Annotated in this window: 53 protein-coding genes (1 of these 53 only partly in view); 31 read left to right on the forward strand and 22 right to left on the reverse strand. The window is 68.2% G+C overall.

What is annotated here, in order from left to right; genetic code table 11:
- Positions 1–69: 69 nt before the first annotated feature.
- The 3 genes from AC3WQZ_RS25255 to AC3WQZ_RS25265 form a co-directional block, all read right to left on the reverse strand.
- Entirely contained in the window at positions 70–624 is a 555-nt protein-coding gene (locus AC3WQZ_RS25255) for a DUF1439 domain-containing protein (protein ID WP_010811190.1), read from the reverse strand.
- A 120-nt stretch (positions 625–744) separates the two neighbouring features.
- Positions 745–948 carry a SlyX family protein gene (locus AC3WQZ_RS25260; protein ID WP_010811191.1) on the reverse strand — a complete coding sequence of 68 codons (204 nt, stop codon included), beginning with the start codon at positions 946–948 and terminating at the stop codon, positions 745–747.
- 86 nt (positions 949–1,034) lie between these two features.
- A complete protein-coding gene (locus AC3WQZ_RS25265) occupies positions 1,035–1,460 on the reverse strand; it encodes a VOC family protein (protein ID WP_011617942.1) in 426 nt (141 codons plus the stop codon).
- Positions 1,461–1,725: 265 nt separating this feature from the next.
- On the opposite strand from AC3WQZ_RS25265, the gene AC3WQZ_RS25270 reads away from it, so the two are divergent.
- A complete protein-coding gene (locus AC3WQZ_RS25270) occupies positions 1,726–2,673 on the forward strand; it encodes a LysR family transcriptional regulator (protein ID WP_011617941.1) in 948 nt (315 codons plus the stop codon).
- Positions 2,674–2,689: 16 nt separating this feature from the next.
- Here the strand turns inward: AC3WQZ_RS25270 and AC3WQZ_RS25275 are convergent, their stop codons facing one another.
- From AC3WQZ_RS25275 to AC3WQZ_RS25285, 3 genes are read right to left on the reverse strand one after another with little or no spacing between them, the layout of a single operon-like run.
- Positions 2,690–3,466 carry an enoyl-CoA hydratase gene (locus tag AC3WQZ_RS25275; protein WP_492301453.1) on the reverse strand — a complete coding sequence of 259 codons (777 nt, stop codon included), beginning with the start codon at positions 3,464–3,466 and terminating at the stop codon, positions 2,690–2,692.
- Positions 3,467–3,481: 15 nt separating this feature from the next.
- Positions 3,482–4,450, reverse strand: a complete 969-nt coding sequence (locus tag AC3WQZ_RS25280; protein ID WP_010811195.1) for a tripartite tricarboxylate transporter substrate binding protein — start codon at positions 4,448–4,450, stop codon at positions 3,482–3,484.
- Between the two features lie 49 nt (positions 4,451–4,499).
- Positions 4,500–5,663: a CaiB/BaiF CoA transferase family protein gene (locus tag AC3WQZ_RS25285; RefSeq protein WP_011617940.1), complete on the reverse strand. Its 1,164-nt coding sequence runs from the start codon at positions 5,661–5,663 to the stop codon at positions 4,500–4,502.
- A 302-nt stretch (positions 5,664–5,965) separates the two neighbouring features.
- Here AC3WQZ_RS25285 and argG point away from each other — a divergent pair, with 302 nt between their 5' ends.
- The 4 genes from argG (at position 5,966) to AC3WQZ_RS25305 (ending at position 10,703) form a co-directional block, all read left to right on the forward strand.
- The gene (argG, locus tag AC3WQZ_RS25290; RefSeq protein ID WP_010811197.1) at positions 5,966–7,291 is read left to right on the forward strand and encodes an argininosuccinate synthase; all 1,326 of its coding nucleotides are present in this window, start codon (positions 5,966–5,968) and stop codon (positions 7,289–7,291) included.
- Positions 7,292–7,523: 232 nt separating this feature from the next.
- A complete protein-coding gene (locus AC3WQZ_RS25295; protein ID WP_010811198.1) occupies positions 7,524–8,864 on the forward strand; it encodes an MFS transporter in 1,341 nt (446 codons plus the stop codon).
- 17 nt (positions 8,865–8,881) lie between these two features.
- A complete protein-coding gene (locus AC3WQZ_RS25300) occupies positions 8,882–9,472 on the forward strand; it encodes an RBBP9/YdeN family alpha/beta hydrolase (RefSeq protein ID WP_011617938.1) in 591 nt (196 codons plus the stop codon).
- A 67-nt stretch (positions 9,473–9,539) separates the two neighbouring features.
- Positions 9,540–10,703 carry a porin gene (locus AC3WQZ_RS25305; RefSeq protein WP_010811200.1) on the forward strand — a complete coding sequence of 388 codons (1,164 nt, stop codon included), beginning with the start codon at positions 9,540–9,542 and terminating at the stop codon, positions 10,701–10,703.
- A gap of 568 nt (positions 10,704–11,271) precedes the next feature.
- Here AC3WQZ_RS25305 and AC3WQZ_RS25310 read toward each other — a convergent pair.
- Positions 11,272–12,273 carry an AraC family transcriptional regulator gene (locus AC3WQZ_RS25310; RefSeq protein WP_010810820.1) on the reverse strand — a complete coding sequence of 334 codons (1,002 nt, stop codon included), beginning with the start codon at positions 12,271–12,273 and terminating at the stop codon, positions 11,272–11,274.
- Between the two features lie 116 nt (positions 12,274–12,389).
- Between AC3WQZ_RS25310 and AC3WQZ_RS25315 the strand changes: the two genes are divergently transcribed.
- Genes AC3WQZ_RS25315 through AC3WQZ_RS25330 form a run of 4 tightly spaced genes read left to right on the forward strand, consistent with a single transcriptional unit; the run spans position 12,390 to position 15,448 of the window.
- Complete coding sequence (locus AC3WQZ_RS25315) at positions 12,390–13,448, forward strand: beta-keto acid cleavage family enzyme (RefSeq protein WP_010810819.1); 1,059 nt, start codon at positions 12,390–12,392, stop codon at positions 13,446–13,448.
- 58 nt (positions 13,449–13,506) lie between these two features.
- Complete coding sequence (locus AC3WQZ_RS25320) at positions 13,507–13,707, forward strand: DUF1289 domain-containing protein (protein ID WP_010810818.1); 201 nt, start codon at positions 13,507–13,509, stop codon at positions 13,705–13,707.
- Positions 13,704–14,420, forward strand: a complete 717-nt coding sequence (locus AC3WQZ_RS25325; protein WP_492301454.1) for a DsbA family oxidoreductase — start codon at positions 13,704–13,706, stop codon at positions 14,418–14,420. The genes AC3WQZ_RS25320 and AC3WQZ_RS25325 overlap by 4 nt, the downstream gene beginning before the upstream one ends.
- Before the next feature lie 53 nt (positions 14,421–14,473).
- Complete coding sequence (locus tag AC3WQZ_RS25330) at positions 14,474–15,448, forward strand: Bug family tripartite tricarboxylate transporter substrate binding protein (protein WP_010810816.1); 975 nt, start codon at positions 14,474–14,476, stop codon at positions 15,446–15,448.
- Positions 15,449–15,515: 67 nt separating this feature from the next.
- On the opposite strand, the gene AC3WQZ_RS25335 is transcribed toward AC3WQZ_RS25330, so the two are convergent.
- The 3 genes from AC3WQZ_RS25335 to AC3WQZ_RS25345 are packed head-to-tail and all read right to left on the reverse strand — an operon-like array spanning position 15,516 to position 19,028.
- Positions 15,516–17,162, reverse strand: coding sequence for a fatty acid--CoA ligase (locus tag AC3WQZ_RS25335; RefSeq protein ID WP_492301456.1), 1,647 nt, complete (start codon positions 17,160–17,162; stop codon positions 15,516–15,518).
- Positions 17,163–17,173: 11 nt separating this feature from the next.
- A complete protein-coding gene (locus AC3WQZ_RS25340; protein ID WP_011617934.1) occupies positions 17,174–18,022 on the reverse strand; it encodes a TauD/TfdA dioxygenase family protein in 849 nt (282 codons plus the stop codon).
- A gap of 25 nt (positions 18,023–18,047) precedes the next feature.
- The gene (locus AC3WQZ_RS25345) at positions 18,048–19,028 is read right to left on the reverse strand and encodes a quinone oxidoreductase family protein (protein ID WP_010810813.1); all 981 of its coding nucleotides are present in this window, start codon (positions 19,026–19,028) and stop codon (positions 18,048–18,050) included.
- Between the two features lie 190 nt (positions 19,029–19,218).
- Between AC3WQZ_RS25345 and AC3WQZ_RS25350 the strand changes: the two genes are divergently transcribed.
- The gene (locus AC3WQZ_RS25350; protein ID WP_058698804.1) at positions 19,219–20,217 is read left to right on the forward strand and encodes an AraC family transcriptional regulator; all 999 of its coding nucleotides are present in this window, start codon (positions 19,219–19,221) and stop codon (positions 20,215–20,217) included.
- Between the two features lie 14 nt (positions 20,218–20,231).
- On the opposite strand, the gene AC3WQZ_RS25355 is transcribed toward AC3WQZ_RS25350, so the two are convergent.
- The gene (locus tag AC3WQZ_RS25355) at positions 20,232–21,365 is read right to left on the reverse strand and encodes an NADH:flavin oxidoreductase (RefSeq protein ID WP_492301457.1); all 1,134 of its coding nucleotides are present in this window, start codon (positions 21,363–21,365) and stop codon (positions 20,232–20,234) included.
- Entirely contained in the window at positions 21,362–21,760 is a 399-nt protein-coding gene (locus AC3WQZ_RS25360) for a RidA family protein (RefSeq protein ID WP_010810810.1), read from the reverse strand. Before AC3WQZ_RS25360 ends, AC3WQZ_RS25355 begins: the two co-directional genes overlap by 4 nt.
- 146 nt (positions 21,761–21,906) lie before the next feature.
- Here AC3WQZ_RS25360 and AC3WQZ_RS25365 point away from each other — a divergent pair, with 146 nt between their 5' ends.
- The 3 genes from AC3WQZ_RS25365 (at position 21,907) to AC3WQZ_RS25375 (ending at position 24,516) form a co-directional block, all read left to right on the forward strand.
- Positions 21,907–22,794 (forward strand): LysR substrate-binding domain-containing protein, encoded by an 888-nt coding sequence (locus AC3WQZ_RS25365; protein WP_058698799.1) that lies wholly within the window; start codon positions 21,907–21,909, stop codon positions 22,792–22,794.
- A gap of 69 nt (positions 22,795–22,863) precedes the next feature.
- On the forward strand, positions 22,864–23,820 hold the full coding sequence (pip, locus tag AC3WQZ_RS25370) for a prolyl aminopeptidase (RefSeq protein ID WP_492301458.1): 957 nt from the start codon (positions 22,864–22,866) through the stop codon (positions 23,818–23,820).
- Positions 23,821–23,862: 42 nt separating this feature from the next.
- Positions 23,863–24,516 carry a glutathione S-transferase family protein gene (locus AC3WQZ_RS25375; RefSeq protein WP_058698797.1) on the forward strand — a complete coding sequence of 218 codons (654 nt, stop codon included), beginning with the start codon at positions 23,863–23,865 and terminating at the stop codon, positions 24,514–24,516.
- Here the strand turns inward: AC3WQZ_RS25375 and AC3WQZ_RS25380 are convergent.
- A complete protein-coding gene (locus AC3WQZ_RS25380) occupies positions 24,474–25,781 on the reverse strand; it encodes an SGNH/GDSL hydrolase family protein (protein WP_010810806.1) in 1,308 nt (435 codons plus the stop codon). The two genes, AC3WQZ_RS25375 and AC3WQZ_RS25380, sit on opposite strands and share 43 nt — an antisense overlap.
- 135 nt (positions 25,782–25,916) lie before the next feature.
- Here AC3WQZ_RS25380 and AC3WQZ_RS25385 point away from each other — a divergent pair, with 135 nt between their 5' ends.
- Entirely contained in the window at positions 25,917–26,822 is a 906-nt protein-coding gene (locus AC3WQZ_RS25385; protein WP_011617929.1) for a LysR family transcriptional regulator, read from the forward strand.
- Between the two features lie 15 nt (positions 26,823–26,837).
- Here the strand turns inward: AC3WQZ_RS25385 and AC3WQZ_RS25390 are convergent, their stop codons facing one another.
- The 3 genes from AC3WQZ_RS25390 to AC3WQZ_RS25400 form a co-directional block, all read right to left on the reverse strand.
- Positions 26,838–28,055, reverse strand: coding sequence for a cation:proton antiporter (locus AC3WQZ_RS25390; RefSeq protein WP_492301460.1), 1,218 nt, complete (start codon positions 28,053–28,055; stop codon positions 26,838–26,840).
- Positions 28,056–28,080: 25 nt separating this feature from the next.
- Entirely contained in the window at positions 28,081–28,812 is a 732-nt protein-coding gene (fabG, locus tag AC3WQZ_RS25395) for a 3-oxoacyl-ACP reductase FabG (RefSeq protein ID WP_011617927.1), read from the reverse strand.
- A 70-nt stretch (positions 28,813–28,882) separates the two neighbouring features.
- Positions 28,883–30,112, reverse strand: coding sequence for an NAD(P)/FAD-dependent oxidoreductase (locus AC3WQZ_RS25400; RefSeq protein ID WP_011617926.1), 1,230 nt, complete (start codon positions 30,110–30,112; stop codon positions 28,883–28,885).
- A gap of 296 nt (positions 30,113–30,408) precedes the next feature.
- On the opposite strand from AC3WQZ_RS25400, the gene AC3WQZ_RS25405 reads away from it, so the two are divergent.
- Both AC3WQZ_RS25405 and AC3WQZ_RS25410 read left to right on the forward strand, forming a co-directional pair.
- The gene (locus AC3WQZ_RS25405; RefSeq protein ID WP_439669481.1) at positions 30,409–31,443 is read left to right on the forward strand and encodes an aldo/keto reductase; all 1,035 of its coding nucleotides are present in this window, start codon (positions 30,409–30,411) and stop codon (positions 31,441–31,443) included.
- 223 nt (positions 31,444–31,666) lie between these two features.
- Entirely contained in the window at positions 31,667–34,933 is a 3,267-nt protein-coding gene (locus AC3WQZ_RS25410; protein ID WP_454750703.1) for a transglycosylase domain-containing protein, read from the forward strand.
- On the opposite strand, the gene AC3WQZ_RS25415 is transcribed toward AC3WQZ_RS25410, so the two are convergent.
- On the reverse strand, positions 34,906–35,157 hold the full coding sequence (locus AC3WQZ_RS25415) for a GlsB/YeaQ/YmgE family stress response membrane protein (RefSeq protein ID WP_011617924.1): 252 nt from the start codon (positions 35,155–35,157) through the stop codon (positions 34,906–34,908). The two genes, AC3WQZ_RS25410 and AC3WQZ_RS25415, sit on opposite strands and share 28 nt — an antisense overlap.
- Positions 35,158–35,279: 122 nt before the next feature.
- Positions 35,280–36,836 (reverse strand): methyl-accepting chemotaxis protein, encoded by a 1,557-nt coding sequence (locus AC3WQZ_RS25420; protein WP_011617923.1) that lies wholly within the window; start codon positions 36,834–36,836, stop codon positions 35,280–35,282.
- A 460-nt stretch (positions 36,837–37,296) separates the two neighbouring features.
- On the opposite strand from AC3WQZ_RS25420, the gene AC3WQZ_RS25425 reads away from it, so the two are divergent.
- From AC3WQZ_RS25425 to AC3WQZ_RS25450, 6 genes are all read left to right on the forward strand, one after another.
- Positions 37,297–37,953, forward strand: coding sequence for a PepSY-associated TM helix domain-containing protein (locus AC3WQZ_RS25425; protein WP_010810780.1), 657 nt, complete (start codon positions 37,297–37,299; stop codon positions 37,951–37,953).
- Positions 37,954–38,008: 55 nt separating this feature from the next.
- Positions 38,009–38,533 (forward strand): DUF2271 domain-containing protein, encoded by a 525-nt coding sequence (locus tag AC3WQZ_RS25430; RefSeq protein WP_492301461.1) that lies wholly within the window; start codon positions 38,009–38,011, stop codon positions 38,531–38,533.
- An 18-nt stretch (positions 38,534–38,551) separates the two neighbouring features.
- Positions 38,552–39,391 (forward strand): DUF4198 domain-containing protein, encoded by an 840-nt coding sequence (locus tag AC3WQZ_RS25435; protein WP_058698784.1) that lies wholly within the window; start codon positions 38,552–38,554, stop codon positions 39,389–39,391.
- 14 nt (positions 39,392–39,405) lie between these two features.
- Positions 39,406–40,413, forward strand: a complete 1,008-nt coding sequence (locus tag AC3WQZ_RS25440; RefSeq protein WP_174549445.1) for an FAD:protein FMN transferase — start codon at positions 39,406–39,408, stop codon at positions 40,411–40,413.
- Positions 40,414–40,424: 11 nt separating this feature from the next.
- Positions 40,425–42,008, forward strand: coding sequence for a sulfite reductase subunit alpha (locus AC3WQZ_RS25445; RefSeq protein ID WP_439670031.1), 1,584 nt, complete (start codon positions 40,425–40,427; stop codon positions 42,006–42,008).
- A gap of 125 nt (positions 42,009–42,133) precedes the next feature.
- Positions 42,134–44,566 (forward strand): penicillin acylase family protein, encoded by a 2,433-nt coding sequence (locus tag AC3WQZ_RS25450; RefSeq protein ID WP_492301462.1) that lies wholly within the window; start codon positions 42,134–42,136, stop codon positions 44,564–44,566.
- A 108-nt stretch (positions 44,567–44,674) separates the two neighbouring features.
- Here the strand turns inward: AC3WQZ_RS25450 and AC3WQZ_RS25455 are convergent, their stop codons facing one another.
- The gene (locus tag AC3WQZ_RS25455) at positions 44,675–45,352 is read right to left on the reverse strand and encodes a type 1 glutamine amidotransferase domain-containing protein (protein WP_439669474.1); all 678 of its coding nucleotides are present in this window, start codon (positions 45,350–45,352) and stop codon (positions 44,675–44,677) included.
- Positions 45,353–45,471: 119 nt separating this feature from the next.
- Here AC3WQZ_RS25455 and AC3WQZ_RS25460 point away from each other — a divergent pair, with 119 nt between their 5' ends.
- Positions 45,472–46,428, forward strand: a complete 957-nt coding sequence (locus AC3WQZ_RS25460; protein ID WP_010810773.1) for a LysR family transcriptional regulator — start codon at positions 45,472–45,474, stop codon at positions 46,426–46,428.
- On the opposite strand, the gene AC3WQZ_RS25465 is transcribed toward AC3WQZ_RS25460, so the two are convergent.
- Together AC3WQZ_RS25465 and AC3WQZ_RS25470 are read right to left on the reverse strand one after the other, a co-directional pair.
- Positions 46,415–47,107 (reverse strand): SDR family NAD(P)-dependent oxidoreductase, encoded by a 693-nt coding sequence (locus tag AC3WQZ_RS25465; RefSeq protein WP_010810772.1) that lies wholly within the window; start codon positions 47,105–47,107, stop codon positions 46,415–46,417. The genes AC3WQZ_RS25460 and AC3WQZ_RS25465 overlap by 14 nt on opposite strands.
- A gap of 184 nt (positions 47,108–47,291) precedes the next feature.
- Entirely contained in the window at positions 47,292–48,254 is a 963-nt protein-coding gene (locus AC3WQZ_RS25470) for a LysR family transcriptional regulator (protein ID WP_492301464.1), read from the reverse strand.
- Positions 48,255–48,471: 217 nt separating this feature from the next.
- Here AC3WQZ_RS25470 and AC3WQZ_RS25475 point away from each other — a divergent pair, with 217 nt between their 5' ends.
- From AC3WQZ_RS25475 to AC3WQZ_RS25510, 8 genes are all read left to right on the forward strand, one after another.
- Positions 48,472–49,419: a hydroxymethylglutaryl-CoA lyase gene (locus AC3WQZ_RS25475; RefSeq protein WP_492301466.1), complete on the forward strand. Its 948-nt coding sequence runs from the start codon at positions 48,472–48,474 to the stop codon at positions 49,417–49,419.
- 8 nt (positions 49,420–49,427) lie between these two features.
- Positions 49,428–50,585 carry a CaiB/BaiF CoA transferase family protein gene (locus AC3WQZ_RS25480; RefSeq protein ID WP_492301467.1) on the forward strand — a complete coding sequence of 386 codons (1,158 nt, stop codon included), beginning with the start codon at positions 49,428–49,430 and terminating at the stop codon, positions 50,583–50,585.
- A 76-nt stretch (positions 50,586–50,661) separates the two neighbouring features.
- Positions 50,662–51,654, forward strand: a complete 993-nt coding sequence (locus AC3WQZ_RS25485) for a tripartite tricarboxylate transporter substrate binding protein (RefSeq protein ID WP_492301469.1) — start codon at positions 50,662–50,664, stop codon at positions 51,652–51,654.
- Positions 51,655–51,755: 101 nt separating this feature from the next.
- Positions 51,756–52,136: a DUF427 domain-containing protein gene (locus AC3WQZ_RS25490; RefSeq protein ID WP_010810767.1), complete on the forward strand. Its 381-nt coding sequence runs from the start codon at positions 51,756–51,758 to the stop codon at positions 52,134–52,136.
- 107 nt (positions 52,137–52,243) lie between these two features.
- The gene (locus tag AC3WQZ_RS25495) at positions 52,244–53,068 is read left to right on the forward strand and encodes an ABC transporter substrate-binding protein (RefSeq protein ID WP_010810766.1); all 825 of its coding nucleotides are present in this window, start codon (positions 52,244–52,246) and stop codon (positions 53,066–53,068) included.
- Between the two features lie 29 nt (positions 53,069–53,097).
- Positions 53,098–53,838 carry an ABC transporter permease subunit gene (locus AC3WQZ_RS25500; RefSeq protein WP_010810765.1) on the forward strand — a complete coding sequence of 247 codons (741 nt, stop codon included), beginning with the start codon at positions 53,098–53,100 and terminating at the stop codon, positions 53,836–53,838.
- Positions 53,831–54,616, forward strand: a complete 786-nt coding sequence (locus AC3WQZ_RS25505; RefSeq protein WP_492301471.1) for an amino acid ABC transporter permease — start codon at positions 53,831–53,833, stop codon at positions 54,614–54,616. The genes AC3WQZ_RS25500 and AC3WQZ_RS25505 overlap by 8 nt, the downstream gene beginning before the upstream one ends.
- 171 nt (positions 54,617–54,787) lie before the next feature.
- Positions 54,788–55,303, forward strand: a complete 516-nt coding sequence (locus tag AC3WQZ_RS25510; RefSeq protein WP_010810763.1) for a DUF2306 domain-containing protein — start codon at positions 54,788–54,790, stop codon at positions 55,301–55,303.
- Between the two features lie 12 nt (positions 55,304–55,315).
- Here the strand turns inward: AC3WQZ_RS25510 and AC3WQZ_RS25515 are convergent, their stop codons facing one another.
- A protein-coding gene (locus AC3WQZ_RS25515) for a hypothetical protein (RefSeq protein WP_037024831.1) crosses the window boundary here: on the reverse strand, positions 55,316–55,416 show its end. It continues 250 nt past the right edge of the window; only the last 101 of its 351 coding nucleotides appear in the window; its start codon lies beyond the right edge, outside the window; it ends in the stop codon at positions 55,316–55,318.

Raw genomic sequence — 55,416 nt, forward strand, 5'->3', positions numbered from 1 at the left:
GGGTGGTGTTCAGAGGTGGCCGGGGTTGAGGTAGAGGAAGAAGGAGCGAGCCTGGCCCGCAGGCTATGCCTACCGCTGCTTCACCTCCACCCGCACCTCATCCTTGCCCACGGTAATCGCCCCCGGCTCCACGTCCTTGCCGCCGACGCGCAGTTCTTCGGGTTTGAACGTATAGACCGGATAGTCCTTCAGCAATTGCTGCGCAACCACAGCGCCGATGGCGTTGAGCTGTTCGCGGTATTGCCCCATGCCGGCGACTTCCACCTGCTGTACGGTCGGGTTGTCGAGCAGCACCGCGCGTTTGGCCGGGTCGTAGCGCACGCCGCTGTTCAGCGCGAGCTTGCCGTCTACCGGCGGGGAGGGCAGCAAGGCGTTGGTCAGGCGTGCGTCGACATGGGTGGTGACGCGGTTGTTGGCCTCGTCCAGCACCAGCCGGGGATGGCTGAGCTGCACGCTGACGACTTCGGCGTAGCGCAGCGTGGCGGGGAAGCGCTGGTCCAGCGCGGTCTGCAGTTCCTGCCGGGAGAGGGAGTACTCGCCGGTCCAGATGTTGTAGCCGGCCAGCGCCGAGGAGGCACCAGCGACGCAGGCGGCGGCAATCAGCAGGGAGAGTTTCAGACGCATGTGGCGGATGGGGCGCGCCTGTCGAGGGCGGCGGTGAATGGAGCCAGCCTGTCAGACCGCGCGGGCGGGGTGGCGTTCCGTCACATCGGCGATCGGCCTGCATGGCGCGGGCCGCGTCGATCAGTAGTGCGGCGGGATTTCCTGCTGGGGATCGGCTTCGGCCGCGGTGGTGGCGGCGCTGCGCACCTGCTGGTACAGCGCGCGGAACTGCTCCTGCAGCAGGTCGATCTGCTGCTGCTGGCGCGCCACGGTGCTGTTCAGGGTATCAAGCAGGTCTTCCTGGAAGGCGAGCTTGATTTCGAGTTCGTTGATGCGATCGTCCATGGCGTGGTTTCTCCGGCAGGCGGCGCATTGTAAGCCCTTATGCTCAAGGGGCGCGTCGCTGCCGGGAAACCTGCGCGATGCGCGGCTTACTTCGGTGCCGACAGCAGCATCCACATGATGCCGAAGCGGTCGGTGACCATGCCGAACTGGTCGGCAAAGAAAGTCTTGTCCAGCGGCATCACTACCTGGCCGCCTTCCTTCAGGCCGTTGAAGGCCTTTTCGACCGCAGCCTTGTCAGGATAGTTGATCGACAGGGCGAAGCCATGGAAGTCGGGCTGGTTCGAGCAGCGGCCGTCGGAGGCCATGATCACGCTGTCGCCGATCTGGAACTCCATGTGCATGACCTTGTCTTCGGTGCCGGCGCCGGGCTGGCAACCCTCGCCGCCCTTGCCGGCCTCCGGGTTGTCCTTGAACGTCATCCGCATGTTGACCTTGGCGCCGAGAATCTTCTTATAGAACTCAACGGCTTCATCGCAACGGCCTTCGAAGAACAGATAGGGCTGGACTTGCATGACAACTCCTGTAGGCAGGCCGCCGCTCGGGCGGCCGTGGATATCGGCATGGCGCGCGAATCAGGCGGCGCGCTGGCAACTGGCGCACGTTCTTGTGTACGCCGTCCACAATACCTTAGCAGAGAAAATGGACGGCGTCCACATCAAATGGGCGGCGGGTGTGCGGAGCGGGTGGCGGGCGGGATGTCCACGGTGCTGCACTAGAATGGCCGCGACACCACCAAGCGCCAATCCTTTCGACCGTCCTGCCCCAAACGGAGTTGCCTTGCGTTACGAACTGACCGACCTGCGCCTGTTCCAGGCCATTGCCGATGCGCAAAGCCTGTCAGGTGGCGCTTCGGCCACGCATATCACCGCGTCGGCGGCGAGCTACCGGCTGAAGAACCTGGAGCACGCGATGGGCACGCCGCTGTTCGTGCGTACCGCGCGCGGCATGGAGCTGACGCCGGCCGGCGAAACCCTGCTGGTCCATGTGCGCGAACTGTTGCTTGGCGTCGAGCGCATGCACGGCGAGGTGGGACGCTTTTCTGCCGGACTGAAGGGCAATATCCGGCTGCTGGCCAACAGCAGTTCGCTCAACGGTTTCATCATCCCGAGCGTGAGCCGCTTCCTGCTGGCCAACCCGGATGTGAACATCGACCTGGAGGAGCGCGCCAGCCAGTCGATCCTGGCGGCGGTGGCGGCCCATGAAGCCGATGTCGGCATCCTGGCGGGCGATTTCCAGACGGGCGGCGAAGCCACCGGGGTGCGCTCGGTGCGCTACGCGCGCGACGAGCTGATCCTTGCGGTGGCCGCGGATCACCCGCTGGCGCGCGAGCCCGAAGTGCGCTTCGGCGCGGCGCTGGCCTTCGACTTTGTCTGCATGAGCCGCACCAGCAGCAACTTCCTGTTCCTGCGCGACATGGCGCAGCGCGCGGGCAAGGGGCCCAACGTGCGGCTGCATGCGCACAGCTTCGATGCGGTGTTGTCGCTGGCCGAGGCCGGAGTGGGGGTGGCGCTGGTACCGCGCAGCGTGGCGGCGCAGGCCCTGCGCGAGGCGCGCGTGGTGGGGGTGCGGCTGGCAGAGCCGTGGGCGCTGCGCGAACTGAACCTGATCGTGCGCGCCGACGGCAAGCTGCCGGCGTTTGCCGAGGCCTTTGCGCAGTTCCTGCTGAACGATCCGCGCGTGGTGGCCACGCGCGAAGGCGGCGCCGTGGCAGCCACGGCGCCGTAAACACTTTCCCCGCGCTTCAGCGCTTGCGGTTCAGGAAGGTGGCCATGTGCTGCTGTGGCTCGCCGGTGTCGAAGGCGCTGCCGAACTCGGTCACGCTGTTGTTGATCGAGACTTCCAGCGGCGCATCTTCCCACTCGCGCAGCAGGCGCTTCTGCTGGCGCACCGCGACCGGGCCGAAGCCGGCCAGCAGCGCGGCCACGCGTTCGATTTCCAGGTCCAGCTCCGCCAGCGGCACCACGCGGCTCACCAGCCCCCATTGCAGCGCCTCGGCGGCATCGGTGATCTCGCCCGTCAACAGCATCCACGCCGTGCGCGCATTGCCGATCAGGCGCGGCATCAGCGCGGCGTGGATCACCGACGGGATGCCGATCTTCACTTCCGGCATGCCCAGCTGCGCGTTGTCGGCGGCGATGCGGATATCGCACGCCAGCGCCAGTTCCAGCCCGCCGCCCAGGCACCAGCCCGGCATGCGCGCGATCACCGGCACCGGCAGGTGGCGCACGGCGTCGCACAGGCGGCGCAGGCCGCTGATGAAGGCCTCGGCGCTGGCGCGGTCCAGTGCGGCCATTTCCTTGATGTCGGCACCGCCGACAAAGCCTTTCTCGCCGGCGCCGCGCAGCACCAGCACGCGTACCGCGTCATTGCCGGCCAGCGCTTCGATGGCGCGCGTGAGCGATGCGATCACCGGCGTGCTCAGGATATTGAGCGAGCCCGCCTCGCGGATGGTGACGGTGGCGATGCCGCGCGCGTCGATCTCGACGCCGGCGTGCGGTTCTTGCTGAAGTGCGCTCATGTCGTTCCTTGTGGCTTACTGGAGCCTGGTGAAATGGATGTCCTCGACGACTTGCTTCCAGTGCGCATTCTGCGCCCGGATCAGGTCGCCGAAGGCCTTGCGCGAACTCGGTGCCGGGATCGCACCTTGTTTCTCGATGGCGGCGATCACCTCGGGCTCGGCCAATACCTGGCGCACGGCGTCGTTGAGCTTGTCGAGAATGGCCGAGGGCGTGCCCGCCGGTGCGCCCAGGCCGAACCACGACGGGTTGTTCATCGCCGGCAGGCCGGCCTCGGCATAGGTCGGCACATTGGGCAGCACCTTCAGGCGCTGCTGCGCGGCGACCGCCAGCGGCTTCAGGCGCCCGCCCTGGATCAGGCCAGACGACGACGGGATATTGTCGAACACCACCTGGATCTGGCCTGCCACCGCATCGTTGAGCGCCGGGCCCAGGCCCTTGTATGGCACGTGCAGCATGCGCGTGCCGGTGGCGTTCATGAACAGCTCGCCGTTCATATGGCTCAGTCCGCCGTTGCCGGACGAGCCGAACGAGTACTTGCCCGGGTTGGCCTTCAGCAGCTTGATGAACGACTGCAGGTCCGTGGCCGGGAATGCCGGGTTGACCACCAGCACGTTGGGCACGTCGGCCAGGTTGCTGACCGGCGCGAAGTCCTTGACCGGGTCATAGGCGGTCTTCAGGTAGACGTTGGGGTTGACGGCGTGCGAGCTCTCCACCTCCATCACCAGCGTGTAGCCGTCGGCCGGCTGCCTGGCCGCGTAGGCGCTGCCGACCGCGCCGCCGGCGCCCGGGCGGTTCTCGACCACCACCGGTTGCCCCAGCACCGGGCCCAGGCGCGTGCCGACGATGCGGGCAATGATGTCGGTGGTGCCGCCGGCGGCGTAGGGGACGATCAGCTTGATCGGCCGGTCGGGATACGCGCTTGCATGTGCGGCGCCGCTTGCGCATGCCGCCAGCAGCGCGATGGCGGTGAAGGTCGGTTTCATCGGTGTCTCCGTGTCGGTGTTTTCGGTCTCGTGGGTAGCTGCGCGCCGTTCAGCCCGCCGGGCTGTGTTCGCCCAGCAGCGGCGGCGGTGGCAGCGGCAGGTCGTGCCCGGCCAGCATCGGGTTGCGCACCATGGGTACGCGGCCCATGACGGGGTGTTCGGCCATCTGCATCAGCCCGCGGTGCTGGACCTGCGGGTGGGCGAAGACTTCGGCCATGGTGTGGATCGGCCCCCAGGGCACGCCGGCCGCATCGAAGGCATCGGTCCACGCAGCGCGGGTGCGCGTGGGGAAGAGATCGGTCAGCAGGGCGCGCAGCGCGGGCAGGTGTTCGATGCGCGCGGAATTGGTGGCATAGCGCGGGTCCTGCGCAAGATCCGGCATGCCGGCAACGGCGCAGAAGCGCGCAAACTGGCTGTCATTGCCGATCGCCAGGATCAGGTGGCCGTCGGCGCAGCGGAACACCTCATAGGGCGCGCAGTTGGGATGAGCGTTGCCGCTGCGCTGCGGGTTCTGGCCCGACACCAGGTAGTTGGCAGCCTGGTTGGCGTTCATCGCCACCGCGACATCGAGCAGCGCGATATCCAGGTGCGCACCGAGCCCGGTCGCCTGGCGCTGGTACAGCGCGGCCAGGACTGCGGAGGTGGCATACATGCCGGTGCTCAGGTCGACCACGGCGACGCCGGTGCGCAGCGGCCCGGCGCCGGGCGTGCCGTCGGGCTGGCCGGTGTAGCTCATCAGCCCGCCCATGCCCTGGAATACATAGTCGTAGCCGGGTTTGTCCGCCATCGGCCCGCTCTGGCCGAAGCCGGTGATCGACAGGTAGACCAGGCGCGGGTTGAGCGCCTTGAGCGTGTCGTAGTCCAGCCCGTAGCGGCGCAGCGTGCCGACCTTGTAGTTCTCGACCAGCACGTCGGCCTCGCGCGCCAGCTCACGTACCTGCGCCGCGCCCTCGGGCGTGCCGTAGTCGATCGCGACCGAGCGCTTGCCGCGGTTGCAGCAGATGAAGTAGCCGGACAGGCGCCGGGTGTCGCCGCTGCCCTCGGGCGCTTCCAGGTAGGGCGGGCCCCAGCCGCGGGTATCGTCGCCGCGCTCCGGGTGCTCGACCTTGGTTACCTCGGCGCCCAGGTCGGCCAGGTTCTGGGTACACCAGGGACCGGCCAGGATGCGCGACAGGTCCAGGACCCGGACTCCTTCCAGGGCACGATGCAGCATGACGACTCCGCTTTCAGATAACAGTGCGGCGGAGTATAGGGAGGGGTCCTGGCGCGAACCAGTCGAGAGTTTTGAAAGGCGCGTTCGCGGGATTTGAATGGTCCGGCGGGCCCGGATGCAGGTGGCGCCGGCGCCCCCGCCAGTCCCCGCGTTTGGCGCGTGGGCGCTGCCGTGTCACAATTCGCGTTTGGCACTGACGCGGCGCGTGACTCGGCCGGCCGCGTCGCCGTGCTTCCCGCCGCCCCGGCGCGCGTATTGGAAGCCCGCCCAAGAGCCGACAAATTCACTTAGATTTTCTGGCGATGACTACCATCCTGCAGCACATTCCTTCCGGCCAGCGCGTCGGAATCGCCTTCTCCGGCGGCCTTGACACCAGCGCGGCACTCCTCTGGATGCGCCAGAAGGGCGCTGTCCCCTACGCCTACACCGCCAACCTGGGCCAGCCCGACGAGCCCGACTACGAGGACATCCCGCGCCGCGCCAAGGCCTACGGCGCCGAGGAAGCCCGCCTGGTCGACTGCCGCACGCAACTGGTGGCCGAAGGCATCGCCGCCATGCAGTGCGGCGCGTTCCATATCTCGACCGCCGGCATCACCTACTTCAACACCACCCCGATCGGCCGCGCCGTCACCGGCACCATGCTGGTTGCTGCGATGAAGGAAGATGGCGTCAATATCTGGGGCGATGGCAGCACGTTCAAGGGCAATGACATTGAACGCTTCTACCGCTACGGTCTCCTGACCAACCCCGGCCTGCAGATCTACAAGCCGTGGCTGGACCAGCAGTTCATCGACGAACTGGGCGGCCGCGCCGAGATGTCGGAGTTCATGCGCCAGAACGGCTTCGATTACAAGATGTCGGCCGAAAAGGCGTACTCGACCGACTCCAACATGCTGGGCGCCACCCACGAGGCCAAGGACCTGGAGCACCTGGATTCGGGCATCCGCATCGTGCAGCCGATCATGGGCGTGCAGTTCTGGCGCGATGACGTGGAAGTCAAGCGCGAGGAAGTTACCGTGCGCTTCGAGGAAGGCCAGCCGGTCGCGCTGAACGGCCAGACCTTCGCCAACAGCGTCGACCTGTTCATGGAAGCCAACCGCATCGGCGGCCGCCATGGCCTGGGCATGAGCGACCAGATCGAGAACCGCATCATCGAAGCCAAGAGCCGCGGCATCTACGAAGCCCCGGGCCTGGCGCTGCTGTTCATCGCCTACGAGCGCCTGATCACCGGCATCCACAACGAAGACACCATCGAGCAGTACCGCGACAACGGCCGCCGCCTTGGCCGCCTGCTGTACCAGGGCCGCTGGTTCGACCCGCAAGCCATCATGCTGCGCGAAACCGCCCAGCGCTGGGTGGCCGGCGCCATCACCGGCGAAGTCACCATCGAACTGCGCCGCGGCAACGACTACTCGATCCTGAACACCACCTCGCCCAACCTGACCTACAAGCCGGAACGGCTGACCATGGAAAAGGGCGAGTCGATGTTCACGCCGCTGGACCGTATCGGCCAGCTGACCATGCGCACGCTGGATATCGTCGACACGCGCGAGAAGCTGCAGACGTATGCCAAGAGCGGCCTGCTGTCGACCAAGGTCAGTGCCTCGCTGCCGAAGCTGGAAGACTGAGTGTCGCCGCGCCTCGCCTGACGGCGGGCCAGCCAGAAACCGGCACCTTCGGGTGCCGGTTTTTTTTCGTCTCGGCGTTTTCCCCAGCTGTCCCGGAATGTCAAACGTACGTCCCGGAATATCAAACCGCGCGGTCCCGATCGCCAGATACTGCGTGCGCTCGTCGCCCTTCGGGGGCGGGCTGTGAACGCACGGCGGCGCGAAGACCGCCGGTCTGCTTCCGGAGACGCCCATGTCCAGACCTCGCCTTGCCCTTGCCGCAGAGCCGGCCACGCCGGCCCTGCCGGCTGTTGCCGGACCGCGCTATGCGTGGCTCGTCTTTGCGCTGACGTTCGCGCTGCTGCTGTCGGACTATATGTCGCGCCAGGTGCTCAACGCGGTGTTTCCGCTGCTGAAGGCCGAATGGCAGCTCGGTGATACAGAGCTGGGCGCGCTCGGCGGCGTGGTGGCGCTGATGGTGGGCGTGCTCGCGATTCCGCTGTCGCTGCTGGCCGACCGCTGGGGACGCGTGCGCAGCCTGATCCTGATGGCGGCGCTGTGGAGCCTGGCCACGCTGGGCTGCGCGGTGGCGGACAGCTTCGGCCAGATGTTCCTGGCGCGGCTTTGCGTCGGCATCGGCGAGGCGGCCTATGGCAGCGTGGGTATCGCGGTGGTGGTGTCGGTGTTCCCGCGCCATCTGCGCGCCAGCCTCAGCGCGGCATTCATTGCCGGCGGCGCGTTCGGCTCGGTGCTTGGCATGGGGCTGGGCGGCGTTCTGTCGGCCCATTTTGGCTGGCGCATCGCCTTTGCCGGGATCGCCGGCTTCGGCCTGGTGATGGTGGCGCTCTACTACCTGACGATCAGCGAGCATCGGCTGCGCGGGCTCCAGCAACGCGTGGGCGCGGCCAACGGCGACGCCGCGGCCTCGGCCCGGCAACTGGAGCCGCGCCGGATCGTACGCGAGCTGCTGACGGTGCCTTCCATGCTCTGCGCCTGCGCGGGAAGTGCGCTGCAGCTGCTGGTGATGGCGGCGCTGCTGGGCTGGCTGCCCAGCTTCCTGTCGCGCGACTACGGCATGGCGACCGGGCGCGCCGGCGTGGCCGCGGCAATGCTGGTGCTGATGGCCGGCGTAGGCATGGTGGCCTGCGGTGCGCTGACCGACCGCGTGGCGCGGCGCGTGCCCGCGCGCAAATGGCAGATGGCCATCGCCTACAGCGTGATTTGCTGCGTCTTGCTGATGACGGCGTTCCGGCTGCCCGCGGGCCACGCGCAGCTGGTGCTGATCGGCGCGGGCATGCTGGTGGTGGGCGGCACCGCCGGCCCCGCCAGTGCGATGGTGGCCAACCTGACGCGGCCTGCCATCCATGCGACCGCGTTTGCCACGCTGACCCTGATCAACAACCTGCTGGGGCTGGCACCAGGCCCGTTCCTGACCGGCGTGCTGGCCGACCACATCGGCCTGACCGGCGCGCTGCAATGGATTCCGCTGGCCGGTGCGGCCGCGGCCCTGCTGTTCTGCCTCGGTCGCCGGCATTACGCGGCGGACCTGCGCCGCCTGGATGGCCACGCTGTGCCTCACGTTATTCCTGCCTGACTCTTTCCAATCCGACCATGACTGCTACCACCCACACTGTCCTGATGGTGCCGGGCCTGCGCGACCACGTCGCCGAGCACTGGCAAACGCTGCTGCAAGCCGAACTGCAGGCGCAGGGGCACGACGTCCGCTGCGTGCCGCCGCTGGAGCACGACAAGCTCAGCTGCGCGGCTCGCGTCGCTGCACTCGATGCGGAACTGGCGGACATCGACAAGCCGGTCGTGCTGGTCGCGCACAGCGCCGGCGTGATGATCACCGTGCACTGGGCGGCACGGCACCAGCGCCAGATCCTGGGCGCGCTGCTGGTGACGCCGCCGGATTTCGCGCAGCCGCTGCCGCCCGGCTATCCGGCGCCGGACGCGCTGGTGCAGGGGGGCTGGCTGCCGACGCCGCTCGCGCCCCTGCCGTTCCCAACTTTGGTTGCTGCCAGCGGCAACGACCCTTTGGCCAGCCATGCGCGCGTCGCGGAGATGGCCGCCGCATGGGGCGGCCGGCTGGTGGACCTGGGCAACGTCGGCCACCTCAACCCTGCCGCGGGCTACGGCCCGTGGCCGCGTGCCCATGACTTGCTGGCGGAACTGGGCACCCTGGTCACGCGCGATTCGTGACCTCGCCGCATCCGCGGCACAACAAAAGAATCCGGCCGCAAAGGCCGGGCAATCAAGGAGGAGAAAAATGAAAACCAGAAGCACCGTCATGGCCCTGATGCTGGGCTGTCCGCTGGCGGCCGCCGCGCAATCGTCGGTCACGCTGTATGGCGTGGCGGACGTCAATGTCGAGTACGTGAACCGCGTCGGCGCTGTGCCGGTTGCCACCAACGGCTTCAACCCGGGGCCAGGCGACAAGGTGTTCCGCATGGCCTCGGGCGGGCTGTCCGGGTCGCGCTGGGGCCTGCGCGGCGCGGAAGATCTTGGTGCGGGATGGCAGGCGTCGTTCGTGCTGGAAAGCGGCTTCAGCCTGGACAGCGGCACCATGCAGCAGAGCGGCCGCCTGTTCGGCCGCCAGGCCTTTGTCGCGCTGCAGCGCGCCGGCATCGGCCAGCTCAGCCTGGGCCGCCAGTACACGTCGATCTTTGAAGCGCTGGCGAACTTCTCGCCTACTGCCTACGCCACGCAATATGAACCGGTGGTGCTGCAGGCGGGCGCCAATTTCCGCGAGGACAACACGGTCAAGTACACCGGCCAGTTCGGCCCGCTGACGGCGCGCGCGCACTGGTCGTTCGGCGCCGGGCTGGCGCTGCCGCAAACGGTTGGCATTGCCACGCCGATCGGCGGCAATGGCGAAGTGCCCGGACAGTTCCGGCGTGACACCGCCTACGGGGCCTCGCTGGCATATGGCACCGGGCCGTTCGGCGCCACTATTGGCTATGACCAATGGAACCCCACCATCGGCACCAGCAATGGCACCGTGCGCAAGGCGGTCGTGGCGGCGAGCTATGCCTTCGGTCCGGCCAAGATCATGGGGGGCTATCGCTGGGGTCAGAACAAGAATGCCGCTGACGTGGTGATCCAGCGCGATGACTATTACTGGATCGGCGCCAACTACCAGGTCACCCCTGCCGTGGGGCTGACGCTGGAGTACAACTATGACAATGTCAGGAGCCTGTTCGGCAATACGCAGGTCGCCAATCCGTGGCAGCTTGCTTTTGTTGCCAACTATGCGTTCTCGCGGCGCACGGATGTGTACCTGTCTACGGCCTATGCTCGCAATGCCGGGCTGATGCTGGAGTCGCTGGCCACGGTCTATGCCAACAGCCTGTCGTTGGGCAACAGCTATGCGGCGGCCAACGGGCAGCGCAGCATGGTTGGCGTGGCTTTGGGGATGCGGCACAAGTTTTGAGTTGGCTGCAGTTGGATTGTTGCCATGCGGTCGGTTGTCGTTCTTGGCATACGTGGCTGTTTCGCCGGCTTAGCCGGCGAGTCACTTTTTGTCCGAGCGACAAAAAGCGTAGGCCGCCTGCTGCCAGCCGTATCGCGGGGACGCCTACGGCTGCTACGCAGGCTCAAAATGCGTTGACGGTCATTGGGCGCTTGCGCGGAGCGCAGCCGAAGGCGTTGATGCGATATCGCTCGAGAGCGCGGGCCACCGCCCGACTTGGGGATCGTTCAAAAGCCGGTTATCGCAGGCACTGTCCCTGACTCACATGGCGTAGCAGGGTCGAACCGCGATCACATCCAAACGGCAAGCACCGCCGCCCATATGACCGACGCCGCGTAATTGATTGCCAGCCGCATAGGCGACGCGTTTCTTGCCTACTTCTTGTCGCTTGGACAAGAAGTAGGTCGCCGGCTACGCCGGCGAAACAGCCACGCTAGTCAAGAACGACAACCGACCGCGTAGCGACAGCCCAATCAACCACACCCGCCAACAGCCACCACCCTCAAATTCGCAAAGAACCTTTCCTCTATTACCCAGCCTGCGCCCGCCATGCCGACACGCTGCGCCCAAAACGCCCGCTGAACCACCGCGAGAACGCGCTCAGCGACGAAAACCCCAGCAGCGCGGCCACTTCCGACAGCGGACGCTCGCGGTTCTCCAGGTAGCGGATTACCAGGTCGGCACGGGCCTCGGCAAGGATGTCGGAGTAGGTCGTATGTTCCTGCCCGAGCCGCCGATGCACGGTGCGCCGGTCGACGCTCAGGTGCTGGGCCACGCGTTCGACCGAGCACAGTCCGGTGGGCAGCAGCGCATAGACCAGCTTGCGCACCATGTCCGACATGGTCGCCGCGGTCGACTGCGCCAGCAGCGTGCCGAGATAGTGCTTCACCTGCTGCGCCATCACCGGGTCATACGACGGCAACGGCGCCTCCAGGTCCGAGGCCAGGCAGACGATGCCGTCGAAATCCTGGTTGAAGGTGCAGGGCATGCCGAACACGCGTGAAAACGTGGCCGCGTTGGCCGGCGCGGGGTGGGTGAAGCAGATGCTGCGCGGCCGCCAGGACTGCCCCAGGAACAGCCTCAGCATCCGGAACACCACGCCGACCGCGAGGTCGGCGGCCTGCCGCAAGGTGCCCGGCGCTTCGGTGAGCACCTGCAGCCGGATCATCACCAGTTCATCGCTGTCTTCGATACGCATCGACAGCGATTCATTCTGCAGGCCCATGTAGCGGACCATCGACTCCAGCGCGCGGCGCAGCGTGGGCTCTTCACGCACCACGAAGGCGAGCGGGCCGAGGTTGGAGAACTCGCGCAGCTCGGCCATGCGCAGGCCGAAATCGTCGGCCCCGGTGGCGTGTGCCGACGCATCCAGCAAGCGGCCGACCGAGGCCGCTGGGATGCGGATATCGGGATCGAGCAGGACCGAGCGGTTGATCTTTGCCGCCCTCAGTTGCTGGTACGGATCGAGCCCCAGCGAACGCGCGACTTCCACGTAATTGGTCAGGCTGGCGCTGCGCAGATAGTAGGACATTGGGCGGATTCCGTGCTTTCCCTGAGTGTCCCGAAATGTAAATCGGATGTCCCCAATCGTCAAATCGCGGCCGGTCGTTCACCGATACTCCAACCACTAACTAACCGGAGCCATCCATGCAATTCCTTGACGATTCCCTGCACCCCGAAAACATGGACAAGGTGGTGATCACCGTTGCGCCCTATGGCCCGGAATGGATGCCGCAGGACTTTCCCGAAGACATCCCCGTCACCATGGAAGAGCAGGTCCAGAAAGCCGTGGACTGCTACAACGCCGGCGCCACGGTGCTGCACCTGCACGTGCGCGAACTGGACGGCAAGGGCTCCAAGCGCTTGTCCAAGTTCAACGAGCTGATCGCCGGCGTGCGCGCCGCGGTGCCGGACATGATCATCCAGGTGGGCGGCTCGATCTCGTTTGCGCCGGAAGACGACGGCCAGGCGGCCAAGTGGCTGTCCGACGACACCCGCCACATGCTGGCGGAGCTGGAGCCCAAGCCCGACCAGGTGACCGTGGCGATCAACACCACGCAGATGAACATCATGGAGTTGCTCTATCCGGAATACCTGAAGGGCACCTCGCTGGAACACCCGGCCTACCAGGCCGCCTATCGCGAAATGACCGTGCCGGCCGGCCCGGGCTGGGTGGAAGAGCACCTGCGCCGGCTGCAGGCCTCGGGCATCCAGCCGCATTTCCAGCTGACCGGCATGCACGCGCTGGAAACGCTGGAGCGGCTGGTGCGCGCCGGCGTCTACACCGGCCCGCTGAACCTGACCTGGATCGGCATCGGCGGCGGCTTCGACGGCCCCAACCCGTTCAACTTCTTCAACTTCGTGCACCGCGCGCCGGACGGCTGCACGCTGACCGCCGAGTCGCTGCTGAAGAACGTGCTGCCGTTCAACATGATGGCGATGGCGATGGGCCTGCACCCGCGCTGCGGCATCGAAGACACCATCATCGACCAGCACGGCAACCGCATGACCTCGGTGCAGCAGATCGAGCAGTGCGTGCGCGTGGCGCATGAACTGGGCCGCGAGATCGCATCGGGCAAGGAAGCCCGCGAGATCTACCGCATCGGCACCTGGTACGACAGCGCCGACGCCACGCTGGAAGCCAATGGCATGGCGCCCAACCGCAAGGCGGGGCAGAAGAACCTGCCGCTGCGCGCGGCGGCCTGACCCTGGCCACAGGGCCGGCATACCGGCCGGCCCTTGCCATGCACTACCGGAGTTCGTGATGCATCACCCTGACGCCCTCGCCAATCCCTGCATCAACATCTGCCGCATGGACCTCGCCAACCGCTATTGCCAGGGCTGCGCCAGGACACGGCTGGAAATCGGGCGCTGGGCGCAGATGAGCGAGGCGGAGCGTGCGCAAGTGCTGGCGGCGGCGCCGGCCCGCCGCGGGCAGCGTGCCGCTACGGGCGCTCTGCCATGAACCAGCCCGTCTCCCTCTTCATCCAGGTCGGGTTCGACCTGGTCTGCCCCTGGTGCATGATCGGCAAGCGCCATCTTGAAACGGCGCTGGCGCAACTGGCCCAGCAACGGCCCGATGTAGCAGTCACGGTCGAATGGCGCAGCTCTCTCCTGTTTCCGACGCTGCCGCCTGCCGGCATCCCCTATCGCAAGTTCAGCCTGGCGCGGCTTGGCAGCGCCGAAGCCGTGGCGCTGCGGCAGGCGCAGGTATGCGCCGCGGCGCGCGAGGCCGGCATCACGCTGGAACTTGACCGCATCGAAGTGCTGCCCAACACCGTGCTTGCGCATCGCCTGATCCGGTATGCGCGCCAGGCTGGTGGCGAGGCGGTCGCATCCGTGCTGATCGACCGATTGTTTGAAGAGTACTTCCTGCGCGGCGAGGACCTCGGCGATCCACGCGTGCTGCACGCCGCGGCGATCGCCTCCGGCATGCCGATGCCGCAAGCGGCGGCACCGGCCACTGTGCAAGACCTGGCATGGCTGCCGCCGCTGCATGGCGAGGATGTGCCGCTACCCAATCCCGGCCTGGGCGTGCCGCGCTTTGTGATCAACGGTGCGCCGCCGATCGCTGGCGCCAGGCCGCCGCGTGCCTTGCTGGAGGCAATGCTGCGGGCGCTGGCCCGCGCGTCTCCCGCTTCCCCACCCCCGCCAGGCATCGCGCTCACCGCCCGGTGACGCCGCGCCCGGCAATGCTGGACAGAAGATCCATACTACATAACGGAGACAACATGCCCACCCACCCTTCATTCCTGCTGCGCATCGCCGCCGTTGCGGCCGGCCTGGCGCTGGCGGCTCCCGCTGCCATGGCCTGGACCAGCAAGCCGGTCCGGATGCTGGTGCCCGCCCCCGCGGGCGGCACCATGGACGTGCTCGCGCGCCTGCTGGCAGACCAGCTGTCGGCCGACCTTGGCCACCCCGTGGTGGTCGACAACAAGCCGGGCGCCGGCGGTGGCATTGCCATCACCACCATGCTGGCCGCGCCCGCTGATGGCCAGACCATCATGGTCACCGCCAGCAATGTGCTGACCGAGATCCCGCATGTGCTCAAGCAGCCGTTCGACCCGCTGAAAGACGTCAGGCCCATCGCCGCCGTGGCGCGTTCGCGCATGGTGATGATTGGCGCGCCTGGCCTGCCGGCCAAGGACCTGAAGGGCCTGGTCAGCTACGCCCGGGCCAATCCGGGCAAGCTCAGCTTTGCTTCGTACAGCGCCGGCACCGCTTCGCACTACGCGGGCATGATCATGAACCAGAAGGCCGGGCTGGACTTGCAGCATGTGCCCTTTGCCGGTTCCGCGCCGGCGCTGACGCAGGTGATGGGCAATCAGATTGCCGTGATGTACGACGGCATGGTGACCTCGCTGCCGATGATCCGTGCCGGCAAGGTGCAGGTCTATGCCGTGGCGTCGAAGAGCCGCTCGGCGCTGCTGCCGCAGGTGCCAACCTTTGCGGAAATGGGTTACCCCGACATGGAGTTCAGCAACTGGGTGGGCGTGATTGCGTCGTCGAAGCTGTCGCCCGAACTGGCCGAGAAGGTCCACGCGGCTGCCTACAAGGCCGCGGCTTCTGCCAAGGTGCGTGACCGCATGGAGGCGCTCGGTTATGAGCCGCTGCCGGCGCAGCCCCTGCCGCAACTGAGCGAATCAGTGCGCACGGAGTTCGAGCGCAATGCCGGCATCGTCAAGGCGTTCAATATCCAGCCCTGAGTCAGTTCCCGGCAACGCAAAAGGGCAGCCTCATCCGAGGCTGCCCTTTCTTCTTCCTGCTGCCGGCTCAGGCGCCGGTGCTGCGCAAGCGCTTCTTGTCGATCTTGCCGACGCTGGTCTTCGGGATCTCGTCGACAAACAGGATCCGCTCGGATTCCGGCACCGCATATTTGCTGAGCCGGTTGGCCTCGACGCGCGCCAGCAGCGACGTACGAATCGTATCCGCGGTCACCGTTGTGCCAGGCTTGCTCACCACGAATGCCATCGGCCGCTCGCCCCACCTGGCGTCCGGCACGCCGATGACCGCGCACTCCTGCACGCCCGGCACCTGCGTGACCAGGCTCTCGACCTCGATCGACGAGACCCATTCGCCGCCGGTCTTGATCACGTCCTTGATCCGGTCGACGATCTGCACGAAGCCGTCGGCCCCCATTACCGCGATGTCCTGTGTATGCAGGTAGCCGCCGGCCCACAGCTCGGCCGATGCCTCGGGCTTGCCATGGTATGCCCTGGTCAGGAACGGTGCGCGCAGCACGATCTCGCCGCGCGCCTGGCCGTCGCGCGGCACGTCGTGCATCGATTCATCCACCAGGCGGAAGTCCACCATCGCCACCGGCCGCCCCGTCGAGCAGCGCATGCGCACTTCGGTCTCATGGTCGCGATGCGCGTCGCCTGGCGGCAACTGTGCCAGCGCGACGATGGGGCCGGTCTCCGACATGCCATAGCCGGCAAACACATCCATGCCGCGCTCGAGGGCAGCCTCGCACAACGCCGGCGGCAGCGCCGAGCCGCCGATGATGAGCTTCCAGCCCGACAAGTCCTGGCCGCTTGCCTGCGCCGCCTGCAACAGCATCTGCAGCAAGGTCGGCACGCAGTGCGAGAACGTGACCCGCTCGGTCTCGCGCAACTGCAGCAGCATGTCCGGCGCATAGCGCCCCGGCAGCACGATGCGCAGCCCGAGCATGACCGCGACATACGGGATGCCCCAGGCGAGCACGTGGAACATCGGCGTGATCGGCATGTAGACGTCTTCCCGATGCAGGCGCTGTCCTTCGCGCGGCGCGCACAGGCTGGTGGCCGAGGCCAGCGCATGCAGCACGATATCGCGATGGCTGTAGCACACGCCCTTGGGATCGCCGGTGGTGCCCGTCGTGTAGAAGGTGGCGGCGCGGGTGTTCTCGTCGAACTCGGGGAAGTCGAAGTCGGGCGAGGCCGCGCTCAGCAGCGTCTCGTACTCGCCGCAGAACGGCAGAGATGTCGGCGGCACGTGCTGGCCGTCGGCCAGCAGGACAAAGCTGCGCACGCTGGTCAGCTGGCCGCGGATCTCTTCCATCACCGGCAGGAAGTCGGGATGGAGCAGCACCACCTCGGCGCCGGAATCGTTCAGCGTGTACAGGATTTGCTGCGCCGACAGCCGCACGTTGACCGTGAACAGCGTCGCGCCCATCATCGGCACGCCGAAATAGCATTCCAGGTAGCGGTGGCTGTCCCAGTCCATCACCGCCACGGTGGTGCCGTGCGCCACCCCCTGCGCCGCCAGCGCTGAAGCCAGCCGGCCGACACGCCGGTGGAAGTCGCGATAGCTATGGCGCAGTTGCCCGCGGTACGTGATCTGCTGGTCGCCGTAGAGCGACAGCGAATTGAGCAGCAGTTGCCTGACGAGCAAGGGATAGGCATAAGCCTGCGGCGCCGCAGGCACAAGGTTTGGTTGCATGTCTGCCTCCGTCAGAACGGCACGTCGCCGATGATGCCGGCGCGCTCCATTTTGCGCACCGTGGGCGCATAGTCCTGCACTGCGTAATGCTGGGTGCAGCGGTTGTCCCAGATCGCCACGCTGTTCTTCTTCCAGCGCCAGCGCACCTGGTACTCCGGGATCTCCGCCTGCGCGCACAGGTAGTGCAGCAGATCGCCGGCGCCGGGCATGAAATCCTTGCCGAAGCGGACCACGTCGTCGCGGTGGTAGTTGGCAAAGTGCGAGGTGAAGGCGTTGACGAACAGGACCTTCTCGCCCGTCTCCGGGTGGGTGCGCACCACGGGATGCTCCACCATCGGGAACTGCGCCGCCAGCGCGGCACGCTTCTCCGGCGGCATATTGGCGCCGAAGGTGTGTTCGATGCTGTGCTTGGCGCGCAGGCCTTCGATGCGGGCCTTGATGTCCTGCGGCAGGCGGCGGTACGCCTCGCCCATGTTCACCCAGATGGTGTCGCCGCCCACTGCCGGCGTTTCCACGCAGCGCAGCACGCAGCCCATCGGCGGCGCCTGGCGCCAGGTGGCGTCGCAATGGAACGAGTTCTCGTAGTGCTCGACCTTGCTGTCGGGCGACTTGTAGATCTGCACCAGGCCCGGGTGCTCCGGGTCGCTGCCTACCACCGGGTGGTCTTCCAGTTCGCCGAAGCGGCGGGCAAAGGCAACGTGTTCGGCGCGGGTGATGTCCTGGTCGCGCAGGAACAGCACCTTGTGCTGCAGCAGCAGCGCCTTGATCTCGGTGAACAGGCCGGCGTCGCGTGATGCATCGGCCAGGCTGACGCCGCTCAGTTCGGCGCCAATGGTGCAGGTCAGGGGTTCTGCATGCATGGTGTGGTCTCCTCTGTTGTTGTTCTCAGATGACGAAGATCGACGAGCCGGTGGTACGGCGCGCCTCCAGGTCCTGGTGCGCCTGGACCGCGTCTTCCAGCGCATAGCGCTGGTTGATGCCGATGCGGATGCGGCCCGCGCCCACGTGGTCGAACAGCTCGCCCGCCAGCGCTTGCTTCTCCGCAGGGTCGGCGATGTAGTCGGCCAGCGCCGGGCGCGTCAGGAACAGCGATCCCTTCATCGCCAGCAGCACGGGGTCGAACGGCGGAATCGGGCCCGATGCGGTGCCCACGCACACCATGGTGCCGCGCCGCTTGAGCGAATCCAGCGACGCCATGAAGGTGGTCTTGCCGACGCTGTCGAATACCACCGAGACCCCCACGCCGTCGGTCAGCTCGCGCACGCGCTTGGCTACGTCTTCGCGGGTGTACTGGATGATGTGGTCGCAGCCGTGCGCACGCGCCACTTCGGCCTTGGCTTCGGTGGACACCGTGCCGATCACCGTCAGGCCCAGCAGCTTGGCCCACTGCGACACGATCAGCCCGACCCCGCCCGCCGCGGCGTGCAGCAGGATGGTGTCGCCCTGGCTGAACGGATAGATGCGGCGCATCAGGTAGGCCGAGGTCAGCCCGCGCATGGTCATGGCCGCGGCGGTTTCGAAGGCAATGCTCTCGGGCAGGCGGATCAGCGGCGCGGCCGGTACCAGGCGCTCGGTGCTGTAGGCGCCCAGCGTGTTGACGAAGCCGGTGTAGGTGACGCGGTCGCCCGCCGCCACGTTGGTCACGCCCGGGCCGACGGATACCACCACGCCGGCGGCTTCCACGCCCATGCCGCTGGGCAGCGGCACGGGATAGGTGCCATTGCGGAAGTAGGTGTCGGCGTAGTTCAGTCCCACTGCGACGTGGCGGATGCGGACCTGTCCGGGGCCCGGATCGCCCACTTCCATGTGTTCATAGCGAAGCACTTCGGGGCCGCCGGTCTCGTACATGCGGACAACGTTTGCCATGGTCTTGTCTCCTGGAGTCTGGTTGGTGCAGAACACGCTGCAGCTGCAGGGAACTGTAGAGATTGCTGCCCCGGCCGGCTTTGCATTGGCTCCCGATGACTTTGCATTTCATGCCATGCGGCCCTATGATCGCTGCTGCGGCGGGCAGACCGCGCCCCCGACTGACATCTCATCGCAAGGCAACGCTGGCTTGGAAACCCTGATACGTGCTGCCGCACTAACCAACTTCCTCGAGGTTTCGCGCGACCTCGGCCTGGATCCGCAGCCGTTGCTGCGCCAGGCGCGACTGCGGCGGGCCTGGCTGGACGATCCCGACCAGCGCGTCCCGCTCAGCGCCTGCGTGGCGCTGCTGGAAGCCGCCGCGCAGGCCTCGGCCTGCCCGACCTTCGGGCTGCGCATGGCGGAGTCGCGCCAGCTGTCGGACTTTGGCGTGATGAGCCTCTTGATCAGCCAGCAGCCCACGCTGCGCGCCGCGCTGGCCACCACCATCCGCTACCGGCACCTGGTCAATGACTCGGTGGCGCTGTTGCTCGAGGATGCCGGCAGCGCCGTGGTCATCCGGCAGGAAGTGCTCAGCGACGCGCCCTCGCGGCAGGCCACCGAGCTGGCCATCGGCGTCGTCTTCCGCATGTGCGCGCTGCTGCTGGGTCCGCGCTGGCAGCCGATCGGCGTGACCTTCACGCATGCGCCGCCGGCCGACCTGCGCATCCATCGCCGCCTGTTCGGTTGCCCGCTGGAGTTCAACGCGGACTGCAATGGCATCATCTGCCGCGCGGCCGACCTCGACGCGCCGAACCCGACGGCGGATCCGGTCATGGCACGCTACGCGCAGCAGTTCATCGACACGCTGCCGCGCGCCAACCCGCAGTCCATCGGCCATGAAGTGCGCGCCGCCATCTACCTGATGCTGCCAATGGGCCGCGCCACCTGCGAGGCCGTGGCGGAGGGCCTGGGCCTGAGCCTGCGCACCATGCAGCGCCAGCTCGACGACGCGGGCGAGACCTTTACTGAGATCCTGAACGACGTGCGGCGTGAACTGGCGCGACGGTACGTGGAGAACCCGCGCTATTCGCTGCTGCGGGTGTCGCAGTTGCTGGGGTATGGGTCGGCCAGCTCCTTTACCCGGTGGTTTTCTGCGCAGTTCGGGATGGCGCCGGCCAGCTGGCGCAGGGATCACGCGCAACGCTAGCGCGGGCGATGCCGTCAGCCTGGCGTCACCGTCGCGCGTGCTACGCGCAGCGCCAGCTCGGCATCCTTGATATTGCCCAGCGGCGCGAGGACGGCCGCATCGAACGGCCGCACCGGCTGTCCCTCGCGCACCAGCACCGGCCAGTCCGGATTCGCAAGGGCGCCGCGTCCGAGCGCGACCAGCGTCGCGCCATCGTCCAGCAGGCCGGCCGCGCGCGATGGCTCATGCAGGCTGCCGTTGGCCATGATCGTGAGCCCGGGCGCGGCACGGCGTGCAATCTGCACCAGCGTCGCGCCGTCGTCCGCGAAGGCGGGCTGCCATGCTTCGTGCTCCGTCACGTGGAGGTAGTCCACGGTGCTTGCCGCGAGCGCGGAGAAAACGGCGGCCGCGCCTTCCGCGCCTTCCGGCCACTTATGGACGAAATCATTGACCTTGCCTTGCGAGATGCGCACGCCGACGGGGAAGCCAGCTCCCACGGCAACGCGCACCGCGCGGACGGTTTCCAGCGACAGGCGCATGCGCTGTGCGATGCTGCCGCCCCAGGCGTCCTGGCGTTGATTCGTATAGCCCGTCAGGAACTGATCCAGCAGATAGCCATTGGCACCGTGGATTTCAACGCCGTCGAAACCCGCGTCACGGGCCAGCCGGGCGGCCTGCGCAAAGCCTTCGATGGCCTGCAGGATGTCCGCCTCTTCCATGGCGCGCGGCATCCGGTATGGACCCTTGCCGGCATACACGGTCATCTGCAGCCCCTTGGGCTGCACCGCCGAGGGCCCGGCCGTGTGGTCGCGGAAGCGGTTGGCCTGCGACAGCGCACCGGCGTGCATCAGCTGGGCCACGATGCGCCCGCCCTGCTGGTGGACCGCGGCAACCACCTGGCGCCACGCGGCCACTTGCTGCGCATCCGTCAAACCGGGCTGGCCGGCATAGCCCTGGGCATAGGCACGGTCGGTATAGATGCCCTCCGTGACGATGAGGCCAAAGCCGCCGCGGGCAAAGCCTGCGTAGTAGCGCGTCATGGCCTCGGTGGGAACGCCTGCGGCGGTGGCGCTGATGCGCGTCATCGGCGCCACCGCGAGCCGGTTGCGCAGCGGCACGCCGTTCAGGGCCAGCGTATCGAACAGTGAGGGCGCGGCGGGCGTGGTCATCGCGCAGCTTCTGCGGCCAGGGCGATGGCTTCGATCTCGATCTTCGCGTCCGGCGAGTAGAGCGCCGAGACCTCGACGATGGTGTCGGCCGGATAGGGGGCAGAGAACCACTTGCGGCGCAGTGCGACGATCTTCGGGAAGTGTGCCATCGAGGTCAGGAAGATCGTCACCTTCACCACGCGGTCCAGCCCCGAGCCGCCCGCCTGCAGCGCGCGCCTGAGGTTGCTGAACGCCTGCTCGGCCTGGGCATCGAAGTCGTCACGGCCCACGATGGCGCCATCGTCGCCGACCCCGGCCTGGCCGGAGACAAAGAGGAAGCCGCCGGCCCGGATGGCTTGCGAAAGCAGATAGGGAGCATAAGGGTCGGGTTGGGTGTGGACTTGTTCCAGTAGCATTGCTGACTCCGGTAGATGATTTAGTAGAATTCACCTGGTCGCCTGGGTGGCCGATCAGATAGGTCAAGTATCGGAGCGGAGATCAGGCCGCGACAAATGGTCGCTTTTCAGTCGACACATGAATACATCTCATCTAAGGGGGAGGCTTGCGCAAACTGCCGCCACTGGGTGCCCTGCGCACCTTTGAAGCCGCCGCCCGGCGCGCCAGCTTCAAGCACGCGGCGGACGAACTGCACGTCACGCCGACGGCGGTCAGCCACCAGATCCGGTTGCTGGAAGAGAGCCTTGGCGTGAAGCTGTTCGAGCGCCAGACCCGCAAGGTGCGCCTGACGCCCGCCGGGCATCAGTTGTTTCCCGCGGTGCGGGACGGCCTGGACGGGATGGAGCGCGCCGTGCTGGCGGTGCAGCGCAGCGGACAGGCCAACGTTGCCACGCTGACGTCGACGGTTGCCTTCATGGCCAGGCGGCTGGCACCGCGCGCCGGCCAGTTCCGCACGGCCTACCCTGACTGGACGCTGCGCCTGGATGCGTCGGACCAGGTCGTCGACCTGGACCACGATGCGGACGCTGCCATCCGCTACGGCAGCGGCAGCTATCCCGGCCTGGTGGTCGAGCCGTTGTTCTGCGACCGGTTTGCGCCGGTCTGCAGCCCCGGCCTGAAGCTGGCCAGCGTGCAAGACCTGAAGCACGCCACGCTGGTGCACTTCGAATGGGGCGCCGGCGCGCGCGATGACGAGCGCGCGCCGGTATGGCACCAGTGGCTGGCGCACGCCGGCGTCGAGGTCACCGATCCACAGGCGGGCCTCAGCTTTACCGACGAGATCCACGCCGTGCAGGCCACCATTGCGGGACAGGGAGTCGGCCTGCTCAGCCTGACGCTGGTCGCCGAAGAGCTGGCCTCGGGCGTGCTGGTGCAGCCCTTCGGGCTTACGCTGGAGAGTTTCCGCTATGACCTTGTCTACAGCGAGCGCGCCGCGGAGCGTCCCGCCACGCGGTTGCTGAGGGACTGGGTGAAGGCGGTGTTCGCCGGTTAAGGGGCGGGCTACTGTTTGACGTTCCCTCCGGCGTACACTGTGGCTCCCGATCTCCGTAGACCCATATCCATGCCGGCCTTGCGCACCCTCTATCCCGAAATCGAGCCCTATGAAACCGGCACGCTGGATGTCGGCGACGGGCATGTCATCTACTACGAGCGCGTGGGCACGCCCGGCGCCAAGCCGGCGGTGTTCCTGCACGGCGGGCCCGGTGGCGGGATCTCTGCGGACCACCGGCGGCTGTTCGATCCGGCGCGCTATGACGTGCTGCTGTTCGACCAGCGCGGCTGCGGGCGTTCGACGCCGCATGCGGGGCTGGAGGCCAACACCACCTGGCACCTGGTCGACGATATCGAGCGCCTGCGCAATCTGGCCGGCGTGGAGCGCTGGCTGGTGTTCGGCGGCTCATGGGGCTCGACGCTGGCGCTGGCCTATGCGCAGAAGCACCCGCAGCGCGTCAGCGAGCTGGTGCTGCGTGGCATCTACACGGTGTCGCAGGCCGAGCTGGACTGGTACTACCAATACGGCGTGTCCGAGATGTTCCCCGACAAATGGGCGCGTTTCCAGGCGCCGGTGCCCGAGGCCGAGCGCGGCAACATGATGGCCGCGTACCGCAAGCTGCTGACTGGTGACGACCAGGACAAGCAGGTGGAAGCGGCACGCGCATGGAGCGTTTGGGAAGGCGAGACCATCACGCTGCTGCCGGACGCCGGCAACAGCGCCAAGCATGACGACGGGCACTTCGCGCTGGCGTTCGCGCGGCTGGAGAACCACTATTTCACGCACCGCTGCTGGCTGGAAGACGGGCAGCTGCTGCGCGACGCGCACAAGCTGGCCGACATCCCCGGCGTGATCGTGCACGGCCGCTATGACATGCCGTGCCCGGTGCGCTATGCCTATGCGCTGCACCAGGCGTGGCCCGCGGCCGATTTCCACCTGATCGAAGGCGCCGGCCATGCGTGGACCGAGCCGGGCATCATGGACCAGCTGATTGCCGCGACCGATCGCTTTGCGGCGCAGCAGTAGTCGCGCGCCGACCACCACCGAAGATCACCACCGGAGACCACGATGGAGCTATACGCCCACCCGTTTTCGTCCTATTGCCAGAAGGTCCTGGTTGCGCTGTACGAGAACGCCATCCCCTTCGAATTCCGGATGCTGTCGCCTGAACACGCGCAGAACATGGACGAACTCGCCAGGCTGTGGCCGCTCAGGCGCATGCCGGTGCTGGTCGATGGCAGCCGCACGGTGTTCGAGTCCAGCATCATCATCGACTACCTGGACCAGCATCACCGCGGCCCGGTGCGCTGGCTGCCGGATTCGCCCGACGCCGCGCTGGAAGTGCGCATGCTCGACCGCTTCTTCGACCAGTACGTGATGACGCCGATGCAACGCATCGTGGCCGACTACCTGCGCCCGGCGGAGCACCGCGATGCCTATGGCGTGGCCGAGGGGCGCAAGCTGCTTGACTCGGCCTACGCCTGGCTCGAGCCAACGCTGGCCGGCCGGGAATGGGCCGCGGGCGGCGCCTTCACTCTGGCCGATTGCGCTGCCGCGCCATCGCTGTTCTACGCGGACTGGGTGCATCCCATCCCCGATGCGCGCGGCAATGTGCGCGCTTATCGCAACCGGCTGCTGGCGCGGCCATCGTTCGCGCGCGCGGTGGACGAGGCGCGGCCTTACCGTCCGCTCTTTCCACCGGGTGCGCCGGACCGGGACTGACGGCCAAGCTCAGGCAGCGCCGCATCGATCTGCGCCGCCATGGCGCGATAGCCCGCGTCGCCGGGATGCAGGTGGTCGCCGCTGTCGAACGCCGGCAGCAGCGCCTGCGGGCGCGCGGGATCGCGCACCGCGGCGTCGAAGTCCACCACCCCATCGAACGCGCCGCCGTTGCGGATCCAGTCGTTGACCGCCAGCCGCACCGCTTCCTTGCCCGGGCTGTCATAGCCGCGGATCGGCGTATCGCGCAGCGCCCCCGCAAACGGCGTGATGGTGGCGCCGATCACGCGCACGCCGCGCGCATGGGCGCGCGCGATCAGGCGGCGGTAGCCCTCGATCAGCTCGGCGGCCTGCGGCACCGCATCGCCCGGTGCAAAGGTGGAGCCTGGCCAGGCGATATCGTTGATGCCGATCGCCACGATCACGGTGCGCACATGCGGCTGGCTCAGTACGTCGCGATCCAGCCGCGCCAGCGCGGACTCCCCCATGCCATCGCGCAGCAGCCGGCCGCCGGAGATGCCGGCATTGAGCACAGCCACGCCGTTGCCGGCAGCACGCTGTGCCAGCACGTCGGGCCAGCGGCGGTTGGTGTCGGGGGTTGAGCCGTTGCCCTCGGTGATCGAATCGCCGATGGCCACCACGGCGCCGGCATGCCCGGGCGCATCGACCTGCACCTCGCTGAGCAGGATGCGTGCGCTGAACGACTGCGGCGCAGGCAGCGTGGCCTGCCTGGTCGCATTGCCGGCCACGAGCCACGCGGTCTGGCGCCCATCCCAATGGAACGACTCGATCGCTGTCGGTTGCGGCAGGTAGAGGCTGAGTGCCAGTTCGCCTAGTACGGGGGAGTCGAAGACGACCGGATCGCTTGCCACGGACTGGCCAGCTGGGAGAATCACCGACGCGCTGCCGCGGAACGTCACCGCGCTGCTGCCCGCCGCATCGGTACTGCCACCGCCGGCATGGCGCGCGAGTTGCGCCGCGCCGACCGCGACCGGGTGGCGGCCGTAGGGGTTGGACAGCACCACGCGCACGCGCTTGCCGCCCACGCTGAGCCGTACCACCTGGCGCAGCGTCTGGCCGGACAGCACCGCGGGCACGCCGGTCGGCAGCGGCTGGGCGCCGGGCTGCCACACCGGCTGCTGGCTTGCCATCCAGCTGGTCAGCCAGGCCGGGTCTTGCAAGGGGCTGGCCAGCGCCGCGGTGCTGGCGATGGTGGCGGACAACGTCAGCGCAGTCAGGCGGCGCAGGATGCGGGGAATGCGGAACATGGTTTGCCTCGGTTCGTGGACCGGCGTTGGTGCCGGGATGGCGCCAAAGGTAGGGCATTCCAGAAATGACAGGTAGCGGGCAGAATGGCATATCGCTCATGCCATGATGGAATGAGTGGGCACACAAGGAACGGCATGGACACCATCAGGGCAATGCAGGTCTTCGTGCGCGCCGTGGAGCTGGGCAGCCTGTCGGCGGTGGCGCGCGAGCAGCAGTCGACCCAGCCGACCATCAGCAAGGTCGTGGCTGCGCTGGAGAAAGAGATGGGCGTGCGGCTGCTGGAGCGCAGCACCACCAGCCTGTCGCCGACCGAGGCGGGGCGGCGCTTCCATGAGCGCGCGCGCCGCGTGCTGGATGAATACGGCGAGGCGGTCAGCGATGCGCGTGGCATGTCCGGGCAGCCGGCCGGGCGGGTGCGTGTCAGCGCGCCGGCCAGCTTCGGCGTGCTGCGGCTCAATGCGCTGGTGCTGGCGTTCCAGCAGCGCTATCCGGAGGTAGAGGTGGAGTTGCTGTTCGACGACCGCTTCGTCGACCTGGTGGAGGAGGGCGTCGACATCGCGGTGCGCCTCGGCGCCTCGCTGCCGCCCAATGTGGTCGCGCGCCGCATCGCGGTGTCGCCGCGGCTGCTGGTAGCCTCGCCCGACTACCTCGCACGCCATGCGCGCATCCGGCAGCCGGCCGACCTGGCGCGGCACCAGATCCTGCGCTTCACCTGGCTGGCCGCCGGCGACGAGATCGTGCTCGACGGGCCCGGCGGGCAGGCGCCGGTGAGCGCGTCCTGCCGCTACCGCGTCAACAACTCGCTGGCGATGCGCGAAAGCTTCCTGGCCGGCGCCGGCTTTGGCATGACGCCGGCATGGCTGGTGCAGGACCTGCTCGACAGCGGCGCCCTGCAGCGCGTGTTGCCACGCTGGAGCGGTCCGGCGCAGGAAGCCTTCCTGGTCTATCCGTCGCGGCGCTACCAGCCGGAGCGGGTGCGGCTCTTGCTGGACTACCTGGCGCAGGCGATTGCAGGGTTGCCGGGATTGACTCCGGTGTGAGCGGCCGGATGGCGCTTAATGCAACCGGCCCCGCGCTACCAGCATCGTCAACGGCCGCGCCAGCAGCGTGCTGGCCAGCGCCATCAGCAACAGTCCGGAAAACGCCGCGGTGCTGATGATGCGCGCGTCCAGCAGCACGGTCAGCACCACCACCTCGACCAGGCCCTTGGTCTGCAGTAGCGTGCCCAGTGCCAGCGATTCGTGCCAGCCCATGCCGGCGCCGCGCGCGGGCAGCGCGACGCCGGCCATCTTGCCGGTGATCGCGATGACCAGCGACAGCAACGCGATCCACAGTGTCATCGGATTATCCAGCGAGATCTCGGTGCGCAGTCCGGCGGCCAGGAAAAAGAAGGGCAGCAGCACCACCACCGTGACCGGTTCGAGCTGCTGGCGCACACGCTGCGCTTCGCGTGCGGGCCATACCAGTCCGGCGACGAAGCCGCCCATCACATGGTGCAGCCCGGCCAACTCCCCCAGGAATGCCGACGCCAGCACCAGGAACAGCGCCATCGCCAGCAGCAGCTCGGTCTCCGGCGCGCGGCGGCGCAGCAGCCATGCCAGCGCGGGGCGCACTGCCAGGAACATGAACGCCAGGTAAGCACCGGCGCGGGCCGCCACGATGAGGCCGCTGGCGCCGTCCTGGCCGCCATGCTGCAGCAGCACCAGGGTCAGGAACAGCCACACCCAGGCATCGTTGACGGCCGCGCAGCGCAAGGCCAGCTGGCCCAGGCGGGTGCCGGTCAGGCGCATCTCGCGCAGCAGCGCACCCAGCACCGGCAGCGCCGTGACGGCGGTGCAGATGCCCATGGCGCAGGCAAACCAGTAGGGGCTGGCCAGTTCCCCCGCGACCGGCCAGCCGGCCGTGGTCATCCACCAGCCGGCAGCGGCCCCCAGCGCGAACGGCGCCGCAATGCTGCCCAGCGAGATCTGCAGGGTCGCGCGCCAGTGCGCGGGCACGCTGTCTTCGCGCAGGTGCAGGCCGGTCAGGAAGCAGAACAGCGTCACCGCCAGCCACTGCAGGCCGGACAGCATCGGCAGGCGATCAGGGCCGAACAGCGCGGTCCAGCCCTGCGGCGCCAGTTGCCCGAACACCGACGGCCCCAGCACGATGCCGGCCAGCACCTGCACACCGACCAGCGGAAACACCGGGCGCAGGCCGGCACCACGCCATAGCAGGTAGGGCAGGGCGACCACCAGCATCGCCTGCAGGAAGAAGATGCTGACCCCGTTCATGGGGTCACGCTGGCGACGACGCGCTTCATCCGAACATGCCCCCGTTGACCGAGATCACCTGGCGCGTGATATAGCCAGCGTCGGGCGACATCAGGAAGGCCACGGTCGCGGCCACTTCGTCGGGCGTGCCGAGCCGCCGCGCCGGGATCATGCGCAGCGCCTCGTCGCGCACGTGCTGCTCGACCATGTCGGTGTCGATCAGGCCGGGCGCCACGCAGTTGACTGTGATGGCGCGTTTGGCAAGTTCGATTGCCAGCGCCTTGGTGGCGCCGATGATGCCGGCCTTGGCCGCGCTGTAGTTGGTCTGGCCGCGGTTGCCCACCAGGCCCGAGACCGACGACAGCGTGACGATGCGCCCGGGCTGGCGTCGCTGCACCATCGGCATCACCACCGGGTTGAGCACGTTGTAGAAGGCGTCGAGGTTGGTGTGCACCACCTCGTCCCATTCGGCGCCGCTCATGGCCGGGAAGGCCGCGTCGCGCGCCAGGCCGGCGTTGCACACCACGCCGTAGTAGCAGTCATGTGCGGCGATATCGGCCAGCAGCGCGGCAGCGGCTTCCTCGCGCCGGGCCACGTCGAAGCACAACACGCGGGCCTTGCGGCCGCAAGCGCGCACCGCGTCGGCGACGGAGTCGGCTTCGTCGCGGCGCGAGCGGCAATGCACCACCACGTCATAGCCGTCGCGGGCCAGCCGCAGGGCGATGGCGCGACCGATGCCGCGCGACGATCCCGTAACCAGCACGGTCGGATTGGTCATACCAGGTGTCCTTGAAAAAAGTCCTCTGCGGGCGCAGGCGCGAACGCGGAACGCGTGCAGATGCGGCGCATCATACGCGGCAGAATTCTTCCAGCACCGCCAGCCGGCGGCGCGGCTCGGCCACGAAGGGGTTGCTGCGGTCCCACGCGTAGCCGGCCAGGATCGACGAGATCATGTCGCGGATCTCGGAGTTGGCATTGGGATGGAAGATCAGTTGCTGGAAGCGGCCCTCGTACCAGGCTTCGACAAACACGCGGAAGCAGTCCACGCCGGCCTTGAGCGGCTGGGCGAAGTCCTGCTCCCAGTCCACGGTGTCGCCGGCAAGCTGGCGCACCAGGCATTGCGCCGCCAGGCTGGCCGACTTGAAGGCGATGGTCACGCCGGACGAGAACACCGGGTCCAGGAACTCCCCGGCATTGCCGAGCAGCGCATAGCCGTTGCCCCACAGGGACTTCACATTGGCCGAATAGCCGGCGATCTGGCGCGCGGGGGTGTCCCACTGCGCGTTGCCAAGCAGCTTTGCCAGGCCGGGTTCCTCGGCCACCAGCGCCCGCAGCCGTTCGGTCTCGGTGCCCGTGTAGCGGTCCAGGAATGCCTTCTCGGCAACCACGCCCTGCGAGCAGCGGCCGTCCGAGAACGGGATGGTCCAGTACCAGACGTCAGGGTGTTGCGGATGCACGCTGATCAGGATCTTGTTGCGATCGAAGGCGCCCGGCGCGATGCGGTCTTCCACGTGGGTGAAGAGCGCGCTGCGCACCGGGAAGCCCGACGGCGATTCCAGCTGCAGCAGGCGCGGCAGGATGCGGCCAAAGCCGGAGGCATCGAGCAGGAACTTCGCGCGCACGCTGTACCGGCTGCCGTCCGGCGCACGCACGGTCACCTCCGGCTGCGCGCCACTGACGTCGACGTCCTCGACCAGGTGCGAGAAGCGCACCTCGGCGCCCTGGCGCGCCGCCTCGCGGATCAGCACGTCGTCAAAGCGCGCGCGCTGCACCTGGTAGGTGGTGCCCCAGCCGGGCGAGAACTTCTCGCGAAAGTCAAAGGCGGTCTGCTGGTCGCCGCGCGCGAAGGCGGCGCCGTTCTTGTACTGGAAGCCCGCTTCCACCACCGCGCGCAGCATGCCTGCCTCTTCGATGTAGGCCATGCTCTGCGGCAGCAGGCTTTCGCCGATGGAAAAGCGCGGGAACGTCTCCTTCTCGATCACCAGCACCGGAATCCCATGCTTGCGCAGCAAGCCGGCCGCGACCGAGCCCGCGGGCCCTGCGCCGATGATGACGACATCCGTGGTTTCCGTTTTCATAAGGTTCGACTCTTTTCTTCTCTTGCATGAACGCCGCGAGGGTAGCGCAAAGCGTCATCCTCCGCGGCAAACGCGAGAATATGACTGCAAATTGGCTCCCGTTGGCCGGCCTGCAACATATTGAAACCAATTCTCCCGGGCTGGATCCCCGATGGGCCGCACGGAAACCGGCAGGGGGCCAGCAAGCCACGCCGACTCGCGGCAAAATGTGGAACCGTGGTCACAGTCTGCAGTTTCCGCCTGTGCCCTGTGCTTTCACCAACCCGACGCCATCCCACCCCACCCAAGGAGCCACCATGCCCGCCACCACCATGCCCTACCGCCGCCTCGGCGCCAGCAACCTGCGCGTTTCGGCACTTTGCCTGGGCACCATGATGTTCGCCGACCAGACCGATGAGGCCGAAGCCGCCCGCATCGTCGCCAGCGCGCGCGACCACGGCGTGAACTTCATCGACACCGCCGACGTGTATACCAAGGGCGCGTCGGAGCAGATGGTCGGGCGCCTGCTGACCGCCAGCCGCCACGACTGGGTGCTTGCCACCAAGCTGGGCAACGCGATGCAGGCGGCGCCCAATCACGGGCACTATTCGCGGACCTGGATCCTGCGCGCGGTGGAGGACAGCCTGCACCGGCTGGCGACGGACTACATCGACATTCTCTACCTGCACCGTGACTATCCCGGCGCGAACCTGGAAGAGGCGGTGCGGGCGATGGGCGACCTGGTGCGCAGCGGCAAGATCCGCTACTGGGCGGTGTCGAACTTCCGCGGCTGGCGCATCGCAGAGATCGCACGGCTGTGCGGCGAGCTGGGCGTGCCGCGCCCGGTGGCATGCCAGCCCTATTACAACCTGCTGAACCGGATGCCGGAGGTGGAGATCCTGCCGGCATGCGAGCACTACGGGCTGGGCGTGGTGCCCTACAGCCCGGTGGCGCGCGGCGTGCTGACCGGCAAGTACGCGCCCGGGCAGGCACCGGGCGAGGGTACGCGCGCAGGCCGCGCAGACCGCCGCATGATGGAAACCGAGTTCCGTGAAGAGTCGCTGCTGATTGCACAGCAGCTCAAGGCCCATGCCGAAGGGCGCGGGCTGACCCCGGGCCAGTTCGCCACGGCGTGGGTGCTGGCCAACCCGATCATCTCGTCGGTCATTGCCGGTCCGCGCACGCTCGCGCAATTCGAGGACTACCTGGGCGCGCCCGCTGCCGTCATCACGCCCGAGGAAGAATCGATGGTCGATGCGCTGGTGTCGCCGGGCCATGCCTCGACGCACGGCTACAACGACCCGGGCTATCCGTTCGGGGGGCGGCCCGTGGCACGTGCGCAGGCAGCCTGATGACCGTTTCGGACAGGGGCGCAATGTGGCTCAGGCGCTGCCTGGAGTGATGCCTGTATGCAACGGCACAATGCCCGCGCGTGCGCTTGCTGCAGGCTGCCTTTACTCCTACTAATATCAAGACAGGCGGCGCGCGGCGTGCGCGCGCCGCGAGAACATTGCGCTTCGAGCCGGTGCATGACAGCCCCTGCGCGCTGCATCGGCCCAACAGGGAAGCCCAAACGTGTCGCGTCGTGGCTGGATCTTCGCTGGCTTGGCGGTCGCCCTTGGTGGGGGCGCCTATGTTGTGTACAGCTTTGTCGCAAGCGAAGTGCACAACTCGCACTTGCAGGCGCGGCTGATCGGCAGCCTGGGGCAGCGGCTGACATTCGAGATCCTGCCGGGCGCCAGCGACAGCATCCGTTTCCCGCATTCCGGGCCCTATGACGCCCGCATGGGCTACGGCCAGGTGCCGCTGTTCGCGCAGCGGCTGGAGCAGCGCGGCTACGTTCCCGCCGAACAGGCGCGCATGTCGCCCGAGATGGTGCGGCTGATCGACGAAGGCCTGTTCACGCCCTACCGCGAGAAGAACCAGGCGGGCCTGCTGCTGCGCGACTGCAACGGGCTGACGCTGGCGTTCGAGCGTTATCCGCAGCGCCAGTACCCGGACTTCGGCACGGTGCCGCCGCTGCTGGTGAGCGCCTTGCTCTATGTCGAGAACCAGGGCCTGCTCAACCCGGAATACCCCAATATGAACCCGGCGCTGGACTGGCGCCGGCTGTCGCGCGCGGTGCTCGACCAGGTGATCCGGCTTGCCGACAAGTCGCATGACGCGCCTGGCGGCAGCACGCTGGCCACGCAGATCGAGAAATACCGGCACTCGCCCGAAGGGCGCACCGCATCGATCCCGGAGAAATTCCGCCAGATGGCGTCGGCGTCGCTGCGTGCCTACCTGGACGGCCCCGACACTCAGCGCGCGCGCGAGCGCATCGTGGTCGACTACCTGAACACGGTGCCGCTGTCGGCGCGCGCCGGCTTCGGCGAGATCAACGGCATCGGCGATGGGCTCTGGGTCTGGTATGGCGAGGACTTCGGCGAGGTCAACCGGCTGCTCAAGGAACTGGACCAGCACGCGCCCGAGCCGCGCCAGGCGCAGGCCTTCAAGCGCGCACTGTCGCTGATCATCTCGCAGCGCCGCCCGTCCTACCACCTGCGCCGCGACGACACCAACCTGGATGCGCTGACCGGCAGCTACCTGCGCCTGCTGGCGGCCAACAACGTCATCACCGCCGAGCTGCGCGACGTAGCGCTGGCGCAGCCGCTGGACAAGGCCGCGCCACCCCAGAGCCCGCCGCAGGAGCCCTTTGTCACGCGCAAGGCCGTCAACCGGGTGCGTGCCGATATCACCCGGCTCACCGGGGTGGAGAGCCGCTACGACATGGACCGGCTCGACCTGACCGTGGACAGCACCGTCAACCGCGAGGCGCAGCGCATCGTCACCGAAACGCTGCAGCGCGTGAACAACAAGGCCGATGCGCGCGCCATGGGCCTGTACGGCCACAACCTGCTGCGCGACCACGACGACCCGTCGAAACTGATGACGAGCTTCACGCTGTATGAGCGCGTGGGCAATGCCAGCGTGGTGCGGATCCAGGCCGACAATATCGACCAGCCCTTTGATATCAACAGCGGCGCGCGCCTGAACCTGGGTTCCACGGCCAAGCTGCGCACGCTGGTGACCTACCTGGAGATCATCAGCGAGCTGCACGCGCGCTATGCCGGCATGACCAGCGCACAGCTGGCCGCGGTGCCGCTGGCACGCCAGGACGCGCTCAGCCACTGGGCGGTCGATTACTTGCTTAAGGCGCGCAAGCCCGCGGAGCGCGAGCTGATGGCCATGCTCGATGCCGCCATGGAGCGCAAGTACTCCGGCGGCGCCGGCGAAGCCTTCTACACCGGCGGCGGCCTGCAGAGCTTCAGCAATTTCGAGCGTGAATCGGGCATGCGCAACCTGACGGTGCGGACCGCATTCCAGCACTCGGTCAACCTGGTCTTCATCCGCATGATGCGCGACATCGTGCGCTACGAGACCTTCCACGCCAGCCCGGACATTGGCGAGCTCTTCGATGACCGCGACGCGCCCGGCCGGCGCGCCTACCTGGAGCGCTTTGCCGACCAGGAGGGCAGCGCCTACATGACGAACTTCTACCAGCGCTACCGCGGCAAGAGTTCTGAGCTGCGCCTGGCCACGCTGCTGGGCCGCGTGCGCATGACTACGCCGCACCTGAATGCGGTGCGCATGTCGGTGACGCTGCTGAGCGCGCGGCCGCACCTGGACGAGGACAGCTACATCCGCATCATGCGCGGCCGCCTGGGCGACAAGCAGCTGGCCGGCGAAGACCTGAGCGCGCTGTACCGCAAGTACGGCAAGGACAAGTTCAACCTGAACGACCGGGGCTACCTGTCACGGGTGCATCCGCTGGAACTGTGGATGGTGGAGTACCTCGACCAGCACCCCGACGCGACGCTGGCAGAGATCCTGAAGGCCAGCACCGCCGAGCGCCAGGAAGTGTACAAATGGCTGTTCCGCACGCGCAGCAAGGCCGGCCAGGACAACCGCATCCGCACGCTGCTGGAGCAAGACGCCTTCACGCGGATTGCGCGGCGCTGGCAGCGGCTGGGCTATCCGTTCGATTCCCTGACGCCGTCGTACGGCAGCGCCATCGGTGCCGCGGGCGACCGGCCGGCCGCGCTGGCGGAGCTGGCCGGCATCCTGCTGGCGGGCGGCGTAGTCACGCAGAACACGGCGGTGCGCAGCCTGGCGTTTGCCGACGGCACGCCGTACGCCACGCGCTACGTGCTGCAGCCGGGTCCGGGCAAGCGGGTATTGCCGGCCGAAGTGGCCGAACTGGCGCGGCGCTCGATGCTGGATGTGGTGGAGCGCGGCACCGCCAGGTCGATCCGCGGCGCCTTCACGGTGCCCGGGCGCGACGGCGCCACGCTGGCGGTGGCGGGCAAGACTGGCACCGGCGACCAGCGCTACCAGGTCTATGGGCCGGGCGGGCGGCTGATTTCGTCGCGCTCGGTGAACCGCTCGGCCACCTTTGTGTTCACGCTGGGCGAGCGCTTCTTCGGCACCGTAGTGGTCAATGTGAGAGAACCCTATGCGGCGCGCTACAGCTTTACCAGCGCGCTGGCGGTGCGGGTTCTGCGGGCGGTCGCGCCGCAGGTGTCGGCGATGGCGCCGGGTGGCGACCGCCCGCTGCTGCGTTGCCATGATGCCGCGCCCGGCCTGCGTACGCCGCGCGTGCCCGCCATGGCCACGCCGGCCGACGCCGTGCCTGGCGCCACGCTGGCCCAGGGCCTCCAGGGGCCGGCGCGCAGCGGCACGCCCAATACTGCCGCGGTACCGCAGGCGCCTGCCGCGCCCGAGGTACCGGCCCTGGCCGACGCGCAGGACGCCGCCGGCGTGCGCCGCGCCAGTCAGCCCTTGCGCCGGACCATGCCGTAGATCACCAGCAGCACGATCGCGCCAATCACCGACGCAATCCAGCCGGCCGGCTGGCCCGGCAGGTACCAGCCCATGGCGCGGCCGACGTAGCCTGCAGCCAGCGAGCCCAGCACGCCCAGGACGATGGTCATGATCCAGCCCATCTTGTCGTCGCCGGGTTTGACCGCCCTGGCGATCAGGCCGACGATAAGGCCAACGAACACGGTGCCAATGAATGCCATCATGATGCGCTCTCCCGGTAGTGGTCTGAGTCCATGCCGGCCGCAAGGGGCGGCCGGTTGCGCTTCATGATACACGCAGCAGTCTGGTGCGTATGACGCTCAAGTGACAAGCGCAGGCGCTGCCGTCAGGCCTGCGCCAGCCGGAACTGGCCGACCGCGTGATGCAGCGCATCGGCCTGGTCTTCCAGCGAGGCGGCGGCGGCCGCGGCTTCTTCCACCAGCGCGGCGTTCTGCTGCGCCATCTGGTCCATCTGCGACACCGCCTGGTTGACCTGCTCGATGCCGCCGGTCTGCTCCTCGGTAGCCGCGCGCATCTCGGCCATCAGGTCGGTCACGCGCTTGACCGCGCCGACGATCTCGTCCATCGCCTTGCCCGCGCTTTCAACCAGCACCGCGCCGTCATCCACGCGCTGCGCCGAGTTGCCGATCAGCGCCTTGATCTCCTTTGCAGCGGTGGCGCTGCGCTGCGCCAGCGTGCGCACCTCGCCGGCCACCACCGCGAAGCCGCGGCCCTGGTCGCCGGCACGTGCCGCTTCCACGGCCGCATTGAGCGCGAGGATGTTGGTCTGGAAGGCAATGCCCTCGATCACGCCGATGATGTCGACCACCTTGCCCGAGGCATTCTTGATCTCGCCCATGGTGTCCACCACCTGGCTGACGATGGTGCCGCCGCGCACCGCGATGTCCGATGCGCCTTCGGCCAGGTGGCTGGCCTGGCGCGCGTTCTCGGCGCTCTGGCGCACGGTGCTGGTGAGCTGCTCCATGCTGGCGGCGGTTTCCTGCAGCGACGCGGCCTGTTCTTCGCTGCGGCGCGACAGGTCGGCGTTGCCCGCGGCGATCTGCTTGGCCGCGCCCGCGATCGAATCGGCCGAGCCGCGGATGCTGCCGATTGCGCCGGTCAGGCGCGCCTGCATGCGATGCATCGCATAGAGGACGCTGTGCTCGTCGCCGGGGCGCACCTCTACCTGGCTGCCGAGGTCGCCTTCGGCAATGCGCCCGGCGATGTGCGCCGTGGTGGCAGGTTCGCCGCCCAGCTGGCGCTGCAGGCTGGCCGCCACGCGCACCATCACCAGCGACATCAGCAAGCCAACCCCCAGCAGGATGCCGAACGCCTTCATCAGTTCGGCGCGGAACGCCGCCTCGATGTCGTCCAGGTACAGGCCCGCGATGAAGTTCCAGTCCCACGGGCGGAAGTTGGCCACGTAGCTCAGCTTGGGCTGCGGCGCATCCGCGCCGGGCTTGGGCCACAGGTACTCGACGAAGCCCTTGCCAGGCCCTTTGCCGATCCCGGCGATTTCGCGGAAGAGGTAGACGCCGTTGGGGTCCTTGGTGCCTTCCATGGCCTTGCCGTTCATCTCCGGCTTGAACGGGTGCATCAATACCACGGTGTCCGAGCGCATCAGCGTGAAATAGCCATCGCTGCCGAAGCGCATCGCGCGCACGCGCTCGATGGCCTGATTCCTGGCCTCGTCCTGCGTCAGCTTGCCGGCCTTGGCCAGCGCCTCGTACTCGGCCACCACCGAGAATGCGGTGTCGGTGACGTGGGCCAGGTCCAGGCGCCGCTCTTCCATGCGTAGCGAGCGGATCTGCCACGCGTTCCACAGCGTGATGCCGAGCAGGCAGATCCAGCTCAGCACCAGCGGCAATAACAGCTTCTTCTTCAGGCTCAGGTTGTGCAGCATTGCTTCCACTCCTCCATATTCCGCGCTCTGCGCGTTTTCTTGTCGGCGACACGCCGGCGGCGTCATGCATCGGTGGCGCCTGTCGCATGCGTGTGAGTCATCGCCTTAACGGCGCAGGAGGCAACTAACTTGACTGGGGTAATTTCACCCCTTCGGGTGATGTGGTTGATTGGCTTACATGTGCCGTCTTGCTTGTGCGTTGCACATCTCTTCCAGCGAACCAGAGCGCCGCGGACAAGTGATCCGTCCCGCTGCTTCACGTTGTAATGCGCTGTAATCCAGCGCCGTCCCGGACCGTTTGCGATTTCAAATGCGAACGATTATCCTTCTCTCTTCCGCCAACCATTGTGCAGACAATGGCACGCCTGAGCCCGTGTGATGCGCGCAAGGGACGCTCCAGCTATCCGTACACAAGGCAAGACCGGGCCGCCACTTGGGCCGCGCCCGCCGACCAACCGCAATGACCGAAACCCAGCCGGCCTCCGGCCAACAGCGCCGTGCCTTCTGGCTCAAGCATCTCCACCAGTGGCACTGGATCAGTTCCGCGATCTGCCTGATCGGGATGCTGATGTTTGCCGTTACCGGCTTCACGCTCAACCACGCCGCACAGATCGAGGCCAGTCCCGCGGTCGAGACACGCCACGCCACCATGCCCACGCGCGTGCTCGACAAGGTGCGGGCCGAAGCGCCGGCGGGCGATGCCCAGGCGCGTGAAAAGAAGGCGCCGGTGCCGCCGGTGCTGGCCGACTGGCTGGCGCAGGCGCTGGACATCGACGCCAGCGGGCGCGAGGCCGAATGGTCCGCCGACGAGATCTACGTGGCGCTGCCGCGTCCGGGCGGCGACGCCTGGGTCAGCCTGGAACTCGACAGCGGCGAAGCCCAGTACGAGAAAACCACGCGCGGCGCCATCTCCTACCTGAACGACCTGCACAAGGGCCGCAACACCGGCGCCGCGTGGAGCCTGTTCCTGGATGTGTTCGCGCTGGCATGCCTGGTCTTCAGCGTGACCGGCCTGTTCCTGCTCAAGCTGCATGCGGCCGGGCGCGTGGGGACCTGGCCGCTGGTGGGGCTGGGGCTGGTGGTCCCGGTGCTGCTGGCGCTCCTGTTTATCCATTGAGTCAACCGTTCCAACCGTTTTCCTTCCTGCATCCCACTGACGAGGTTTCTCCGATATGCGCCGACTGCTCACCGTCACCCTGACCGGCATGGCCGCGGTTCCCCTGGCCGGCCCCGCGCTGGCCGCGGACCTGAACGTCAAGGTCGAAATCCCGCGCCTGACCGTGGCCGAGTACCACCGCCCCTATGTGGCGATGTGGGTCGAGCGCGCCGACCAGAGCCCGGTGCAGACCCTGGCGGTCTGGTACGACGGCAAGCTCAGGGACGGCGAAGGCACCAAGTGGCTCAAGGACATGCGCCAGTGGTGGCGCAAGGCCGGCCGCGACCTGCACATGCTGGCCGACGGCATCTCCGGCGCCACGCGCGCGCCGGGCGAGCACGGCGTGAGCTTCAGCGACGGCAAGGCGCCGCTGGGAAAGCTGCCCGCCGGCAACTACCAGCTGGTGGTGGAAGCCGCGCGTGAAGTGGGCGGGCGCGAGCTGCTGCGCGTGCCGTTCACGTGGCCGCCGCAAGCCGCACAGACCGCCCGCGCCAAGGGCGAACACGAACTCGGCGGCGTGACCGTCGAACTGAAGCCGTAATCCTTCCGGAGCCAGACGATGAAACCTTCCCTTATGTCCGCCGCATCTACCCGCATGGCCACCCGCGTGGCCGTGCTCGCCCTGGCCGCCCTGGCGCCGCTGGCCGCGCACGCGCACCGCCAGTGGCTGCTGCCGTCGGCCACCGTGCTGTCAGGCAGCGATCCGTGGGTGACCGTGGACGCCGCTGTCTCCAACGACCTGTTCTATTTCGAGCACGTGCCGATGCGGCTCGACAACCTGCAGGTGACCGCGCCCGACGGCAGCGCCGTCAAGGCCGAGAACGCTGCCACCGGCAAGTACCGCAGCACCTTCGACCTGCACCTGACCCAGCCCGGCACGTACCGCGTGGCGGTGGTCAACAACGGCCTGTTCGCCAGCTACAAGGTCGACGGCCAGGCCAAGCGCTGGCGCGGTTCGGCCGAGAATTTCGCCAAGGAAGTCCCGGCCAATGCGCAGGACCTGCAGGTCACCCAGGCCGAAGGCCGCATCGAATCCTTCGTCACCGCCGGCAAGCCCAGCGACAAGGGCCTGCGCACCGCCGGCCGCGGCCTGGAACTGGCCCCGATCACGCACCCGAACGACCTGGTCGCGGGCGACACCGCCAGCTTCCGCATGCTGCTCGACGGCAAGCCCGCCAGCAACCTGAAGGTCTCGGTGGTGCCGGGCGGCATCCGCTACCGCGACCAGCTGCAGGAGTTCAGCGCCACCACCGACGCCGACGGCAAGTTCAGCGTCAAGTGGCCGGCCCCTGGCATGTACTGGATGGAAGCCGAGGTGAAGGATGACAAGACCACCTTCAAGCAGGCCAAATCGCGCCGTGCCGTCTATGCGGTGACGGTCGAGGTGCTGCCGCAATAAGCCGGTTGCCGGGTTTGAACCGCGTCCTGGTACCTGTTGCGCTGACCGCGCCCCCACAGCCGCCCGCAGCCGATATGCGGCTGCAGCGCTGGGGCGGCGCGACCATGGGCACGACCTGGTCGGTGGCGGCACTGCTGCCGCCGGCCACGGATGCGGACGCCATCGCCGCCGGCATCCAGGCCGTTCTGGATGGCGTGATCGCGCAGATGAGCAACTGGGAAGCGGATTCCGATCTGAGCCGTTTCAACGGCGCGGCACCCGGCAGCTGGCACGCGCTGCCTGAAGACTGCTTCATGGTGCTGCAATGCGCGCTGCTGGTGGCGCGCGACAGCGGTGGCGCCTATGACCCGAGCGCCGGTCCGCTGGTCGACCTGTGGGGCTTCGGCCCAGCACCGGCGCGCACCGCGCCGCCGTCGCCAGACGCGGTGCAGGCCACGCGCGGCCGCTGCGGCTGGGCCCGCATCGAAGTCGATGCCACGGGCCGGCGCGCCTGGCAGCCGGGCGGCGTGTCGCTGGACTTCTGCGCCATCGCCAAGGGCTTTGCCGTCGACGCGGTGGCAGGCTACCTGTGTGAGCAGGGCCTTGACCACCACTTGACGGAGATCGGCGGCGAACTGCGCGGCCATGGCGTCAAGCCCGACGGCATGCCGTGGTGGGTCGCGCTGGAGGCCCCGCCGGGGCTGGGCAGCGATGCCGCGGGGCAGACGCTGGTGGCACTGCACGGCCTGTCCGTCGCCACTTCCGGCGACTATCGCCGCTATTTCGACAGTGACGGTCGCCGCTACGCCCATACCATCGATCCGCGCACCGGCTATCCGGCCAGCCACGCGCTGGCCTCGGTCACGGTCATCCACGCGCAGTGCATGCTGGCCGATGCGCTGTCCACCGCGCTGACCGTGCTGGGCCCGCAGGCAGGCATGGCGCACGCGCGCCGCCACGGCATTGCCGCGCGCTTCCTGGTGCGCACGCCGGGCGGCTTCGACGAACAGTTGTCCCCGGCCTTTGCCGCGATGCTGGCATGAGCGCGAAGGCCATGCCGTCCGCCATCGCCGGCGCAAGCTGGCTTGCCGTTGCCGGCGGCGTCGCGCTGTCCGTGCTGGGGCCGTCGCGCATGGCCATGGCGGCCGGCGTGGTGGCCGCCTATGCGGGCTTCTGCAGCGCGGTGCTTGCCCACCATCGCCAGCGGCGCGTGCGCGTGGTGGCACTGGCTGGCACGGAAGAGGGCGCGACGCTGGTTGCCTACGCCTCGCAGACCGGGTTTGCCGAACAACTGGCGTTGCAGACCGCCAACGCGCTGCACGGCGCGGGGGTGCCGGTGCAACTGCTGTCGCTGGCCGATGTCGATGCGCGGCGCCTGCAGGCATGCCGCCAGGCGCTGTTTCTGGTCAGCACCACCGGCGAGGGCGACGCCCCCGACAGCGCGTCCGGTTTTGCGCGCCGCTTGCTGGCCGGCGCGGATGGCCTGCAGTCCTTGCGCTACGGCATCCTCGCGCTCGGCGACAGCAGCTACGCGCGCTTCTGCGCCTTCGGCCACACCCTCGACGGCTGGCTGCAGCGCCACCGCGCGCAGCCGCTGTTTGACCTGGTCGAAGTCGACAACGGCGACGCCGGCGCGCTGCGCCACTGGCAGAACCACCTGTCGGCCCTGAGCGGCGGCGCGGAGATTGCCGACTGGGAACGCCCGCGCTATGACAGCTGGCGGCTCGCGCAACGCCACCATCTGAACCCCGGCAGCCAGGGTGCGCCGGCATTCCACCTGTCGCTGGCGCCGCAGGGCGATGCGGCAATGGACTGGCAAGCCGGCGACATCGCCGAGATCGGCCCGTGCCACGCACCGGCCGAGGTTGAACGGCTGCTGGCGCGGCTTGGCCTCGACGGCGCCACACCGGTGCGCTGCGACGGCCGCGACGCCACGCTCGCCGATGCGCTGGGCACACGCATGCCGCTGCCTGAGGCGCACTTCGCGGCGATGCAGGGCCTGCCGCCGCAGCAACTGGTGGACACGCTGCCGCCGCTGCCGCACCGCGAATATTCGATCGCCTCGCTGCCGCGGGACGGGCAACTCGAACTGCTGGTGCGGCAGACCCGCTACGACGACGGCCGCCTGGGCCTGGCCTCCGGCTGGCTGACCGAACACGCGGCCGTGGGCACCCGCATCGCGCTGCGCATCCGCACCAACCGCAGCTTCCACCCGCCGGCCGATGACCGGCCCCTGATCCTGGTCGGCAACGGCACCGGGCTGGCCGGGCTGCGCGCCCAGCTCAAGGCCCGCGCCGCGGCCGGGCGGCGCCGCAACTGGCTGCTGTTCGGCGAGCGCTCGGCGCAGCATGATGCGTTCTTTGCCGGGGACCTGGCCGCATGGCAGGCCGACGGCACGCTGCAGCGCGTGGACCATGCCTGGTCGCGTGACGGCGGCGCGCCGCGCTACGTGCAGGACGCCTTGCGCGCGCAGGGCGATACGGTGCGCCAATGGGTGGCGGACAGCGCCGCCATCTATGTCTGCGGCAGCCTGCAGGGCATGGCCGGCGGCGTCCATGACGCACTGGCCGGGATCCTCGGCGCAGACGCGCTGCGCCGGCTTGCCGACGACGGCCGCTACCGGCGCGACGTCTACTGAGCGAACCCGCAGCGGCACACGCCGTGCGGAGATCGGCCGCGCGGCTCGCGCGCTGGCCGGCGATGCACTATCTTCGGTGTGAACTGCAAGACATCTGCAGCCAATCACAACACCGAGGAGACCTGATGTTACGCACCCCCCGCCGCTTGGCCGCTGCGCTGGCCCTGCTCGCCACCACCATCCCGGCCGCCATGGCCGAAGCCCCCGTCCGCAACAACGTGCTGGCCGTGCCCGGCCTGGAAAAGCCCGCCAGCGTGCTGGTCGACCGCTGGGGCGTGCCGCATATCTATGCCGGCACGCTCTACGACGCCTTTTTCGTGCAGGGCTTCATGGCCGCGCGCGACCGCCTGTGGCAGATCGACCTGTGGCGCAAGCGCGGACTCGGCGAAATGGCCAGGGACTTCGGCCCGGCCTATGCCGATGGCGACCGCATGGCGCGCGCGGTGCTGTTCCGCGGCGACATGTACCGCGAATGGCTGGCCTATGGCTCCGACGCCAAGCGCGTGGCCGAGGCCTTCGTGGCCGGGGTGAACGCCTATGTGGCGCTGACCGAGCAGAAGCCCGAGCTGCTGCCGCCGGAATTCCGCAAGCTCAACTACAAGCCTGCGCGCTGGCGCGCCGACGATATCGTGCGCATCCGCCACCACGGCCTGACGCTCAACTTCACCGGCGAAGTCGAACGCGCCCAGCTCTATTGCCAGGCCAAACAGGACGCCCCGCGTGCCGACTGGCTGCGCCGCGAACTCGACCCGCAGATCGAGCCCAGGCTCAGCCCCGGCATCGACCCCTGCACGGTTCCCGCCGCCGAGCTGCGCCGCGCCTACGAACTGGCCACTGCCGCAGCGCGCTTCCCGAAAGAGGCGTGGGGCAATGCGCAGGCCGCCAGCATCCCGCTCGACCAGCTCTATGCCCTGGTGGACCCCAACAGCGACGCCGGCCGCAGCCTCGGATCGAACAACTGGGTCATCGGCGGCAAGCGCACCACCACCGGCCGCCCGATCCTGGCCAACGACCCGCACCGCTCGCACGGCGCGCCCAGCCTGCGCTATATCAGCCACCTGAACGCGCCCGGGATGTCGGTGATCGGCGCGGGCGAGCCGTTCCTGCCCGGCATCTCGATCGGGCACAACGGCACCATTGCCTTTGGCCTGACGCGCTTCTACATGGACCAGGAAGACCTGTACGGCTACGAGCTCAATCCGGCCAACCCGCATGAGTACAAGTACAAGGGCCGCTGGGAACCGATGGAGAGCATCACCGAAGAGATCGTGGTCAAGGGCGAGTCCGCGCCGCGCAAGGTCACCATCGACTTCACGCGCCACGGCCCGGTGCTGGTTGCCGATGCCGGCCGCGCGCAGGCGTGGGCGCTGCGCGCCGCGTGGCTCGACTACGGCATGGCGCCGTACTTCGGTTCGATGGACTATATGCGCGCGCGCAACTGGGACCAGTTCCGCGCCGCCATGAACCGCTGGGGCGCGCCCGGCGAGAACCAGGTCTATGCCGATAGCAGCGGCAATATCGGCTGGATCCCGGGCGGGCTGACCGTCAAGCGGCCCAACTGGGACGGCCTCACGCCGGTGGCGGGCGATGGCCGCTACGAGTGGGCCGGCTACCGCAACATGGACGAGCTGCCGTGGGCCTACAACCCCGCGCCAGGCTACATCGTCACCGCCAACGAGAACAACATCCCGCCCGAGCACCCGGCCGCGAAACTTGGCGTGGGCTATGAATGGAGCGACAGCTCGCGCGCGCGCCGGCTCAAGGCCGTGGTGGGCGCCAATGCGCGCAGCTCGGTGCAGGACTCGATGGCGTGGCAGAACGACACCGTTTCGCTGCCGGCCCAGCGCGTGGTGGCGCTGCTGAGGGATGTGCGCAGCGACGACCCGCAACTGGCCCGCGGCCTGGACCTGCTGCGCGGGTGGGACGGCAACGAGCGTGCCGACAGCGCCGCTGCGGCATTGTTCGAAGTCTGGTTCAGCAAACACCTGCGCCAGGCCGTGGTGCGCGCCGCGCTGACGCCCGAAGCCGCACGCCTGGTCGGTGCCGGCGATGCCGCGCGCGTGGTGGCGGTGCTGGAGCAGCCCGGTCCGTGGATGCCGGTGGAGCGCCGCAATGCGGTGATGCTCGAATCGCTGAAGGCCGCCATGGCGGAAGCGGAAGGCAAGCTCGGCCCCGACCCGCGCGCATGGCGATGGGGCAAGCTCCACACCGCCGTGTTCACGCATCCGATGGACCCGATCCTGAGCGACGCGGAACGCCAGCAGTTCAACGTCAACGCCGGTCCGATCGGCGGCTCGGCCTTCACGCCGATGAACACCAGCTACCGCAATACCGACTTCCGGCTGACCGCGGGCGCGTCGTTCCGCATGGTGCAGGATGTGGGCAACTGGGATGCCTCGCGCGTGATCAACACGCCGGGACAATCGGGCAATCCCGCCAGCCCGCATTACCGCGACCTGGCGCCGTTGTGGGCCAAGGGGGAGTATTTCCCGCTGGTGTATACGCGCAAGGCGGTGGAGAAGGCCAGCCGGGAGCGGTTGGAGTTGGTGCCGCAGTAAGTGGGACAACCCATGCGTTTGAAGTAGCCATCAAGCTTGGCGTACGCACCCCTCTCCCGCAAGCGGGCGAGGGGTGCAAACCGGCGGCGGCGCGTTTGCCGCCTTCCCTTACTTCAACATCTTCAACAGCGCCTGCGCCGCAGCATCAGACGATGCCGGATTCTGCCCCGTCACCAGCCGCCCCGCGACCACGACATGGCTGGCCCAATCCTCGCCACGCGTGAAGCGCCCGCCATTGGCCTTGAGCATATCCTCCACCAGGAACGGGACCACCTTGGTCAGCTGCACGGCTTCTTCCTCGCTGTTGGTGAAGCCGGTCACTTCCTTGCCCTTGACCAGCGGTTCCCCGTCCGCGCCCCTGGTATGGCGGAACACCGCCGGTGCGTGGCATACCGCTCCCACCGGCTTGCCGGCGCGGTCGAACTGCTCGATCAGCGCGGCCGAGCGCTTGTCTTCGGCCAGGTCCCACAGCGGGCCGTGGCCGCCCGGGTAGAAGATGGCGTCGAAGTCTTCCGCCTTCACCTGGTCCAGCGTCAGCGTGCTGGCCAGTGCGGCCCTGGCGGCCGGGTCACCCTGGAAGCGCCGGGTGGCGTCGGTCTGGGCGCCCGGATCGTCGCTTTTCGGGTCGATCGGCGGTTGGCCACCCTTGGGCGAGGCCAGCGTGATGTCGGCGCCGGCGTCCTTGAAGACGTAGTAGGGCGCTGCGAATTCCTCCAGCCAGAAGCCGGTCTTCTTGCCGGTATTGCCCAGCTGGTCGTGCGATGTCAGCACCATCAGGATTTTCATTGTTCCGCTCCATGTCGGTTCACAGGCAGCCGGGCGAGAAATGCCTCGGCACTGGCAACATCCTAGGCAGCGGACTATGATTCGAAAACTTCTATTATTCGATCTCTGCTATCCAAAAAATGAATATCGGCAGCAAGGACCTGAACCTGCTGTACGTGTTCCACGTGCTGTATCAGGAGGGCAATGCCTCGCGCGCGGCCGCGCGCATGGCGCTGAGCCAGCCGGCGCTGAGCCACAAGCTCAACCGCCTGCGCGACGAGCTCGGCGATCCGCTGTTCGTGCGTGCGCCGCGCGGCCTGACGCCGACGCCGCGCGCGCACGCGCTGGCGCCACAGGTGCAGCGGCTGGTCGGGGATCTCGACGCGTTCTATGATGCCTGTGCCGGCCACGACTACCTGGCGCGCAGCGAGCACCTGCACATCTACACCACCGACTACATGGAGCAGCTGCTGCTGCCCGCCCTGCTGCCGCGGCTGCGCAGCCAGGCGCCGGGCGTGGTGCTGGTCACGCACAACACGCGCGGCGAGCTGCCGCGCGAGGAACTGGAGAAGGGCACCTGCGACCTGGCGATCGCGGGTTTCTATGAGAACCTGCCCGATACCTTCCACCAGCAGCGGCTGTGCAGCGAGGACTTCGTGGTGCTGGCCTCGCGCGCCAATCCGCGCATCGCCGATGGCCTGGATCTCGACGCCTTCCTGGCGTGCGAACACCTGCTGACCACGCTGACCGGCGACCTCAACGGCGTGGTTGACCGTGCGCTTGCCCGGCAGGGGCACAAGCGCAGGGTGGTGGCGGGATTGTCGAGCTTCCTTGCGCCGAGCCGGCTGGTGCGCGGCACGGAACTGCTGCTGACCTGCCTGCGCTCGGTCGCGGAAGAGGCCGTGGCGCGCGACCCTGATCTGGTGCTGCTGCCGGTGCCGTTCGCGCTGCCCCACGTCGACATGATGCAGATCTGGCACGCGCGCACCGATGCCGACCGGCTGCGGCGCTGGCTGCGCCAGCAGATCCAGGAGGCGGCCAGCGCCATCAGCGCGGCCGAGCCGGCCGCGCGCAAGCCCCGCGTCAGGCGCGGTTGACCACCGGCAGCAGCGCGCCCTGCACCGCGCGCGCCGCATCCGAGGCCAGGAACAGGATCACGTCGGCCAGCGCATCCAGGCTGACCCAGCGCGCGGCATCGGCATCCGGCATGGCCTGGCGGTTCTCGGGCGTATCCAGCACGCTGGGCAGCACCGCGTTGACGCGGATGCCCTGGTCGCGCAGCTCTGCCGACATCGATTCGGTCACACGCGCCAGCGCGTCCTTCGAGGCGCAATAAGCGCTCATCTGCGCCAGCCCGCGCGCCGCCGAGTTGGCACCCACGTTGACGATGGCGCCGCCGCCGGCGGCCAGCATGTGCGGCACCACCGCGCGCGCCATGTTCAGCACCGTGCCCACGTTCATGTCGAACACGTGATTCCAGGCCTCGGCGCTGGTTTCATGCACGCTTGGGCCCATGGCGAAGCCGCCGGCCAGGTTGCACACCACGTCGATGCGGCCGCATGCCTGAACCGCTTGCGCGACGGCCTCGCTCAGCTTGGCGGCATCCAGCAGGTCCGCCTGCAGCGTGAGGTGGCCGGTGCCCGCTTCGGGCAGCGGCGCTGCATGCCGGTCCAGCAGCACCACGCGCGCGCCTGCCTGCGCGAAGGCCTGTGCCACGGCGCGGCCCAGGTTGCCGCGTGCGCCGGTGATCAATACGTTCTTGCCGTTGAAGTTCATTTGCGTGCTCCTGCGCCGTCGTGGCGCGCATGGTCGGGGTCAGCATCGCCCGGGGGCCGGCTTTTACCATCGTGGGCCGGGGCGAAAAACGCAAGCCAGTCTACGCACCGCTCCCCAACATTTGCTTGCGAAATTGCCTCGGGCTAACCCTTGAACGGCACAGGAAGTTGCGCGCCACGCCGCGTCATTGCCGATTGCGCCGTGGCTTGCGCGCTGGCGTGGTGTCCGCGGGGGCGGCCGCCGCTTCCGCCGCCGCGGTCTGTTCAAGGAAGGCTACCAGCAGCCGCGCCGCCGGCGACAGCAGTTCCAGGTCGCGGAAGCAGATCGCAAAGCGCCGCCGCGCCCAGTCGTTGCGCAGCGGGATCACGCGCAGGCCGAAGGTAGGCGCGATCGGCGTGGCGATCTCGGCCGGGATGATGGTGATGCCCAGGTCGGCACGCACACAGCGCAGCGCAGCGTCGAAGGTCGAGACCACCGCGCGGTAGCCAATGCCGCGCCCGAGGATGGCCGCATAGCGCGTCAGCATGGTCTGCACCGCGGTCTGGGCGGGCATGCCGATATGGTCGTAGTCCAGCGTGTCCTCGAAGCGGCAGTCCTCGGCCTGCGCCAGCGGATGCGAGGCGTGGACCACTGCCGCGAGCTGGTCGGTGCGGTAGGGCCGGGTCTGGAAGCCTTCCAGGTCGGCCGCGTCCCAGCAGATGCCCAGCGGTGCCGAGCCCTCGCGCAGCGCTTGCACCACGTCACTGCTCAGGCTTTCCTCGATGGTCACGCGCACATCGCGGTTGGCCGGCTGCTGCAGGAAGGCGGCAATATCGTCCGGCAGCGATTCTGCCATTGAGGACACCGTCGCCAGCAGCCGCACCTGCCCGCGTATGCCTGCGCCGTAGTCGGCCATGTCGCGCGCGACGCGGTCCGCCGCCGCCAGCATGGCGCGCGCATGCGCCAGCACCATTTCGCCCGCGGGCGTCGGGATCACGCCGCGGCGGCGCCGTTCCAGCAGGGTTGCGCCAACCGTCCCTTCCAGTTGCGCCAGCCGCTTGCTGATGGCCGATGCCACGATGTGCTCCTGCTCGCCCGCACGCGCCATGTTGCGGGTTTCGCAGACGGCGACGAACAGGCGCAGGGTGGTGAGGTCGAGGTCTCGCATGGTAAGGGGCTGCGTGTTTCCGGAATGGAATGTTAAGCCCCTTTGGTTGCCGGTAATCATTCATCCGGGAATTTCTGGATGTAGTTGTGCGGCGCCCGGCAGACATTCTGGTTCGGAATGTTATCGTGCGCGAATCACCGCTTCAGCTCTTGGGCAGAAACTCATAGAGTTCTTCCGTCGCCCCCACCGCGGGGCGCAAACCGGAAGCCCCTGAATCATGTCTGTTCCCTTTCCCCGCCACGCCGTTATCCGCGAAGTCGGATTGCGCGATGGCCTGCAGAGCATCCGCACCATCCTGCCCACGGCCAGCAAGGAAGCGTGGATCCGCGGCGCGTACGCGGCCGGTCTGCGCGAGCTGGAGGTGGGCTCGTTCGTGCCCGCGCACCTGCTGCCGCAACTGGCCGATACCGCGCAGCTGGTCGCGTTCGCGCGCACGCTGCCGGGTTTGTTCGTCTCGGTGCTGGTGCCGAACCTGCGCGGCGCGCAGGATGCGCTGGCCAGCGGCGCGGACCTGATGCTCGTGCCGCTGTCGGCCAGCCATGCGCACAGCCTGGCCAACCTGCGCAAGACGCCGGATGAAGTGGTGGCTGAAGTGGCGCGCATCCGCGCCGCGCGCGATGCCAGCGGCGCGAAGACGCTGATCGAAGGCGGTGTCGGCACCGCGTTCGGCTGCACGCTGCAGGGCCATGTCGATCCCGATGAAGTGCTGCGCCTGATGCAGGCGCTGCTCGATGCCGGCGCCGACCGCGTCAGCCTGGCCGATACCGTCGGCTATGCCGACCCGCACATGGTGCGCGAGCTGTTTGCGCGCGCCGTCGATATCGCCGGCGATCGGTTCTGGTGCGGCCATTTCCACGATACCCGCGGGCTTGGCCTGGCCAACGTCCACGCGGCGCTGGAAACCGGCATGACCCGCTTTGACGCCTGCCTGGCCGGCATCGGCGGCTGCCCGCACGCGCCCGGCGCCAGCGGCAATGTCACGACCGAAGACCTGGCCTACATGCTCGGCAGCATGGGCATCGACACCGGCATCGATATCGGCCGCTTGCTGGCGCTGCGTGAAGACGTGGCTGGCTGGCTCAAGGACGAAACCCTGCACGGCACGCTGTGGCGCGCCGGCCTGCCCAAGACCTTCCCGGCCCAGCCTGCTGGCGCCGCTGCCTGAGACGCAAGATGACCCAAGACAACAGCAACTCCCTGCCGCTGGCCGGCATCCGCGTGGTCGAATTCACGCATATGGTGATGGGCCCCACCTGCGGCATGATCCTGGCCGACCTGGGCGCCGAGGTGATCAAGGTAGAGCCGCCCGGCGGCGACAAGACGCGCAACCTGCCGGGCCTGGGCATCGGCTTCTTCCGCGCCTTCAACCGCAACAAGAAGAGCGTGGTGCTGGACATCACCACCGAGGAAGGGCGTGCCGCCGCGGCCGAGCTGGCGGGCCAGAGCGACGTGCTGCTGGAGAACTTCCGGCCCGGCCTGATGCAGAAGCTGGGGCTGGACTACGCCACACTGTCGCGCGACTACCCGCACCTGATCTACGTCTCGCACAAGGGCTTCCTGCCCGGCCCGTACGAGAACCGGCTGGCGCTCGACGAGGTGGTGCAGATGATGGGCGGGCTGTCCTACATGACCGGCCCAAGCGGGCGGCCGCTGCGCGCGGGCACCTCGGTCAACGACATCATGGGCGGCATGTTCGGCGCCATCGGCGTGCTGGCCGCGCTGCGCGAGCGCGACCGCACCGGGCGCGGCCAGGAGATCCAGAGCGCGCTGTTCGAGAACTGCGTATTCCTGGCTTCGCAGCATATGCAGCAGTTTGCGATGACCGGCGAGGCGCCGCCGCCGATGCCGTCGCGCGTGTCGGCGTGGAGCGTGTATGACGTCTTTACGCTGGCCGGCGACGAGCAGCTGTTTATCGGCGCGGTCAGCGACAAGCAGTTCGCGACGCTGTGCCAGGTGCTGGAGCATCCGGAGCTTCTCGGCAAGCCCGAGTACGCCAGCAATGCCTCGCGCGTGGCGGTGCGTCCGCAACTGCTCGATGAGCTGGGCGCGATCCTGCGCCACCACCGCAGCGCAGAACTGGCGCCCAGGCTCGAAGCCGCCGGCATCCCCTATGCGCCGATCGTGCGCCCGGACCAGCTGCTCGACGATCCGCACCTGCTTGCCAGCGGCGGGCTGGTGCCGATGCAGGCCGACGACGGCTCGACCACGCCCACGGTGCTGCTGCCGCTGCTGATGGGCGGGCGCCGCCCGGGCGTGCGCCGGCCGCTGCCCAGGGCCGGCGAGCACAACGAAGAGATCCTGTCGCAGCTCGGCCAGGGCCGCGCCGGCTGACCGGTACCACGACGGGCATGCCGCGGCACAGCGGCAGCCCGCAAAGATCCTACGATAACGATACGGAGACAACCTCATGCACCCCCGTCGCATCCTTCTCAAGTCAGCGCTGGCGCTGGCCGCCACCGTGGCCGCCGCGCTGGCCGCGCCCGGCATCGGCGCGCTCGCGCAGGGCAATACCGGCAAACCGGTGCGCCTGATCCTGCCGATCAGCGCCGGTTCCGGCGTGGACACCATCGCGCGCGCGGCCGGTCCGGCCCTGGGCAAGGCCTTTGGCCAGCCGGTGGTGATCGAGAACCTGCCCGGCGCCGGCGGTATCAACGGGGCCGCGGCCGTGGTCAAGGCGCAGCCGGATGGCAGCACGCTCGGGCTGGTCTCGAACAACCATGTCATCAACCCGAGCGTGTTCCGCACCATGCCGTTCGATGCCATCAAGGACATCACCCCGATCAGCGTGATCGGCACCACGCCGCTGGTGCTTGTCGTGAATCCCAAGGTGCCGGCAAGGAACGTGAAGGAACTGGTGGCGCTGCTCAAGGCCAGGCCCGACGGCTACAACTACGGCTCGTCCGGCAACGGCACCATCATCCACCTGGCCGGGGAGATGTTCCTGGACGAGGCCGGCGTGAGTGCGCGCCACGTTCCGTACAAGGGCACGGGCCCGATGATGAACGACCTGATCGCCGGACAGGTGGAACTGGGCGTGGTTGCGCTCAACGCGGTGGCGCCGCACCTGAAGGCCGGCACACTGCGCGCGATCGGCGTGTGCGGCGACAAGCGCTCGTCCGCCGCGCCGGAGATCCCCACCATCGCCGAACAAGGCTTGCCCCACTACAACGTCGCCGGCTGGTTTGCCGTGGTCGGCCCCGCCGGCATGCCGCCGGCAGAGGTAAAGCGCGTGCATTACGCATTTGCCAGGGCCTTCACCTCGCCCGAAGTGCTGGAGGCCATGAAGAAGCAGGCCACCGTGATCGAGCCCGGCACACCCGAGGCGGCCGCCAGCTTCTTCCGCAGCGAGGCCACGCGCTACGCCGCACTGGTGAAGAAGGCCAACGTCAAGGTCGAATAGCGGCGGCTGGGCTGAACCATCGGGCGCGGCCGGCCGGCCGCGCGGCGAACGCCTAGAATGCAGCATCGCCCCCGTGACGATGCCCTGCAGGAGGACGCGCCATGACCGACAAGCCAGTCAGGATCCCCGGCCCCGACCACCCGATCACCATCAAGCCGACGGCCGGCAGGGTGGTGGTCAGGGTGGCGGGCATTGCCATTGCAGACAGCGACGCGGCGCTGACCCTGCAAGAGGCGACCTACCCGCCGGTGCAGTACATCCCGCGCGAGCATGTCGACATGGCGCAGCTGGAGCGTACCGCGCACACAACGTACTGCCCATACAAGGGCGATTGCAGCTACTTCTCCATCCCCGCCGGCGGCGAGCGCGCGCGCAATGCGGTGTGGAGCTACGAGACGCCTTACCCCGCGGTGGCGGCGATCGCCTCGCACCTGGCCTTCTACCCGGACCGCGTCGACAGCATCGAGATTCTCGGCGCCTGAGCGCGCGCCGCCCGGCATGGCGGCATATCCATCTGCGAAACCATTCGTTCCTGATCGGGGCGCGCACCGCTATCGTCTGCCCATCCAGACTTCAGTGAGTGCCTTCCATGTCCTTCCGTTCCTTCCTGCTGCGCGGCGCCATCGTCGCCGGCGTTGCCGTCATGGCCTCCGGTACCGCGCTGGCGGATCGCCTCGACGATATCCGCAAGGCCGGCGTGCTGCACGTGGGCGTGTTCGATGCCAACCCGCCGTTCGGCTTTGTCGATCCGAAGACGCATGCGCCAGCGGGCCTGGATGTCGACTATGCCAACGAGATTGCCAGCCGCCTTGGCGTCAAGGCGGAGTTCCGCGCCACCAACCCCGCCAACCGCATTCCGCTGCTGGCCTCGCAGAAGGTGGATATCGTCGCGGCCAACTTCACCATCACCGATGAACGCCGCCAGCAGATCGGCTTCTCCACGCCTTACTTTGCCAGCGGGCTGCAGTTCATCGCAAGGAAGGGGGCGCTGCGCCAGCCCGATGAACTGAAGGCCTGGCGCCTGGGCGTGGACAAGGGCACCACGCAGGAAACCACGCTGCGCCAGCGCTACCCCGACGCGCGCGTGATCGCCTATGACGATTCGCCGCTGGCGCTGCAGGCGCTGCGCACCGGCGCGATCCAGGCCTTTGCGCAGGACGGCGCCAAGCTCGGCGCGCTGCTGGCCACGCTGCCCAACCGCGACCAGTTCGAGATCTCGCCCTTCACGCTGACGCGCGAATACATGGGCGTGGGCGTGCCCAAGGGCGAGGAGCGTCTGCAGGCCGCCATCGACCAGATCCTGCTGGAGCTGGAGAAGAGCGGCACGGCGGCGCGCATCTACGACAAGTACTTCGGGCCGAAGAGCCAGGCGCCGCTGGCACGCGACTTCACCATCGGCAGCACGGTCAAGTAAGCACGCCACAGCCTGATCGCCCCTGACCCATGGTTTCCATTCTCTGGCAGTCGTTGCCGGCCAAATACCTGCACTGGCTGCTCGGCGGCTTTGCCATGACGGTGGCGCTGTCGCTGGCGGTGTTCCTGCTCGGCTGCGCGCTGGCCGCAGCCTGGCTGGCGCTGCGCAGGGTGCCGTGGCGCCCCGTGGCCATCGCGGCCAATGCGGTGATCGGGCTGCTGCGCAAGACGCCGCTGCTGGTGCAGCTGTTCTTCTGGTACTTCGGTGCCGCGCAATTGCTGGGCGATGCGGCCATCGGCGCGATCTCGGACTGGCGCGGCCTCCAGATGTGTGCCGTGGCCATTCCCGCGCCGTCGCTGGAAGCGCTGGCCAGCGTATTCGGCATCGCCCTGTATGCCAGCGCCTTCTATGCGCAGGAACTCGAAGCCGGAATCGCCGCGGTGCCGCGCGGGCAGTTCGCCGCGGCGCTGGCGCTGGGCTTCGCGCCGCGTGCCGCGTGGTGGCGCATCGTGCTGCCGCAGGCGCTGCGGATTGCGGCGTGGCCGATGGTGGGGCAGTTTTGCCAGACCATCAAGAACACCTCGCTGGCCATGGCGATCGGCTTTGCCGAACTCTCTTACACCGCGCGCCAGGTCGAGACCGATACGCTGATGGCCTTCCAGGCTTTCGGCATTGCCACGCTGCTCTATGCGGCGTTGATCCTGTCGCTGCAGGCGGCGGCGCCGGCCTTGCTCAGGCGCCTCGGCTGGACCGGAGCACGTCATGCCTGATGGGATGGCAAGCCTGCCGGCGGGCCTGGCGCTGGTATGGGGCCAGCTGCCCTACTTGCTCAAAGGCGCTTTCCCCGAGGGCCCGCTGGCCGGCGCGGCGCTGACGCTGTGGATAGCGGCGCTCGCCTGCGCCGGCGCCACGGTGCTGGGCATTGCGCTGGCGCTGCTGCTGGAGCTTGCGCCGTCCAGCGTCACGCGCGTGCTGCGCGCCGTGCTGGCGTTGCTGCGCGCGGTGCCGGTGCTGATGCTGATCTTCTGGACTTACTTCTTGCTGCCGATGCTGGCCGACGTGCAGGTCAGCGAAGTGCTGACCGTGGTGCTGGCGCTGGCACTGGTGGGCGCCGCGTTTATCGCGCAGAGCCTGCACGCGGGAATTGCCGCGATCGGCGCGGGCCAGCGCCAGGCGGCGCTGGCGCTGGGCATGTCGCGCACGCAGGCACTCTGGCATGTGGTGCTGTCGCAGGCGCTGCGCGCCATGCTGCCGTCCCTGGCCAACACCTGGGTGGCGCTGACCAAGGATACGTCGCTGGCTTATATCGTCGGCGTCAGTGAGCTGTCGACACTGGCCACGCAGGTCAATGGCCGCAGCATGGGCTATGCGGCGGAAGTGTTCGCAGCGGTTGCGCTGCTCTACTTCGTGCTGTGCGTGATGATCGAGGCGGGTGCCGCTGCGGCGCTGCGCCGCCTGCAGGGATCGCACCGGCGCGGCAGGGCCGAGGTCGCGGTGGCGCGCCAGGCCATGGCGCAGTCTGCAAGGGCCGGTGCCCCGATGCTCTGACATCGGCAAAGGCGGGTGCCCCGCGGCTGCCGCCATCCTTGCAATCCCCGCAAGCTTCGCCTTACATGAAGGCTTGCTGTTGCGGCCCGCCCCCACGCAACTCGCCTTGTCTTGCGCGCCGCCACGCCTGTCCAGATCCATTGCGGCACCCACCCGGCTGGAGGCACCATCATGCTCGGACTCACGCAGCTTGGCATCATCCATACCCTGATCAGTCTGGCGGGACTGGCCTGCGGCCTGGTGGCGCTCTCGAGCACCGGCATGGTGCGCCTGCATACCCGGCTCGGACTGGCCTATGTCATCGGCACCGTGCTGAGTTGCCTGACCGGGTTTGGCATCTTCCAGCACGGCGGATTCGGCAAGCCCCATGTGCTGGGCATCGTCACGCTGCTGGTGCTGGCGGTCGCGGTCTGCGCGGCACGCGGTGCATTCGGGCGCATGAGCCGCTACGTGGAGGTGGTGTCGCTGTCGCTGACGGTGTTCTTCCACTTCATCCCGGGCCTGACCGAGACCGGCACGCGCCTGCCGGTGGGCAATCCGGTCTTTGCCAATGCGGAAGCGCCGGAACTGAAGGGGATCGTCGGCGTGCTGTTCCTGGTATTCCTGGCGGGGGCGGTGCTGCAGGTGCGCTATCTGCGACGCCAGCCAGGAGCAGGCGCAGGTTCGTTCCCGGGCCGGATAGCGTGATTGCCGGGCGGCCTAGGGGCCGAGTGCCGCGTCTATCATGGCCACGGCCAGCCCGACCAGCAGCGCAAGCGCCGACGCGATGAACCATCGCACGGTCTTGCGGTATTCATCCA

Source organism: Cupriavidus sp. FW305-26, assembly GCF_058787975.1.

Coding starts and splice junctions, on each gene's coding strand:
- AC3WQZ_RS25335 (WP_492301456.1), bottom strand. CDS start 17,162: ATGCAACCAAACCTTGTGCCTGCGGCGCCGCAGGCTTATGCCTATCCC.
- AC3WQZ_RS25285 (WP_011617940.1), bottom strand. CDS start 5,663: ATGCTGCATCGTGCCCTGGAAGGAGTCCGGGTCCTGGACCTGTCGCGC.
- AC3WQZ_RS25475 (WP_492301466.1), top strand. CDS start 48,472: ATGTCTGTTCCCTTTCCCCGCCACGCCGTTATCCGCGAAGTCGGATTG.
- AC3WQZ_RS25255 (WP_010811190.1), bottom strand. CDS start 624: ATGCGTCTGAAACTCTCCCTGCTGATTGCCGCCGCCTGCGTCGCTGGT.
- fabG (WP_011617927.1), bottom strand. CDS start 28,812: ATGACCAATCCGACCGTGCTGGTTACGGGATCGTCGCGCGGCATCGGT.
- AC3WQZ_RS25330 (WP_010810816.1), top strand. CDS start 14,474: ATGCCCACCCACCCTTCATTCCTGCTGCGCATCGCCGCCGTTGCGGCC.
- AC3WQZ_RS25415 (WP_011617924.1), bottom strand. CDS start 35,157: ATGATGGCATTCATTGGCACCGTGTTCGTTGGCCTTATCGTCGGCCTG.
- AC3WQZ_RS25400 (WP_011617926.1), bottom strand. CDS start 30,112: ATGAAAACGGAAACCACGGATGTCGTCATCATCGGCGCAGGGCCCGCG.
- AC3WQZ_RS25500 (WP_010810765.1), top strand. CDS start 53,098: ATGGTTTCCATTCTCTGGCAGTCGTTGCCGGCCAAATACCTGCACTGG.
- AC3WQZ_RS25295 (WP_010811198.1), top strand. CDS start 7,524: ATGTCCAGACCTCGCCTTGCCCTTGCCGCAGAGCCGGCCACGCCGGCC.
- AC3WQZ_RS25265 (WP_011617942.1), bottom strand. CDS start 1,460: ATGCAAGTCCAGCCCTATCTGTTCTTCGAAGGCCGTTGCGATGAAGCC.
- AC3WQZ_RS25380 (WP_010810806.1), bottom strand. CDS start 25,781: ATGTTCCGCATTCCCCGCATCCTGCGCCGCCTGACTGCGCTGACGTTG.
- AC3WQZ_RS25340 (WP_011617934.1), bottom strand. CDS start 18,022: ATGCATGCAGAACCCCTGACCTGCACCATTGGCGCCGAACTGAGCGGC.
- AC3WQZ_RS25315 (WP_010810819.1), top strand. CDS start 12,390: ATGCAATTCCTTGACGATTCCCTGCACCCCGAAAACATGGACAAGGTG.
- AC3WQZ_RS25405 (WP_439669481.1), top strand. CDS start 30,409: ATGCCCGCCACCACCATGCCCTACCGCCGCCTCGGCGCCAGCAACCTG.
- AC3WQZ_RS25360 (WP_010810810.1), bottom strand. CDS start 21,760: ATGCTACTGGAACAAGTCCACACCCAACCCGACCCTTATGCTCCCTAT.
- AC3WQZ_RS25505 (WP_492301471.1), top strand. CDS start 53,831: ATGCCTGATGGGATGGCAAGCCTGCCGGCGGGCCTGGCGCTGGTATGG.
- AC3WQZ_RS25275 (WP_492301453.1), bottom strand. CDS start 3,466: ATGAGCGCACTTCAGCAAGAACCGCACGCCGGCGTCGAGATCGACGCG.
- AC3WQZ_RS25305 (WP_010811200.1), top strand. CDS start 9,540: ATGAAAACCAGAAGCACCGTCATGGCCCTGATGCTGGGCTGTCCGCTG.
- AC3WQZ_RS25345 (WP_010810813.1), bottom strand. CDS start 19,028: ATGGCAAACGTTGTCCGCATGTACGAGACCGGCGGCCCCGAAGTGCTT.
- AC3WQZ_RS25385 (WP_011617929.1), top strand. CDS start 25,917: ATGGACACCATCAGGGCAATGCAGGTCTTCGTGCGCGCCGTGGAGCTG.
- AC3WQZ_RS25430 (WP_492301461.1), top strand. CDS start 38,009: ATGCGCCGACTGCTCACCGTCACCCTGACCGGCATGGCCGCGGTTCCC.
- argG (WP_010811197.1), top strand. CDS start 5,966: ATGACTACCATCCTGCAGCACATTCCTTCCGGCCAGCGCGTCGGAATC.
- AC3WQZ_RS25495 (WP_010810766.1), top strand. CDS start 52,244: ATGTCCTTCCGTTCCTTCCTGCTGCGCGGCGCCATCGTCGCCGGCGTT.
- AC3WQZ_RS25260 (WP_010811191.1), bottom strand. CDS start 948: ATGGACGATCGCATCAACGAACTCGAAATCAAGCTCGCCTTCCAGGAA.
- AC3WQZ_RS25450 (WP_492301462.1), top strand. CDS start 42,134: ATGTTACGCACCCCCCGCCGCTTGGCCGCTGCGCTGGCCCTGCTCGCC.
- AC3WQZ_RS25355 (WP_492301457.1), bottom strand. CDS start 21,365: ATGACCACGCCCGCCGCGCCCTCACTGTTCGATACGCTGGCCCTGAAC.
- AC3WQZ_RS25280 (WP_010811195.1), bottom strand. CDS start 4,450: ATGAAACCGACCTTCACCGCCATCGCGCTGCTGGCGGCATGCGCAAGC.
- AC3WQZ_RS25420 (WP_011617923.1), bottom strand. CDS start 36,836: ATGCTGCACAACCTGAGCCTGAAGAAGAAGCTGTTATTGCCGCTGGTG.
- AC3WQZ_RS25465 (WP_010810772.1), bottom strand. CDS start 47,107: ATGAACTTCAACGGCAAGAACGTATTGATCACCGGCGCACGCGGCAAC.
- AC3WQZ_RS25435 (WP_058698784.1), top strand. CDS start 38,552: ATGAAACCTTCCCTTATGTCCGCCGCATCTACCCGCATGGCCACCCGC.
- AC3WQZ_RS25310 (WP_010810820.1), bottom strand. CDS start 12,273: ATGTCCTACTATCTGCGCAGCGCCAGCCTGACCAATTACGTGGAAGTC.
- AC3WQZ_RS25375 (WP_058698797.1), top strand. CDS start 23,863: ATGGAGCTATACGCCCACCCGTTTTCGTCCTATTGCCAGAAGGTCCTG.
- AC3WQZ_RS25470 (WP_492301464.1), bottom strand. CDS start 48,254: ATGCGAGACCTCGACCTCACCACCCTGCGCCTGTTCGTCGCCGTCTGC.
- AC3WQZ_RS25445 (WP_439670031.1), top strand. CDS start 40,425: ATGCCGTCCGCCATCGCCGGCGCAAGCTGGCTTGCCGTTGCCGGCGGC.
- AC3WQZ_RS25485 (WP_492301469.1), top strand. CDS start 50,662: ATGCACCCCCGTCGCATCCTTCTCAAGTCAGCGCTGGCGCTGGCCGCC.
- AC3WQZ_RS25510 (WP_010810763.1), top strand. CDS start 54,788: ATGCTCGGACTCACGCAGCTTGGCATCATCCATACCCTGATCAGTCTG.
- AC3WQZ_RS25320 (WP_010810818.1), top strand. CDS start 13,507: ATGCATCACCCTGACGCCCTCGCCAATCCCTGCATCAACATCTGCCGC.
- pip (WP_492301458.1), top strand. CDS start 22,864: ATGCCGGCCTTGCGCACCCTCTATCCCGAAATCGAGCCCTATGAAACC.
- AC3WQZ_RS25480 (WP_492301467.1), top strand. CDS start 49,428: ATGACCCAAGACAACAGCAACTCCCTGCCGCTGGCCGGCATCCGCGTG.
- AC3WQZ_RS25460 (WP_010810773.1), top strand. CDS start 45,472: ATGAATATCGGCAGCAAGGACCTGAACCTGCTGTACGTGTTCCACGTG.
- AC3WQZ_RS25425 (WP_010810780.1), top strand. CDS start 37,297: ATGACCGAAACCCAGCCGGCCTCCGGCCAACAGCGCCGTGCCTTCTGG.
- AC3WQZ_RS25390 (WP_492301460.1), bottom strand. CDS start 28,055: ATGAACGGGGTCAGCATCTTCTTCCTGCAGGCGATGCTGGTGGTCGCC.
- AC3WQZ_RS25325 (WP_492301454.1), top strand. CDS start 13,704: ATGAACCAGCCCGTCTCCCTCTTCATCCAGGTCGGGTTCGACCTGGTC.
- AC3WQZ_RS25490 (WP_010810767.1), top strand. CDS start 51,756: ATGACCGACAAGCCAGTCAGGATCCCCGGCCCCGACCACCCGATCACC.
- AC3WQZ_RS25455 (WP_439669474.1), bottom strand. CDS start 45,352: ATGAAAATCCTGATGGTGCTGACATCGCACGACCAGCTGGGCAATACC.
- AC3WQZ_RS25300 (WP_011617938.1), top strand. CDS start 8,882: ATGACTGCTACCACCCACACTGTCCTGATGGTGCCGGGCCTGCGCGAC.